Source organism: Sinomonas sp. RB5 (genome assembly GCF_054063535.1).
On the sequence record NZ_JBSSGJ010000004.1, the window covers coordinates 111330 to 165875 of the forward strand.

Annotated in this window: 54 protein-coding genes and 3 tRNA genes (2 of these 57 running past the window's edge); 13 read left to right on the top strand and 44 right to left on the bottom strand. The window is 72.2% G+C overall.

Features of this window, described 5'->3' with window-relative positions:
* Window positions 1-915 carry the 5' portion of a 1-deoxy-D-xylulose-5-phosphate reductoisomerase gene (gene dxr / locus ACVWWH_RS06770; protein WP_066497200.1) on the bottom strand. It extends 315 nt beyond the left edge of the window, so 915 of the gene's 1230 nt are visible here — the first part of the coding sequence; the start codon lies at window positions 913-915; the stop codon falls past the left edge of the window.
* Between the two features lie 69 nt (window positions 916-984).
* Between dxr and ACVWWH_RS06775 the strand changes: the two genes are divergently transcribed.
* On the top strand, window positions 985-1473 hold the full coding sequence (locus tag ACVWWH_RS06775) for a GyrI-like domain-containing protein (RefSeq protein ID WP_457316059.1): 489 nt from the start codon (window positions 985-987) through the stop codon (window positions 1471-1473).
* Between the two features lie 13 nt (window positions 1474-1486).
* On the opposite strand, the gene ACVWWH_RS06780 is transcribed toward ACVWWH_RS06775, so the two are convergent.
* From ACVWWH_RS06780 to ACVWWH_RS06810, 7 genes are all read right to left on the bottom strand, one after another.
* Entirely contained in the window at window positions 1487-2326 is an 840-nt protein-coding gene (locus tag ACVWWH_RS06780; RefSeq protein ID WP_457316132.1) for an HpcH/HpaI aldolase/citrate lyase family protein, read from the bottom strand.
* A 5-nt stretch (window positions 2327-2331) separates the two neighbouring features.
* Entirely contained in the window at window positions 2332-2835 is a 504-nt protein-coding gene (locus ACVWWH_RS06785) for a MaoC family dehydratase (protein WP_066497198.1), read from the bottom strand.
* Window positions 2819-3505, bottom strand: a complete 687-nt coding sequence (locus tag ACVWWH_RS06790) for a CoA transferase subunit B (protein WP_066497197.1) — start codon at window positions 3503-3505, stop codon at window positions 2819-2821. Before ACVWWH_RS06790 ends, ACVWWH_RS06785 begins: the two co-directional genes overlap by 17 nt.
* Entirely contained in the window at window positions 3505-4281 is a 777-nt protein-coding gene (locus ACVWWH_RS06795) for a CoA transferase subunit A (protein ID WP_066497195.1), read from the bottom strand. The genes ACVWWH_RS06790 and ACVWWH_RS06795 overlap by 1 nt, the downstream gene beginning before the upstream one ends.
* A gap of 103 nt (window positions 4282-4384) precedes the next feature.
* Window positions 4385-5557 carry an acyl-CoA dehydrogenase family protein gene (locus ACVWWH_RS06800; protein ID WP_066497193.1) on the bottom strand — a complete coding sequence of 391 codons (1173 nt, stop codon included), beginning with the start codon at window positions 5555-5557 and terminating at the stop codon, window positions 4385-4387.
* A gap of 3 nt (window positions 5558-5560) precedes the next feature.
* Entirely contained in the window at window positions 5561-7687 is a 2127-nt protein-coding gene (locus ACVWWH_RS06805) for an acetyl/propionyl/methylcrotonyl-CoA carboxylase subunit alpha (RefSeq protein ID WP_457316060.1), read from the bottom strand.
* A gap of 5 nt (window positions 7688-7692) precedes the next feature.
* Complete coding sequence (locus ACVWWH_RS06810; protein WP_457316061.1) at window positions 7693-9300, bottom strand: carboxyl transferase domain-containing protein; 1608 nt, start codon at window positions 9298-9300, stop codon at window positions 7693-7695.
* A gap of 122 nt (window positions 9301-9422) precedes the next feature.
* Between ACVWWH_RS06810 and ACVWWH_RS06815 the strand changes: the two genes are divergently transcribed.
* Window positions 9423-10037 (top strand): TetR/AcrR family transcriptional regulator, encoded by a 615-nt coding sequence (locus ACVWWH_RS06815; protein ID WP_457316062.1) that lies wholly within the window; start codon window positions 9423-9425, stop codon window positions 10035-10037.
* A 52-nt stretch (window positions 10038-10089) separates the two neighbouring features.
* Here the strand turns inward: ACVWWH_RS06815 and ACVWWH_RS06820 are convergent, their stop codons facing one another.
* From ACVWWH_RS06820 to pdhA, 4 genes are all read right to left on the bottom strand, one after another.
* Window positions 10090-13653: a choice-of-anchor D domain-containing protein gene (locus ACVWWH_RS06820; protein WP_457316063.1), complete on the bottom strand. Its 3564-nt coding sequence runs from the start codon at window positions 13651-13653 to the stop codon at window positions 10090-10092.
* A 288-nt stretch (window positions 13654-13941) separates the two neighbouring features.
* Entirely contained in the window at window positions 13942-15363 is a 1422-nt protein-coding gene (locus ACVWWH_RS06825; RefSeq protein WP_457316064.1) for a dihydrolipoamide acetyltransferase family protein, read from the bottom strand.
* A complete protein-coding gene (locus ACVWWH_RS06830) occupies window positions 15360-16379 on the bottom strand; it encodes an alpha-ketoacid dehydrogenase subunit beta (RefSeq protein WP_457316065.1) in 1020 nt (339 codons plus the stop codon). The genes ACVWWH_RS06825 and ACVWWH_RS06830 overlap by 4 nt, the downstream gene beginning before the upstream one ends.
* On the bottom strand, window positions 16379-17503 hold the full coding sequence (pdhA, locus tag ACVWWH_RS06835; protein WP_066502198.1) for a pyruvate dehydrogenase (acetyl-transferring) E1 component subunit alpha: 1125 nt from the start codon (window positions 17501-17503) through the stop codon (window positions 16379-16381). Before pdhA ends, ACVWWH_RS06830 begins: the two co-directional genes overlap by 1 nt.
* A gap of 165 nt (window positions 17504-17668) precedes the next feature.
* Here pdhA and ACVWWH_RS06840 point away from each other — a divergent pair, with 165 nt between their 5' ends.
* Together ACVWWH_RS06840 and ACVWWH_RS06845 are read left to right on the top strand one after the other, a co-directional pair.
* The gene (locus tag ACVWWH_RS06840; RefSeq protein WP_066497180.1) at window positions 17669-18145 is read left to right on the top strand and encodes an Lrp/AsnC family transcriptional regulator; all 477 of its coding nucleotides are present in this window, start codon (window positions 17669-17671) and stop codon (window positions 18143-18145) included.
* Between the two features lie 21 nt (window positions 18146-18166).
* The gene (locus tag ACVWWH_RS06845; protein WP_066497179.1) at window positions 18167-18691 is read left to right on the top strand and encodes a hypothetical protein; all 525 of its coding nucleotides are present in this window, start codon (window positions 18167-18169) and stop codon (window positions 18689-18691) included.
* A gap of 97 nt (window positions 18692-18788) precedes the next feature.
* Here ACVWWH_RS06845 and ACVWWH_RS06850 read toward each other — a convergent pair whose 3' ends face one another.
* Both ACVWWH_RS06850 and ACVWWH_RS06855 read right to left on the bottom strand, forming a co-directional pair.
* Window positions 18789-20393, bottom strand: coding sequence for a solute symporter family protein (locus ACVWWH_RS06850; protein WP_066497178.1), 1605 nt, complete (start codon window positions 20391-20393; stop codon window positions 18789-18791).
* Window positions 20390-20785: a DUF485 domain-containing protein gene (locus ACVWWH_RS06855; RefSeq protein ID WP_066497176.1), complete on the bottom strand. Its 396-nt coding sequence runs from the start codon at window positions 20783-20785 to the stop codon at window positions 20390-20392. The genes ACVWWH_RS06850 and ACVWWH_RS06855 overlap by 4 nt, the downstream gene beginning before the upstream one ends.
* Window positions 20786-20965: 180 nt before the next feature.
* Between ACVWWH_RS06855 and ACVWWH_RS06860 the strand changes: the two genes are divergently transcribed.
* From ACVWWH_RS06860 to ACVWWH_RS06875, 4 genes are read left to right on the top strand one after another with little or no spacing between them, the layout of a single operon-like run.
* Complete coding sequence (locus ACVWWH_RS06860) at window positions 20966-22186, top strand: histidine kinase (protein ID WP_457316066.1); 1221 nt, start codon at window positions 20966-20968, stop codon at window positions 22184-22186.
* Between the two features lie 5 nt (window positions 22187-22191).
* Window positions 22192-22923: a LytR/AlgR family response regulator transcription factor gene (locus tag ACVWWH_RS06865; protein WP_457316067.1), complete on the top strand. Its 732-nt coding sequence runs from the start codon at window positions 22192-22194 to the stop codon at window positions 22921-22923.
* Window positions 22920-23318: a hypothetical protein gene (locus tag ACVWWH_RS06870; protein WP_066497171.1), complete on the top strand. Its 399-nt coding sequence runs from the start codon at window positions 22920-22922 to the stop codon at window positions 23316-23318. Before ACVWWH_RS06865 ends, ACVWWH_RS06870 begins: the two co-directional genes overlap by 4 nt.
* Window positions 23315-24799 carry a sodium/solute symporter gene (locus ACVWWH_RS06875; protein ID WP_457316068.1) on the top strand — a complete coding sequence of 495 codons (1485 nt, stop codon included), beginning with the start codon at window positions 23315-23317 and terminating at the stop codon, window positions 24797-24799. The genes ACVWWH_RS06870 and ACVWWH_RS06875 overlap by 4 nt, the downstream gene beginning before the upstream one ends.
* 40 nt (window positions 24800-24839) lie before the next feature.
* Here ACVWWH_RS06875 and ACVWWH_RS06880 read toward each other — a convergent pair whose 3' ends face one another.
* The 6 genes from ACVWWH_RS06880 to rpsB form a co-directional block, all read right to left on the bottom strand.
* The gene (locus ACVWWH_RS06880; RefSeq protein WP_066497167.1) at window positions 24840-25415 is read right to left on the bottom strand and encodes a DivIVA domain-containing protein; all 576 of its coding nucleotides are present in this window, start codon (window positions 25413-25415) and stop codon (window positions 24840-24842) included.
* 52 nt (window positions 25416-25467) lie between these two features.
* On the bottom strand, window positions 25468-26430 hold the full coding sequence (locus ACVWWH_RS06885) for a phosphatidate cytidylyltransferase (RefSeq protein ID WP_457316069.1): 963 nt from the start codon (window positions 26428-26430) through the stop codon (window positions 25468-25470).
* Window positions 26430-26987: a ribosome recycling factor gene (gene frr, locus ACVWWH_RS06890; RefSeq protein WP_066497164.1), complete on the bottom strand. Its 558-nt coding sequence runs from the start codon at window positions 26985-26987 to the stop codon at window positions 26430-26432. Before frr ends, ACVWWH_RS06885 begins: the two co-directional genes overlap by 1 nt.
* A 108-nt stretch (window positions 26988-27095) precedes the next feature.
* A complete protein-coding gene (gene pyrH, locus ACVWWH_RS06895) occupies window positions 27096-27899 on the bottom strand; it encodes a UMP kinase (RefSeq protein WP_229710953.1) in 804 nt (267 codons plus the stop codon).
* Window positions 27900-28031: 132 nt separating this feature from the next.
* Window positions 28032-28868 (bottom strand): translation elongation factor Ts, encoded by an 837-nt coding sequence (gene tsf, locus ACVWWH_RS06900; RefSeq protein ID WP_457316070.1) that lies wholly within the window; start codon window positions 28866-28868, stop codon window positions 28032-28034.
* A 126-nt stretch (window positions 28869-28994) separates the two neighbouring features.
* On the bottom strand, window positions 28995-29864 hold the full coding sequence (gene rpsB / locus ACVWWH_RS06905) for a 30S ribosomal protein S2 (RefSeq protein WP_066497161.1): 870 nt from the start codon (window positions 29862-29864) through the stop codon (window positions 28995-28997).
* 459 nt (window positions 29865-30323) lie between these two features.
* Here rpsB and ACVWWH_RS06910 point away from each other — a divergent pair, with 459 nt between their 5' ends.
* Window positions 30324-30884: a M23 family metallopeptidase gene (locus tag ACVWWH_RS06910; protein WP_457316071.1), complete on the top strand. Its 561-nt coding sequence runs from the start codon at window positions 30324-30326 to the stop codon at window positions 30882-30884.
* Window positions 30885-30921: 37 nt separating this feature from the next.
* Here ACVWWH_RS06910 and ACVWWH_RS06915 read toward each other — a convergent pair whose 3' ends face one another.
* From ACVWWH_RS06915 to ACVWWH_RS06975, 13 genes are all read right to left on the bottom strand, one after another.
* Complete coding sequence (locus ACVWWH_RS06915) at window positions 30922-32109, bottom strand: acyl-CoA dehydrogenase family protein (RefSeq protein ID WP_457316072.1); 1188 nt, start codon at window positions 32107-32109, stop codon at window positions 30922-30924.
* Window positions 32110-32260: 151 nt separating this feature from the next.
* Window positions 32261-32334 (bottom strand) — tRNA-Ile (locus tag ACVWWH_RS06920).
* 52 nt (window positions 32335-32386) lie between these two features.
* Complete coding sequence (locus ACVWWH_RS06925; protein WP_066497156.1) at window positions 32387-33604, bottom strand: glycosyltransferase; 1218 nt, start codon at window positions 33602-33604, stop codon at window positions 32387-32389.
* Between the two features lie 63 nt (window positions 33605-33667).
* Entirely contained in the window at window positions 33668-34600 is a 933-nt protein-coding gene (locus ACVWWH_RS06930; protein ID WP_066497154.1) for a DMT family transporter, read from the bottom strand.
* Window positions 34600-35241 carry a CDP-alcohol phosphatidyltransferase family protein gene (locus tag ACVWWH_RS06935; protein ID WP_066497153.1) on the bottom strand — a complete coding sequence of 214 codons (642 nt, stop codon included), beginning with the start codon at window positions 35239-35241 and terminating at the stop codon, window positions 34600-34602. The genes ACVWWH_RS06930 and ACVWWH_RS06935 overlap by 1 nt, the downstream gene beginning before the upstream one ends.
* A gap of 89 nt (window positions 35242-35330) precedes the next feature.
* Window positions 35331-36200, bottom strand: a complete 870-nt coding sequence (locus ACVWWH_RS06940) for a phage holin family protein (protein WP_084249404.1) — start codon at window positions 36198-36200, stop codon at window positions 35331-35333.
* 102 nt (window positions 36201-36302) lie between these two features.
* Window positions 36303-36731 carry a hypothetical protein gene (locus tag ACVWWH_RS06945; protein ID WP_457316073.1) on the bottom strand — a complete coding sequence of 143 codons (429 nt, stop codon included), beginning with the start codon at window positions 36729-36731 and terminating at the stop codon, window positions 36303-36305.
* Between the two features lie 61 nt (window positions 36732-36792).
* Window positions 36793-36868: transfer RNA gene (locus tag ACVWWH_RS06950), tRNA-Asn, on the bottom strand.
* An 11-nt stretch (window positions 36869-36879) separates the two neighbouring features.
* A tRNA-Asn gene (locus tag ACVWWH_RS06955) sits at window positions 36880-36955 on the bottom strand.
* Between the two features lie 83 nt (window positions 36956-37038).
* On the bottom strand, window positions 37039-38940 hold the full coding sequence (dnaG, locus tag ACVWWH_RS06960; protein WP_457316074.1) for a DNA primase: 1902 nt from the start codon (window positions 38938-38940) through the stop codon (window positions 37039-37041).
* A 52-nt stretch (window positions 38941-38992) separates the two neighbouring features.
* Complete coding sequence (locus tag ACVWWH_RS06965; RefSeq protein WP_066497147.1) at window positions 38993-40276, bottom strand: deoxyguanosinetriphosphate triphosphohydrolase; 1284 nt, start codon at window positions 40274-40276, stop codon at window positions 38993-38995.
* Complete coding sequence (dusB, locus tag ACVWWH_RS06970; RefSeq protein ID WP_066497146.1) at window positions 40269-41468, bottom strand: tRNA dihydrouridine synthase DusB; 1200 nt, start codon at window positions 41466-41468, stop codon at window positions 40269-40271. The genes ACVWWH_RS06965 and dusB overlap by 8 nt, the downstream gene beginning before the upstream one ends.
* Before the next feature lie 78 nt (window positions 41469-41546).
* Window positions 41547-42368 (bottom strand): hypothetical protein, encoded by an 822-nt coding sequence (locus ACVWWH_RS06975; protein ID WP_457316075.1) that lies wholly within the window; start codon window positions 42366-42368, stop codon window positions 41547-41549.
* A gap of 398 nt (window positions 42369-42766) precedes the next feature.
* Here ACVWWH_RS06975 and ACVWWH_RS06980 point away from each other — a divergent pair, with 398 nt between their 5' ends.
* Complete coding sequence (locus ACVWWH_RS06980) at window positions 42767-43615, top strand: lysophospholipid acyltransferase family protein (protein WP_457316076.1); 849 nt, start codon at window positions 42767-42769, stop codon at window positions 43613-43615.
* A 25-nt stretch (window positions 43616-43640) separates the two neighbouring features.
* Here ACVWWH_RS06980 and ACVWWH_RS06985 read toward each other — a convergent pair whose 3' ends face one another.
* The 3 genes from ACVWWH_RS06985 to ACVWWH_RS06995 form a co-directional block, all read right to left on the bottom strand.
* Window positions 43641-44675 carry a GNAT family N-acetyltransferase gene (locus tag ACVWWH_RS06985; RefSeq protein ID WP_457316077.1) on the bottom strand — a complete coding sequence of 345 codons (1035 nt, stop codon included), beginning with the start codon at window positions 44673-44675 and terminating at the stop codon, window positions 43641-43643.
* 7 nt (window positions 44676-44682) lie between these two features.
* Window positions 44683-46065, bottom strand: a complete 1383-nt coding sequence (locus tag ACVWWH_RS06990; RefSeq protein ID WP_457316078.1) for a glycine--tRNA ligase — start codon at window positions 46063-46065, stop codon at window positions 44683-44685.
* A 62-nt stretch (window positions 46066-46127) separates the two neighbouring features.
* The gene (locus ACVWWH_RS06995; RefSeq protein WP_457316079.1) at window positions 46128-47102 is read right to left on the bottom strand and encodes a DMT family transporter; all 975 of its coding nucleotides are present in this window, start codon (window positions 47100-47102) and stop codon (window positions 46128-46130) included.
* Between the two features lie 22 nt (window positions 47103-47124).
* Here ACVWWH_RS06995 and ACVWWH_RS07000 point away from each other — a divergent pair, with 22 nt between their 5' ends.
* Complete coding sequence (locus ACVWWH_RS07000; RefSeq protein ID WP_457316080.1) at window positions 47125-47400, top strand: RNA-binding S4 domain-containing protein; 276 nt, start codon at window positions 47125-47127, stop codon at window positions 47398-47400.
* 90 nt (window positions 47401-47490) lie between these two features.
* Here the strand turns inward: ACVWWH_RS07000 and ACVWWH_RS07005 are convergent, their stop codons facing one another.
* Window positions 47491-48195, bottom strand: coding sequence for an alpha/beta hydrolase (locus ACVWWH_RS07005; protein ID WP_457316081.1), 705 nt, complete (start codon window positions 48193-48195; stop codon window positions 47491-47493).
* A 104-nt stretch (window positions 48196-48299) separates the two neighbouring features.
* Between ACVWWH_RS07005 and ACVWWH_RS07010 the strand changes: the two genes are divergently transcribed.
* Window positions 48300-49151 carry an SGNH/GDSL hydrolase family protein gene (locus ACVWWH_RS07010; RefSeq protein ID WP_457316082.1) on the top strand — a complete coding sequence of 284 codons (852 nt, stop codon included), beginning with the start codon at window positions 48300-48302 and terminating at the stop codon, window positions 49149-49151.
* Between the two features lie 71 nt (window positions 49152-49222).
* Window positions 49223-49810, top strand: a complete 588-nt coding sequence (locus tag ACVWWH_RS07015) for a hypothetical protein (RefSeq protein ID WP_457316083.1) — start codon at window positions 49223-49225, stop codon at window positions 49808-49810.
* 4 nt (window positions 49811-49814) lie between these two features.
* Here ACVWWH_RS07015 and ACVWWH_RS07020 read toward each other — a convergent pair whose 3' ends face one another.
* From ACVWWH_RS07020 to ACVWWH_RS07050, 7 genes are all read right to left on the bottom strand, one after another.
* Entirely contained in the window at window positions 49815-50042 is a 228-nt protein-coding gene (locus tag ACVWWH_RS07020) for a ferredoxin (protein ID WP_066497133.1), read from the bottom strand.
* Window positions 50039-51256: an NADH-ubiquinone oxidoreductase-F iron-sulfur binding region domain-containing protein gene (locus tag ACVWWH_RS07025; RefSeq protein ID WP_066497131.1), complete on the bottom strand. Its 1218-nt coding sequence runs from the start codon at window positions 51254-51256 to the stop codon at window positions 50039-50041. The genes ACVWWH_RS07020 and ACVWWH_RS07025 overlap by 4 nt, the downstream gene beginning before the upstream one ends.
* A gap of 17 nt (window positions 51257-51273) precedes the next feature.
* On the bottom strand, window positions 51274-51828 hold the full coding sequence (locus tag ACVWWH_RS07030; RefSeq protein WP_229710969.1) for a ferric reductase-like transmembrane domain-containing protein: 555 nt from the start codon (window positions 51826-51828) through the stop codon (window positions 51274-51276).
* Window positions 51825-52727, bottom strand: a complete 903-nt coding sequence (locus ACVWWH_RS07035) for an FAD:protein FMN transferase (protein WP_457316084.1) — start codon at window positions 52725-52727, stop codon at window positions 51825-51827. Before ACVWWH_RS07035 ends, ACVWWH_RS07030 begins: the two co-directional genes overlap by 4 nt.
* A 1-nt stretch (window position 52728) precedes the next feature.
* Window positions 52729-53049, bottom strand: coding sequence for a hypothetical protein (locus ACVWWH_RS07040; protein WP_066497127.1), 321 nt, complete (start codon window positions 53047-53049; stop codon window positions 52729-52731).
* A gap of 126 nt (window positions 53050-53175) precedes the next feature.
* Window positions 53176-54315: a homoserine O-acetyltransferase MetX gene (gene metX / locus ACVWWH_RS07045; protein ID WP_066502177.1), complete on the bottom strand. Its 1140-nt coding sequence runs from the start codon at window positions 54313-54315 to the stop codon at window positions 53176-53178.
* Between the two features lie 20 nt (window positions 54316-54335).
* Window positions 54336-54546, bottom strand: partial view of a bifunctional o-acetylhomoserine/o-acetylserine sulfhydrylase gene (locus ACVWWH_RS07050; RefSeq protein ID WP_457316085.1) — the 3' end only. The gene runs 1181 nt beyond the window's last position; only the last 211 of its 1392 coding nucleotides appear in the window; the start codon falls outside the window, past its right edge — the gene reads right to left on this strand; it ends in the stop codon at window positions 54336-54338.

Here is a 54546-nt window from a genome sequence, read left to right on the forward strand (position 1 = left end):
GGCGGCGCGCGGGACGCGGTCCGGCCAGCCCAGGCCGAGGGCGATCGGCAGGCGCATGTCCGGCGGGCTCGCCTGGGCGATCACCGAGCCGTCGGTGAACTGGACCATGGAGTGGACCACGGACTGGGGATGGACGACGACGTCGATCGCCTCGAGCGGCACGTCGAACAGCAGGTGCGCCTCGATGAGCTCTAGGCCCTTGTTCACGAGGGTGGCGGAGTTCGTGGTGACGACCTTGCCCATGTCCCACGTGGGGTGGTTGAGCGCCTCGGCGGGCGTCACCGAGGCCAGCCGCTCCCGGTCCCGGCCGCGGAACGGGCCCCCGGAGGCGGTGAGGATGAGCTTCTCGACCTCGCCGGCGCGGCCGGCGCGCAGGCACTGGGCGATCGCCGAGTGCTCGGAGTCCACTGGGACGATCTGGCCGGGCCGCGCCGCCCCGGTCACGAGGGCGCCGCCCACGATCAGGCTCTCCTTGTTCGCGAGCGCGAGCGTCGCCCCGGAGGCGAGCGCCGCGAGGGTCGGCGCAAGGCCGATGCTTCCCGTGATGCCGTTGAGCACGACGTCGGCGGGGCCGCTCGGCCCGCTCCACGCCGCGATGCGGGCCGACGCGTCGGGGCCGGCGAGCAGCTCCGGCTCGTAGCCGGCCAGGCCCGCGGCGGCCGCGGCGGCACCGATGAGGGACCGCAGCTCGTCGGCGCTGCCGGAGGCGATGCCCACGGCCTCGGCGCGGGTGCCCACGGCCTGGCGGGCGAGGAGCTCGAGGTTTCCGCCCCCGGCGCTGAGCGCGACGACCCGGAAGCGGTGGGGAGCGCCGTCGACCACCTCGAGCGCCTGGGTGCCGATGCTGCCGGTCGATCCGAGGATCACGACGGAGCGCTGGGCGTGCGGGTCCCTCTCGGTGCCGGAAGTGTGCATGCCCTCCAGTATTCCCTACCGCCGCTGCCGGCACTCGCGTCCTGCGAGCCGATGGGCCAGCATGGAACCATGACTGAGATCAGCGTCACCGACCTGCCCGAGCAGCCGACCGCGGTGGTGCGGGCCACCGTGAAGATGGACGAGCTGAGGGGCTTCTTCGACGGAGTCTTCGGCACGGTGGTCGCCGCCGTCCAGGCGCAGGGCGGCCGCGTCGCCGGGCCGCCGTTCGCGATGTACCACGGCATGCCCGGCGAGACCATCGACGTCGAGGCGGGCTTCCCGGTCACGGGCCCGTTCACGGGCGCGGACGAGGTGGCCGCGAGCTCCCTCCCGGGCGGACGCACGATCCGGGCGCTGCACGTGGGCCCCTACGAGTCCCTGTCCGAGACCTATCAGGAGGTCACGGGGTGGATGCGCGAGAAGGGCCTCACCCCGGCGGCGAGCATGTGGGAGGTCTACATGAGCGACCCCAACGCCGAGCCGGACCCGGCCACGTGGCGGACCGAGCTGTTCTGGCCGGCGAGCGAGGGTTCGCCGAGCGAGGGCCCGGCAAGCTAGGGCCCGGCCGGGATCAGCCGAGCCCGGCCCTGCGCAGCACCGCCTCGGCGTGGCGCAGGATCGGGCCGTCGACCATCTTCCCCTGGTACTGGAACACGCCCGTCCCGACGGCCTCCGCCGCGGCGAGGAGGGCCCGCGCGGCCTCGACGGACTCGGGCGAGGGCGCGTAGGCGGCCCGCACGGCGGCGACCTGGCCCGGGTGGATGCATGCCTTCGCGGCGAAGCCGGAGGCGACGGCGTCCGCGGCCTCGGCGGAGAGCCCCTCGAGGTCCGGGATGTCGGTGTAGACGGCGTCGATCGCCGCCTTCCCGTGGGCGCCGGCGGCGAGGAGCACCGTGGAGCGGGCGTGCAGGGCGACGGCCCGGTACGCGCCGTCGGCGGCGCGGCTGGAGGTCCCGCCGAGGGAGGCCACGAGGTCCTCGGCTCCCCACATGAGGCCGACCGTGTTCGGCTCGGCGGCGATCGACGGCGCCGCGAGGATCCCCGCGGCCGTCTCGCAGAGGGCCACGACCCGGTACGCGCGCAGGAGCGCGAGCTCCTCGGGCGCCTCGGCCTTGGCGAGCATGACCGTGCGGTACGGCGTGGCTTCGAGCGCCTCGAGGTCCGCATCGAAGTGGACCGAGCCGGCCGAGTTCACCCGCACGATGGTCCGCTCCGGGTCGAGCGGCGTCTCGGCGAGGTTCCTGCGGGCCTCCGCCTTCGCGTCCGGCGCCACCGCGTCCTCGAGGTCGAGGATCACGGCGTCGGACCGCTCGGCGGCCTTGGCGAAGCGCTCGGGCCGGTCGGCGGGGCAGAACAGCAGGGCCGGACCCATCGCGAAGGGTGCTCCGTGCGCGTGGGGCTGGGCGGTCATCTCGGTCACCGGGTGTGTGCTTCCTTGGTCCACATGAGGCACGAGCGGCGGGCCCGGGCCACGACGGTGCCGTCCTGGTTGCGGCCGGTGTGCTCGAACGTCACGATCCCCTGTCCGGGGCGCGAGGCCGAGAGGCGCTTCTCCACGACGACGGTTTCGGTGTAGAGCGTATCCCCGTGGAAGAGCGGGTGGGGGAAGGCCACGTCGGTGAGGCCCAACTGGGCGACGATCGTCCCCTGCGTCAGCTGGGCCACGGACTGGCCCACCATGGTGGAGAGCGTGAACATCGAGTTCATGAGCCGCTGTCCGAACGGCTGGCCCGCGCTCCAGGCCGCGTCGAGGTGGAGCGCCTGGGTGTTCATGGTCAGCGTGGTGAACAGGACGTTGTCCGCCTCGGTCACCGTGCGCCCGGGGCGGTGGGCGTACGAGACGCCCTCCTCGAGCTCGTCGAAGTAGAGGCCTCGCTGCTCGACGACGCGGAGGGGGGCCGGCTCAGGGCTCGTTGTCATGGATCTCCACCTCGAGCTCTGCCGCGGTCGCGGCGACGACCTGGTCCTCGGTCACCCCCGGCGCGAGCTCCCGCAGCACGAGCACAGGGCCAGTGCCGGGCTCCATCCCGGCGCCCACGCCGTTGCGCTCCACGTCGATCACTGCGAGGTCCGTGATGATCCGGTCGACGCACGCGCGCCCCGTGAGCGGCAGCGTGCACTCGGGCAGGATCTTCGGGTTCCCGTTCCGGTCCGTGTGCTCCATCATGACGATGAGCCGCTTGGCCCCGAACACGAGGTCCATGGCACCCCCCATGCCCTTGACCATCTTCCCGGGGATCATCCAGTTGGCGAGGTCCCCGTGGGCGGAGACCTCCATGGCCCCGAGCACGGCGACGTCCACGTGGCCGCCGCGGACCATGCCGAATGAGGTCGCCGAGTCGAAGAACGCCGCGCCGCGGTTGACGGTCACGGTCTCCTTCCCCGCGTTGATGAGGTCGGGGTCGACCTCGTCCTCGCGCGGGTACCGGCCCGTGCCGAGGATGCCGTTCTCGGAGTGGAGGACCACCTCCACTCCGTCCGGGATGTAGTTCGGGATCAGCGTGGGCATGCCGATGCCCAGGTTGACGTACTGTCCGTTCTCGAGCTCCCTGGCCACACGCGCGGCGAGCTCATTGCGGGTCCACGGCATCAGGACGCTCCCTCGGTGCTCGACACGGTCCTCTTCTCGATGCGCTTCTCGCTGTGCGGGCTGCCAGGCGGGACGTGCACCACGCGCTGGACGAAGATCCCCGGCAGGTCGATGTTCTCGGGGTCCAGCTCCCCCGGCTCGACGAGCTCCTCGACCTCGGCGATCGTGATCCTGCCGGCCATCGCGCACAGCGGGTTGAAGTTCATGGCCGTCGCGTGGAACACGAGGTTCCCGTGGCGGTCCGCCTTCTGGGCGTGGACGAGCGCGAAGTCAGGGGTCAAGGACTCCTCGAGCACGTAGTCGGCGCCGTTGAAGGAGCGGACCTCCTTCGGCGAGGACGCGAGCACGACGTTCCCGTCGGCGTCGTACTTCTGCGGGAGCCCGCCCTCGGCCACGAGGGTCCCCACCCCGGCCGCCGTGTAGAAGGCGGGGATGCCGGCGCCGCCGGCCCGGAGCTTCTCGGCGAGCGTGCCCTGCGGGGTCAGCACCACCTCGAGCTCTCCCGCGAGGAACTGGCGTGCGAACTCCTTGTTCTCGCCCACGTAGGAGCTGATGGTGCGGGTGATCCGGCCGTCCGCGAGGAGGATCCCGAGGCCCCAGTCGTCCACGCCGCAGTTGTTGCTGATGGTGGTCAGCCCCGTGGTGCCCTGGGCGTGCAGGGCGTCGATGAGGGCCACCGGGATGCCGCACAGGCCGAACCCGCCGACGGCGAGCGAGGCCCCGTCTCCGATGTCCGCGACCGCCTCCTCGGCGCTCGCCACCACTTTGTCGATCACGTGCCCCTCCTCGTTCCGAGCTGCCGGCGGCGCTGCGCCCGCTCTGCCGCGCCGCACCTGCCCTCATCCAACGTCAGGGCGCCCCGTTTGGCTAGGGGCGGCTTCACAGCCCCAGCTCGCGCGCGATGAGCATGAGCTGGACTTCGGTGGTGCCCTCGCCGATCTCGAGGATCTTCGAGTCGCGGTAGTGCCGGGCGACCGTGGACTCGTTGATGAAGCCGTATCCGCCGAACACCTGGGTAGCGTCGCGGGCGTTGTCCATCGCCGCCTCCCCCGCGACCATCTTGGCGATCGCGGCCTCGGTCTTGAACGGCTTGCCGGCGAGCATGCGCGCGGCCGCGTCGTAGTAGGCGAGCCTGGCGGTGTGGGCGCGGGCCTGCATGCGGGCGATCTTGAACTGGATGGCCTGGTACTTGCCGATGTTCGTCCCGAACGCGGTGCGCTCCTTGGCGTACTTCACGGACAGGTCGACGCAGCCCTGGGCGGCGCCCGTGGCGAGGGCGGCGATCGCGATGCGGCCCTCGTCGAGGATGGAGAGGAAGTTGGCGTAGCCGCGGCCGCGCACGCCGAGGAGGTTCTCCTCGGGGACGCGGGCGTCCTTGAAGGAGAGCGGGTGCGTGTCCGAGGCGTTCCAGCCCACCTTGTTGTATGCCTTCTCCGCACGGAAACCCGGCGTGCCGGTGGGCACGATGATCGTGGAGATCTCCTTGCGGGCGGTCCCGTCGGGCCGCTCTTCCGTGCCGGTGACCGCCGTGACGGTCACGAAGCTCGTGATGTCCGTGCCGGAGTTCGTGATGAACTCCTTCGACCCGCTGATGACCCACTCGCGCCCGTCTGCCCCGTCCTCGAGCCGTGCGGTCGTCTTGGTCCCGCCGGCGTCCGACCCGGCCCCCGGCTCCGTCAGGCCGAAGCCGGCGAGCGCGCGGCCCGCAGCGAGGTCGGGCAGGAGCGCCTCCTTCTGCTTCTCGGTGCCGAAGCGGTGGATCGGCATGGCCCCGAGCGAGACGCCGGCCTCGAGCGTGATCGCGACCGACTGGTCCACGCGCCCGAGCTGCTCGAGCGCGAGGGCGAGCGCGAAGTAGTCCCCGCCCATCCCGCCGTACTCCTCGGGGAACGGCAGGCCGAACAGGCCCATCTCGCCCATCTGGGCGATCACCTCGTAGGGGAAGCTGTGCTCCTCGTCGTGGCGGGCGGACACGGGCGCGACGACCTCGTCGGCGAACTCGCGCACCGTGTCGGAGAGCTCCTGGTACTCGTCGGTGAGCTGGAAGTCCATGGGTCAGGCTCCTTCGTGCGCATCGCGCGGTGTGGCTTCGTGGGGGGTGACGGTGGCAACGACCTGGTCGGCCTTGACGAGGGCGCCGGGGGTGACGTGCAGTGCCACGGTCCCGGCGAGGGCCGCGACGAGCTGGTGCTCCATCTTCATGGCCTCCACGGAGACGAGCGGCTGGCCGGCCTCGACGGCCTGGCCGTGGTCGACGGCGACGGAGACGACCGTGCCGGGCATCGGCGTGCGGACTTCGGGGGCTGCCTCGCCCTCGTGCCGGTGCACGGCGGCGCGGAGCCGCTCGAGCCGCTCCGCGCGGCCGAGGACGGGGAGGGCGGCGGACCAGCCCGTGTCGCCGAGGTGCACGGTGCGCTCCCCCGCCGGGCCCTCCGTGAGGGCCCACGCGAAGCGGTGCTCTGCGCCCTCCAGGGCGAGCACGACGCCGGCCGGTCCCTCGCGCCGCAGGCTCGCCGTCCGCTCGGTTCCGCGCTCGCTGCCGACGTCGATGCGGACCGTGGCGGCGCAGGGGTCCGCGCCGCCCACGGGGCCACGCAGGGTGACGGTCACGACGCCGCCGTCCGCGGCTGAGAGGCTCACGCGCCGGGCGCCCGGGGCGCCCAGGCGCCAGCCGTCCGGGGCCCAGGGGCCGAGGGCGGCAGCCGGGGCGGCGCCGCTGCCGGCGGCCGGCACGGCCCCGGCGGCCAGGAGCGCCGCGGCGGCGTACTCGGCCTCCCCTGGGCCCCGGAAGGACAGGCCGGGCAGCCGGCGTTCGATCAGGGTCGTCTCCAGACGCCCGGCGCGCACGTCCTCGTCGGCGAGCAGGAGCCTGAGGTACTCAATGTTGGTCTCGACGCCGAGCACGGTGTAGCGCCCGAGCGCCGCGTCGAGCGTCCCGAGCGCCTCGCCCCGGGTGCGGCCCCACGCGATGCACTTGGCGAGCATCGGATCATAGTCCGAGCCGATGGCCAGGCCCGGCTCGAGGGAGCTGTCCACCCGCACGTGCTCCCCGGCCGGCTCCTGCAGCAGCGCGACGGTGCCGGTCGCCGGCAGGAAGCCCCGCGCGGGGACCTCCGCGTAGATGCGGGCCTCGATCGCGTGGCCGTCGAGGCGGATCTCCTCCTGGCGCAGGGCCAGGGGCTCGCCCGCGGCGACGCGGAGCTGCTGCTCGACGAGGTCGATGCCGGTGACCATCTCCGTCACGGGATGCTCGACCTGGAGGCGGGTGTTCATCTCCATGAAGAAGAACTCGTCCGGGGCCTCGTCGGAGACGAGGAACTCGACCGTGCCGGCGCCGACGTAGCCGACGGAGCGGGCGGCCTCGCAGGCCGCGGCCCCGATGCGGTCCCGGGTGCGGGCGCCCTGGTCCGTGGCGAACAGCGGCGAGGGGGCCTCCTCGATGACCTTCTGGTGCCTGCGCTGCAGGGAGCACTCGCGCTCGCCGAGGTGGATCGTGGTGCCGTGGGTGTCCGCGAGGACCTGGACCTCGATGTGCCGCGGGGCGCGGACGAGCCGCTCGAGGAGGAGCGTGCCGTCACCGAAGGCGGCCGTCGCGACCCTGCGCGCGGTCGCCAGGGCGGCCGGGAGGTCTGCCGCGGACTCGACGGCGGTCATGCCCTTGCCGCCCCCGCCGGCCGAGGGCTTGATGAGGATCGGGAACCCCACCTCGGCGGCCCGCTCGATGAGCTCCGCGTCAGTGAGCCCGGGCTCCGCGACGCCGGGGATGACCGGGACGCCGTAGCCGGCCACGTGGTTCTTGGCCCGGATCTTGTCCCCCATGACGGCGAGGGCCTCGGCGCCGGGGCCCACGAAGACGATGCCGGCGTCCGCGAGCGCGCGGGCGAGCTCGGCATTCTCGCTCAGGAAGCCGTAGCCGGGGTGGACGGCCTCTGCCCCGGTGGCGCGCGCCGCGTCGACGATGGCGGGGATGCTCAGGTAGCTCTGGGCCGCGGCGGCGGGGCCGATGCGGACGGCCTCGTCGGCCTCGTGGATGTGGCGCGCCCCGGCGTCGGCGTCGCTGTACACCGCGACTGAGGAGATGCCGAGCCGGCGCAGGGTGCGGATCACGCGGCACGCGATCTCGCCGCGGTTGGCCACGAGGACCTTGGCGAAGGGCCGGACGGAAGCAGTGGTGGCGGTCATGCGGCTCACATCCTGAAGACGCCGAAGGACGTCTCCGGCAGGGGTGACTGGGCAACGACGGCGAGGGCCATGCCGAGGACGCGGCGCGTGTCGGCCGGGTCGATCACGCCGTCGTCCCAGAGCCTCGCGGTCGAGTAGTAGGGGCTCCCCTGGGACTCGTACTGGGCGCGGATCGGGGCCTTGAAGGCGTCCTCCTCGGCAGCGGCCCACTCCTCGCCGCGGGCCTCGAACTGATCGCGCTTGACGGTCGCGAGCACGGATGCGGCCTGATTGCCGCCCATCACCGAGATGCGGCCCGCGGGCCACATCCACAGGAACCGGGGCGAGTACGCGCGCCCGCACATGGAGTAGTTGCCGGCGCCGAAGGAGCCGCCGATCACCACCGTGAGCTTGGGGACGCGGGTCGTGGCCACTGCCGTGACCATCTTCGCCCCGTGCTTCGCGATGCCTCCGTGCTCGTAGTCGCGGCCCACCATGAAGCCGGAGATGTTCTGCAGGAAGACGAGCGGGATGCCCCGTTGGTCGCACAGCTCGATGAAGTGAGCGCCCTTCATCGCCGACTCGGAGAACAGGACCCCGTTGTTCGCGACAATCCCGACCGGGTGCCCCTCGAGGTGCGCGAACCCGGTGACGAGCGTGGGGCCGTAGTCCTTCTTGAACTCGTGGAACTCGCTTCCGTCCACGAGTCGGGCGATGACCTCATGGACGTCGTACTGCGCATTGACGTCGACCGGCACCGCGCCGTACAGCTCGGACTGCTCGACCTTGGGCTCGACGGCGGCGCGCACCTCCCACGGGGCCGGTCCGGGGGGCGGGAGGGTCTCGACGATGCTGCGCACGATCTCGAGCGCATGCTCGTCGTTGTCGGCGAGGTGGTCGGCCACGCCCGAGACCTTCGCGTGGACCTCTCCCCCGCCCAGCTCCTCGGCGGTGACGACCTCGCCGATCGCCGCCTTCACGAGCGGCGGGCCGCCGAGGAAGATCGTGCCCTGGTTCCGCACGATCACGGTCTCGTCGCTCATCGCCGGCACATAGGCCCCGCCGGCGGTGCAGGAGCCGAGGACGGCCGCGATCTGGGGGACCTTGGCGGCGGAGAGGCGCGCCTGGTTGTAGAAGATCCGGCCGAAGTGGTCGCGGTCGGGGAACACCTCGTCCTGCTTGGGAAGGAACGCCCCGCCCGAGTCGACGAGGTAGATGCAGGGAAGCCGGTTCTCGAGGGCGATCTCCTGCGCGCGCAGGTGCTTCTTGACCGTCAGGGGGTAGTAGGTGCCGCCCTTGACCGTCGCGTCGTTCGACACGACCATCACGTGGCGGCCGTGGACGAGGCCGATGCCGGCGATGACCCCCGCCGCGGGGCACTCGCCGTCGTACATCCGGTCCGCAGCGAGCGGGGCGACCTCGAGGAACGGCGAGCCCTCGTCCAGCAGCACGTCGATCCGCTCGCGCGGGAGCAGCTTGCCGCGTGCCACGTGGCGCGCGCGGGACCGCTCGGGGCCGCCGAGCGCGGCGGCGGCGAGGCGCGCACGCAGTTCGTCGACGAGGGCGCGCTGGGCGGCATCGTTCTCGGCGAAGTCGGGGCCTGCCGGATCGATCCGGCTGGTCAGGGTATCCATCTGTCCTCCGGGACGGGCAGCGCCCGCATCAACTCGGTTAGTGACGGCTAACTGAGTTCTAAGTTAATGTGGATTAACTGTGATGTCCAGCACAGGGATTTTCCGCCGGACCGGGGAGGGATATGGGCGAGAGCGTGAGCCCGCGCGTGCAGGCCAAGGCCGAGCGGCGGCAGGCCATCCTCGACGCGGCGGCCGGGCTGTTCGCCGCCCAGGGCTACGCGGGGGCCTCGCTCGAGGACCTCGGTGCGGCGGCGGGCGTGAGCGGACCGGCCATCTACCGCCACTTCCCCGGGAAGCAGGCGGTCCTCGGGGCGCTGCTGGTCGGCGTGAGCGAGGACCTGCTCGAGGGGGGACGCCGGGTGGCGCTCGAGGCAGCCTCGGACGCGGCCGACGACGCCGCCCCCCTCCGCGCGCTCGTCGCCTTCCACGTGGACTTCGCCCTCGCCCAGCCGGACGTCATCCGGGTGCAGGACCGGGACTTCGGTTCCCTCGCGGACGCCGACCGCAGGCGCGTGCGTTCGCTCCAGCTCGCCTACGTCGAGGTGTGGTGCGACGCGCTGCGGCCCGTGCACCCGGCGGCGAGCGCCGCCGAGCTGCGGATGCGGGCCCAGGCCGTGTTCGGCCTCATCAACTCGACGCCGCACTCGGTGCGCAGGCCCGGGGGCAGCCTGGGGGCCTCCTCGGCCCGGGCGACACTGGCCGTCATGGCGGAAGCGGCGCTCACGGCCAGGCCGTGAGCGCCGCTCCCCCTTCAGGCCAGCAGACGGGACAGGTCGCTGGCCCAGGCCCTCAGCTGGAGGCGTTCACCATTCCGGTGGTGGAGCTCCAGGTCAGGCTGCCGTTCTCGAAGTCCTCCGCGCGTCCCACGGGGACGGAGTACTCGTCCGAGGTCGGGTAGCCGAGCCAGCTCTGCTCCCAGCCCATCGAGGCCCACGTCGCCCGGATCGCGCCGAGCACCGAGTGCGCTCCGGTCCATGGGGTCCAGTAGATCGAGGCCGCCTTGGAGAAGTGGTTGTAGCGGCCCGAGCCGTCGGGGGTCCCCTTCTCGTCGGTCGTCGGGTAGCCCAGCGGTCCCCGCTCCCAGCCGGACGCTGCCCACTCGGCCCGGATCGCGCCGCGGATCGAGTGCGCCCCCGTGGTCGGGGTCCAGTAGATGGAGGAGCCGCTGGAGCCGTTGAAGTGGTTGTAGCGACCGATCCCGTCCGGCGTGCCCATCTCATCCGTCGTGGGGTAGCCCAGCGGTCCCCGCTCCCAGCCCGAGGCCGCCCAGTTGGACCGGATCGCCCCGCGAACTGAGTGCGCACCCGTCGTCGACGTCCAGTAGATGGAGGCGCCGCCGGAGCCGTTGAAGTGGTTGTACCGGCCCTTGCCGTCCGGGGTGCCCAGCTCGTCCGTGGTCGGGTAGCCCAAGGGGCCCCGCTCCCAGCCCGAGGCCGCCCAGTTGGCCCGGATGGCGCCGTGCACCTCATGCGCCCCGGTCGTGGACGTCCAGTAGATGGAGGCGCCGCCCGAGCCGGAGAAGTGGTTGTACGCCCCGATGCCGTCCGGGGTCTTGGTCTCGTCCGTGGTCGGGAAGCCGAGGAAGCCCTTGGGGCCGCCCGCCGCGGCGTAGCGGGTGTAGATGGCCCCGTTGACCTCGTGGGTCCCCGTGGTGGGCGACCAGCAGATGATGCCGGAGGTGTAGTCCTGGCAGGTGCCGGTGCCCACGCTGTACTCGGCGGTGAGGGCCTGTCCGAGCGGCGAGGACCATGTCCCCGCGCCGATCTTCTGCGCGTACGCGGCGACGGGGTCGTTGACGCCGTAGCCGGTGAGCATGACCTCCTGGGCGCCGGAGCCGTCGTCCGCCGTGATGAGGTAGTAGGTGTCCGCCGTGCCGGCCTGCCCGACCGCGGTCGGGGAGAAGGTCACGCTCTGGAACACGGAGTCCCCGGGCGGGATCACCAGGCCCTCGGAGACGGGGGTCGTGGTGGTGAACACGCCCTGCGGCGCCTTCGCCTTGGTGATCGTCATCGGGATGTTGCCGGTGTTCTGGATCTGGAAGGAACTGGTGGCCCATCCGCCGACCGGGACGTTGCCGAAGTCGAGGGACGCGGGGACCTGCAGGTGGGACGCCCCGGTGATGGACGTGGCGCTGATCGGCACCGTCACTCCGCCGAGGTTGCTCGTCACGGTCAACGAGTCGCTCACGGTGGCCGCGACCGTCGGGGTGAACGTGACCGACACGGGGACGGAGGCGAGCGGCTGGATCGTGGACCCGATCGCGGGCACCGTGGTCGGATCCACCACGAGGGCCGAGTTCGTGGGCAGGGTCACGGCGCTGACGGTGACCGCCGTCGTGCCGGTGTTGACGATGTTGACGGTCTGTCGGCTGACTGTGCCCGTCGGGACGTTGGTGAAGGTGAGCGACGTCGGCGTGGCGCCGAGGCCGTCCTTGGTGCCGATGCCGTGGACGCCCAGGAGGTCGGTCTCGCCGTCGGAGGTCTTCACGGTCAGAGTGCCGTCTGATTCGCCGGTGGTCGTGGGGGCGAACGTCACGGGGAGGGAGAGGCTGGCCCCGGTGGCCAGGGACGTGGGGAAGGTGGCCGAGGTGCCGATCCCGAAGGGGGCGCTCGTGGTGATCGAGCTGATCGTCACGGCGCGCGTGGCCGTGATGGTCACGGCCGTCGTGGAGCTCGTGCCGACCGCGACCTGGCCCAGGTCGCTGTTCGTGGAGCCCACGGCAGCCTGCGTCGGGATGCCGAAGGCGAGGACGTGCCCGTCCCGGGTGCCCACGTAGACCTTGCCGGCGTTGGTGGCGACAGAGACGAACTTCGCCGCCGTGCCGATCGGGGCGCTGAAGACCTGGGCGAGCTTGCCGGTGCTGTCCGGGATGGCCCGGTACGCGCGGAGCTGGGCGTTGGTGCCCGTGCCGTCGCCGGCGTAGACGACCCACACGAGCGCCGTGGACGGGTCGGTGCCGGAGGAGGTCACCACGGGGGACCCGGAGGAGAAGCCGAAGGTCCCGCTCGAGGTCCCGACCGAGGCGAGCTGGACCCCGCCCGTGCTCGTGGGGACGATCTTGGAGGCGCGCAGGTAGCCGTTGTTCTCGACCTGGTAGACGTACCCGCCCTGCGTGGTGCCGAGGAACGCGGAGCGCCCCCACACCCCGTTGTAGGGCCCGGCCGTGTCCACGATGGCGTCGGTGCCGCCGGTGCCCTGGGCCATGCCCCCGAGGTTGTCACGGTCGAGCAGGTAGATGTGCCCGTCCTTGCCGGTCTGCACCATCAGGTGCGGGTGCGCGGAGGTGCCGTAGCCGTCCGGGATCGCGATCGGCGCCCCGGAGCCCAGGTCGGCGTCGTTCTGGTTCAGCTTCACGTTCGCGGCCGGGCTGAAGAAGTCCTGTGCTGTCAGGTTGCCGTCCGTGCCGACCTGCAGCCGGACCACGGACTCGGCCAGGGTGGCCGGCGGAGAGGATCCGGGCGAGGTCTGCGGGGCGATGCCGTTGCCGGTGGCGAAGAGGATCCGCCCGGGCCCGTCGGAGACGAGGCCGCCGCCGGACTGCCAGATGCCGCCCTCGGCGTTGCTGACCCCGGATTCGGTGGCCCACATCGTGGTCTGCTTGCCCGCCGTCGAGACCCCGACCACATAGCCCACAAAGGGGTTGTAGTCGCAGTGGCTCGCGAAGCCGGCGTACACCACCCCGCCCATGAGCAGCAGGCCTGGCCGCTGCATCGCGGTCAGCGCGTTGAAGGGGTGGGTGGGGTCATTGGTGGGGGCGCCGTTGATCATCACCGGGAAGCCGGCCCGCTCGGCGCCGGTCGTGATGTCGATCGAGTGCATGTACCAGTGGGGCAGCTGCGCATTCGCCCCGTCGTTGGTCTTCGCGGTCAGGAAGACGCTGTTCGTCGCCGCATCGTAGACCGGGCTGGAGGTGATGCCGATGTTGGGCACCAGGTCCCCGCAGCTCACCGTCGAGGCCGGCCACGCCGGGCCCACCGAGCGGGTCCACTTCACCGCGCCGGTCGTGGCATCGAGGCCGTAGACCGCGTTGTTCTCGGTCGCGGCGACGACCGTCTGGCCGACCACGAGCGGCTGCGCGTACACCTGCCCGTCCACCGCGGTGGAGAACAGCTTGCCGAAGTTCGTAGACCCGACGGCTGACGGGGAGAGGGCGCTCTCGCTGCTGTCCCAGCCCGTCCGCAGGCTGTCCACCGCGATCGTGCCGACGTCCGCGGAGGCCGTCGTGCCCACGAGCAGCCCCGCCCCGACGAGCGCTCCGGCCAGCACCGCGGAGATGGCTCTCCGGGGCACTCTGGCGGTGCGGTGCCGGGCATGGCGCGGGCCGCGGATCCGTAGGCTTCCGATGGGCTCCATGAGCAGGCTCCCCTACCCTCGCCGCCGCCGGCGGGCTGCTGGCGACGTGATAGAAGGAGCGTAAAAATTGGGGCCCATGAGGCGCCCGAGTAATCCGTACCCGTCTTTCCGGGGACTCCAGGGGGCCCTACTCGGGCGATTTCTGACCGTGTACGCAGGGGACCGCGGGGGCCCCACTGGCCGGGTACTCGGCTGCACAGAGTGCCACTACGGGGGCCAGCGGGAGCCGGACACACGGAAGCCCGGCGGGCCCGCGATTCCGCGGGCCCGCCGGGCTTCCGGTGGGCGTCACACCATGGTGAGTACCATGCCCGGATCGGCGAGGATGGCACCGACATCGGCGAGGAACCGGGAGGCCTGCTCGCCGTCCACGAGGCGGTGGTCGAAGGAGAGCGAGAGCGTCATCACCTGCCGCAGGGCGATCTGGCCCTGATGCTCCCAGGGGAGCCTGCGGACCTGGCCCATGGCCAGGATGGCGGCCTCGCCCGGGTTGAGGATCGGGGTGCCCGCGTCGACTCCGAAGACGCCGACGTTGGTGATGGAGATCGTTCCCCCGGACAGGTCCGCCGGCGCCGTGCGGCCGTCCTTCGCCGTCTCGGCGAGCGCGGCGATCCCAGCGGCCAGGTCGGCGAGCGAGAGCTCCTGGGCGTCCTTGACGTTCGGCACCACGAGCCCGCGGGGCGTGGCGGCGGCAATGCCGAGGTTCACGTAGTGGTACTGGACGATCTCCTGCGCGTCCTCGTCCCAGCGCGAGTTGAGCGACGGGCTCCGGCGCAGAGCGATGAGCACGGCCTTCGCGACGAGCGTGAGCGGGGTGATCTTCTGGCCCGCGAACGCGCGGCTCTCGCGCAGCCGCCCGAGGAGCTCCATCGCGGGCGTGACGTCCACGGTGAGGAACTCGCTGGCGTGGGGGGCGGTGAACGCACTCGCGACCATCGCCGCCGCCGTGTGCTTGCGCACGCCCCTGATGGGCGTCCTGGATTCGCGCACGGCGCCGGCGGGCGGCTGGGCGGCCGGGGCGCCTGCCGCCGGGGCGGTCCCCGCAGGGGCCGTGCCGGCAGCACCGGTTCCGATCGAGGCGAGCACGTCGTCGCGGGTGATGAGCTCTCGCGGGCCCGTGCCGGCCAGGCCCGCGAGGTCCACCCCGAGGTCCTTGGCCAGCTTGCGCACGGGAGGGGTGGACCGGGGACGCTCCGCGGGGCGGGGCTCCGTCTCCCTCGCGCCGGGCCCTGGTGCCGGAGCGGGTGCCGGCTGCGCTCCGCCCGGCTCGGCTGCCGGGGCCGGCCCTACGACCGACAGGCGGGCGCGGCGCGCGGGCCGTGCTCCGGTCTCCGGCATGGCGCCGTAGCCCACGAGCGTCGCCTGGCGCTGGGGCGCCTCCCCTGCCGCACCCGAGGACGTAGGCGAGGCGGCAGCGGCAGGCGGGCGGCCGGCGTCGGCCGCGACCTCGAATTCGGCGATCGGCGCCCCGACGGCCACGACGTCCCCCGGCTCGGCGAGCAGCGCCGTGACGGTGCCGGTGTAGGGGCTCGGGAGCTCGACGACGGCCTTGGCGGTCTCGACCTCGCCGATGACCTGGTTGAGGCGGACCGAGTCTCCCACCGCGACGCGCCAGGAGACGATCTCGGATTCCGTGAGGCCCTCGCCCAGGTCCGGGAGCAGGAACGGGCGCGTCACGCCGGATCCCGGCCCGACCGTGGCCGCGCTCATGCCCCATCCTCCAGTCCGCTGAGGGAGTTGGGCCTGTCCAGGGCGCGGTCCACGCCGTCGAGGATCCGGTCCAGGTCGGGCAGGTGGTGGAACTCGAGCTTGGACGGAGGGTAGGGCACGTCGAAGCCGGTCACGCGCACCGGGGCGTGCTCGAGGTGGTAGAAGCACCGCTCGGTGAGGACGGCGGCCAGCTCGGCGCCGAGCCCGAGCGTCTGCGAGGCCTCGTGCGCGATGACGAGCCGGCCCGTCTTCCGCACGGACGCCTCGAGCGGGCCGTAGTCCACCGGCGAGAGGGACCTCAGGTCGATCACCTCGATGGACACCCCCTCGTCGGAGGCCGCGACCGCGGCGTCGAGGCACGTCTTCACCATCGGCCCATAGGCGAGGAGGGTGACGTCGCTCCCCTCCGCGGCGATCCGGGCCGAGCCCATCGGCAGCGCCCCGGCGCCCGGCTCGAGTGCCTCGTCGACCTCGCCCTTGTCGTGGTAGCGGCGCTTGGGCTCGAGGAACACCACCGGGTCGTCGCAGGCGATGGCCTCCTGCATCATCGTGTACGCATCCTGGGGGGTGGAGGGCGAGACGACGCGCAGCCCGGCGGTGTGCGCGAAGTACGCCTCCGGCGACTCGGAGTGGTGCTCGGGCGAGCCGATGCCCCCGCCGTAGGGCAGGCGCAGGGTGATCGGCAGGGTCACGGCGCCCCGGGTGCGGTAGTGCATCTTGGCGACCTGGGAGACGATCTGGTCGAAGGCCGGGTACACGAAGCCGTCGAACTGGATCTCCACGACGGGTCGGTAGCCCCGGTAGGCCATGCCGATGGCAGTGCCCATGATGCCGGACTCCGCGAGCGGCGTGTCGATGACCCGGTGGGCGCCGAAGTCCTTCTGGAGCCCGTCGGTGATGCGGAACACCCCGCCGAGGCGGCCGATGTCCTCGCCCATGAGCACGACCTTGGGGTCCCGCTCCATCGCCTTGCGCAGGCCTGCGTTGAGCGCCTTGGCGAACGTCATCCCGGCCATCAGCGGGCCCCCTCCGTGTGTGCGCCGGCGGCGTGCGCGGCGTGGTCGTCGAACCCGGCGTGGAACCGCTCGAAGTGCTCGCGCTGCCGGTCCAGGGCCGCGTGCGGCCCGGCGTAGACATGCTCGAAGAGCTCCCCCGGCGCGGGATCGGGCATGTGGATCGTGGCCTCGCGCAGGGCGGCGGCGACGTCGTCGGCCTTCTCGGCGGCCCGGGCCCGGAGGCCGTCGTCGAGGACGCCCTCGGCGCGCAGGTACGCCTCGAGCCGGGAGATCGGGTCGCGGCCGCGCCAGTCCTCGAGCTCGTTCGCGTCGCGGTACCTCGTGGGATCGTCCGCGGTGGTGTGGGCGCCCATCCGGTAGGTGACCGCCTCGATGTACGAGGGTCCGTTGCCCGAGCGGGCCCGCCCGAGGGCCTCACGGGTCGCGGCGAGGCAGGCGAGGACGTCGTTGCCGTCGATCCGCGCGCTCGGGATGCCGAACCCGGGCGCGCGGAGCCCGATCGGCACGTGGGCCTGCACGCCCACGGGCTCGGAGATCGCCCAGTGGTTGTTCTGGCAGAAGAACACGACCGGGGCCTGGAAGCTGGCCGCGAAGACCATCGACTCGTTCACGTCGCCCTGGCTCGTGGCGCCGTCGCCGAAGTAGGTGATGACGGCGGTCTCCGCGCCGTCGAACTGGACGCCCATGGCGTACCCGACGGCGTGCAGGGACTGGGCGCCGATCACCACCTGGGTCGGTGCCATGTTGTGCCGGAACGGGTCCCAGCCCGCGTTCGCGGCGCCGCGCCACTGCCGCATGAGGTCCGGCAGCGGGATGCCGCGGGCGTAGGCGACCGCGATCTCCCGGTAGCTGGCGAAGATGAAGTCATCGGGTGCAATGGCGTGGGCCGAGCCGATCTGCGCGGCCTCCTGGCCGAGGAACGGCGGCCACAGGCCGAGCTGGCCCTGGCGCTGGAGGGCCGTCCCCTCGGCGTCGATGCGGCGGGCGACCACCATGTCCTCGTAGAGCGAGGCGAGGGCCTCGGGGCCGAGGTCGGCCACGAGGGCGTCGTACCGTTCATGGGGCCGGCGTTCGCCGTGGGGGGAGAGAAGCTGGATCGGCGAGCCGTCGTCGCCGGTCGACATCTGGTAGCTGGACACTGGGTACGCATCCCTCTCTGATCTCGGGAGGCCTGTGGGCCGCCGGGTTAATGTGACGATACTCACAACCATCAGGGGGTACAACCAATCGCGCGCACACTGCGCACGGTGCCCAAACTGACAGGTCCGGAGCGTGCTAGCCTGCGCACCATGCACGTCGTCGACGCCACCGACGCCCGGATCCTGCGGGCGCTGTCCGAGGATCCCCGCCGCACCGTCGTGGCCCTCGCCCAGGAACTGGGCCTCTCCCGGAACACGGTGCAGGCGAGGCTCGCGCGCCTCGAGGCCGGCCACGTGTTCCTCGGCTTCGACCGCCGCATCAGCCCGGCGGCCCTCGGCTATCCCCTGCTGGCGTTCATCACCGTCCACGTCCAGCAGCGCAAGCTCGCCGAGATCACCGAGCACATCGCCGGGATTCCCGAGGTCCTCGAGGGGCACGGCCTCACCGGGACAGCCGACCTGCTGCTCCGGGTCGTGGCCCTCGACGCCGAGGACCTGTTCAGGATCAACGGCAAGATCCTCGCCGTGGACGGCGTCGAGCGGACCGATACCGCCCTCGCGATGGGCGACCTCATACCATTCAGGATGGACCCGCTCCTCGCGAGGGGCCCCCGACCGCCCGCCTAGCGCCGAGGACTGACCCGCACGATGACGTTCCCCCAGCTGCCCAACCAGAGCCAGGCCCGCATGGAGCGGCCCCGCGAGCCCACCCCGCAGGAGCTGTGGGCGGGGCCGGGCGGGGCGCCGAGGAAGCGGAGCCCGTGGCTGTGGATCGGGCTGGGCGTGGGCGGCGCCGCAGCCCTCCTCGCCGTGGCCGCGGCGGTGGTCCTGGCCCTCGTGGTCTTCAGCCCCGGCGCGGGCGTCAAGCGGGCCTCCGAGCAGATGAGCGCCGACCTCGCCTCGGGCAACCTCTCCCGCGCCTACGGCGAGTTCACCCCGGCCCTCAAGCAGCACCTGAGCGAGACCGAGCTCACGAGCAGGCTCACCGAACTCCAGATCGATCCGACGTGCGCCGCCGACATCCAGCGGGCCGACTCGCTCGCCCGCGCCGGCCAGCGGCCCCGCGGCACCGCCGAGGGGGTCCTCGTCTGCGGCAGCCGGGCGTTCGACCTCTCCTACCGCTGGGAGGGCGACCCGCTCATGCTCGACGGCATCAGGATCCAGCCCCGCTGACGCACGACGGCGCGTGCCCGGCCCGCGCTGCCCGGAACCACGGCGGGCGGCGGCCCCCGCTGGGAGCCGCCGCCCGCCGTCGTACGCGAGGGTGACGCTAGTGCGAGACCGCCTTCTCGGCGCCCACGCCGGTGAGGGACCGGACCTCCATCTCCGCCTGCTTGGCCGGATCCTCCCGCCGCTTGTCGAGGACCGTGCCGAGCCAGCCGAGGGCGAAGGCGAGCGGGATCGAGACGATGCCGGGGTTGCTCAGCGGGAACCAGGCGAAGTGCGCACCGGGGATCATCGACGTCTTCGACCCGGAGACCACCGGCGAGAAGGCGATGAGCAGGACCGCGGAGGCCAGGCCGCCGTAGATGCTCCAGAGCGCGCCCTGGGTGGTGAACCTCTTCCAGAAGAGCGAGTAGAGGATCGTGGGCAGGTTGGCCGAGGCCGCCACCGCGAAGGCGAGGGCCACGAGGAAGGCGACGTTCTGGCCGTTGGCGAAGATGCCGCCGACGATCGCGAAGATGCCGATCACGACGACGGTGCGGCGCGCCACCTTGACCTCCGAGGCCGGGGTGGTCCTGCCTTTGGCGAGGACGTTCGCGTAGATGTCGTGGGCGAACGAGGCCGCCGCGGTGATGGTCAGGCCCGCCACGACGGCGAGGATGGTCGCGAACGCGACCGCCGAGATGAACCCGAGCAGGAGCGGGCCGCCGAGCTGGAACGCGAGCAGCGGCGCCGCCGAGTTCACCCCGCCGGGGGCCTTCTTGATCGCGTCCGCGCCGATGAGGGCCGCCGCGCCGTACCCGAGCACGAGCGTGAAGAGGTAGAAGGCGCCGATGATCCAGATCGCCCACACGACCGACTTGCGGGCCTCCTTCGCGGTCGGCACCGTGTAGAAGCGCATCAGGACGTGTGGCAGGGCCGCGGTGCCGAGGACGAGCGCGAGGCCGAGGGAGACGAAGTCGAGCTTGGAGGTGCCGTCCTTGCCGTAGGCGAGGCCCGGGTTCAGCAGCTTCTCGCCGCCCGCTCCGGCGGTGTGCACCGCGCTGTCCAGGAGCGTGGAGAGGTTGAAGCCGTTCATCGCCAGCACCATGATCGTCATGACGAACGCCCCCGCGATGAGCAGGATCGCCTTGATGATCTGCACCCAGGTAGTGCCCTTCATGCCGCCGAGGAGCACGTACATGATCATGAGGGCGCCGACCACAGTGATGACGACCGCCTGGCCGCCCCAGTCGGAGATGCCCAGGAGCAGCGCGATCAGTCCCCCGGCCCCTGCCATCTGGGCCAGGAGGTAGAAGAAGCACACGGCGAGGGTCGAGATGGCGGCCGCGATGCGCACAGGTCGCTCGCGGAGGCGGAACGCGAGGACGTCCGCCATCGTGAACTTGCCGGTGTTGCGCAGGAGCTCGGCGACGAGCAGCAGGGCGACGAGCCAGGCGACGAGGAAGCCGATGGAGTAGAGGAAGCCGTCATAGCCGTTGACGGCGATCGCGCCGGTGATCCCCAGGAACGAGGCGGCGGAGAGGTAGTCGCCGGAGATGGCCGTGCCGTTCTGGCCGCCGGTGAAGGACCGGCCGCCCGCGTAGTAGTCCGCCGCGGTCCTGTTGTTCCTGCCCGCGCGGATCACGATCACGATCGTGACGGCCACGAACAGGGCGAAGATCGACATGTTGAGCCAGGTGCTGCTCTGCAGGCTTGCTGCGACGTTCATCGGGTGCTCTCCTCGCTGCCTGCGGCGTGGGCGCCCGACGAGGCGCCGCCCTGCTCGATCTCGTTCCGGATGGCCTCTGCGGCCGGGTCGAGCCTCTTGTTGGCGTGGTGGACGTACCAGGCGGTGATGGCGAACGTGCTCGCGAACTGCGCCAGGCCGAGCACGAGGCCGACCGTGATGCTGCCGGCGAGCTTGATCGACATGAAGTCGTGCGCGTAGTCGGCCAGCAGGACGTACAGGAAGTACCAGAGCAGGAACGCTCCGGCGATCGGGAACACGAAGCTGCGGTGGCTGGCGCGCAGCGCGCGGAACTCGTCGCTGGACTGGACCAGCTGGAAGTCCGGGTGCGGGGCCGTGCCGGCCCTCGCGTCCCGGGAGGCGTCGTTGCCCATGAGTCCTCCTGAGGTATGCCGGCGCGGTGCCCGGCGGATGCGTGATGCACATCACTGTTGCGCCCCCCCGGCGGTGCCAGCCAGAGCCGCGCGACGGGCCAGCGCCGAGCGGCCGCGAGCGTGCGCCGAACGGTGCCGCGCCCACGCCGAGTGGCTGCCGCGTGCGGCTAGCCTTGCATCATGTCCCCCGATGCCCTGACGCTCGTCGCCCTGGCCCTCGTGCTGGTGGCCGGCGTGGCCGTGGGCGCCGTCGCGTGGCGGACGTGGGGATCACGCCGGGAATTCGGCAGCGATGCGGAGCGCGCGAGCTACACGATCCTGCACTCGGCCGCGCAGGCGGGCCGTTCCCTCCGCGGGGGCCTCGGCCCCGAGGGCGCGGCGAAGGCCGCCCACCACCTGCGCTCCATGCTCGGCGCGCCCGCGCTCGCCCTGACCGACGACTCGCGCCTGCTCGCCTGGGACTGCGAGAGCCCGGCGCACGCGGATGCCGTGATGGCGCTGGCCGCGAGGACGCTCGCCCACGGGCGCGCCCGCGTGGCCGGCGGGGACGAGGTCGGCTGCGCGGCGGTGGGCTGCACGGAGGCGGACTGCCGCCTGCGCGGCGCCGTCGTCGCGCCCGTCCGGGTCGGCGCCCGCGTGATCGGCACGGTCGTGGCGTTCTCGCCCTCGGCCGGAGCCGGACTCGTGCGGGCCACCCGCGAGGTGGCGGACTGGGTCGCGGCCCAGGCCGAGCTCGCCGAGCTGGACAGGTCCAGGACGCTGCTCATGGAGGCCGAGGTGCGTGCACTGAGGGCGCAGATCAGCCCGCACTTCATCTACAACGCGCTCACCGCGATCGCCTCCTACATCCTCACCGACCCGGCCCGGGCGCGGGAGCTCCTGGTCGAGTTCGCCGACTTCACCCGGTACTCGTTCCGCCGGCACGGCGACTTCACGACGCTCGCGGAGGAGCTCAAGAGCATCGACCAGTACCTCCTGCTCGAACGGGCCCGCTTCGGCGAGCGGCTCCAGGTGAGCCTGCGCATCGCCCCGGAGGTGCTGGGCGTCCCCATCCCCTTCCTGAGCCTCCAGCCGCTGGTCGAGAACGCGGTGCGGCACGGTCTTGAGGCCCGGGAGGGAACGGGGCACATCAGCATCACCGCCGAGGACTCCCCGCACGAGGCGCTCGTGCAGATCGAGGACGACGGCGCGGGCATGGACCCCGAACGGCTCCGCGAGGTCCTGGCCGGACGCGCCGGCGGCCTCCACGTGGGCCTGCGGAACGTGGACGCGCGGCTGCGGCAGGTCTACGGCGACGACCACGGCCTCGTCATCGAGACCGCGCCCGGGCACGGCACGCTCGTGACCGTGCGCGTCCCCAAGTCGCAGCCGGAGCACGAGGTGCGTCCGCCGATAGACTGAGCCGCATGATCAGTGCCCTCGTCGTCGACGACGAGCTGCCCGCGGTCCAGGAGCTGACGTACCTCCTGGGCCGCGACGAGCGCATCGGCGCGGTCCACTCGGCGACCTCCGGGACCGAGGCCCTCAAGGTCCTCGAGCGCGAGGAGATCGATGCCCTCTTCCTCGACATCCACATGCCCGGCCTGAGCGGGCTCGAGCTGGCCCGCGTGATCGCCCGCTTCGCCGCCCCGCCCGCCGTCGTCTTCGTCACCGCCGACGACGACCACGCCGTCGAGGCCTTCGACCTCGCCGCCGTGGACTACCTCCTCAAGCCGGTCCGCCCCGAGCGGCTCGAGCGGTGCGTGGCGCGGGTCGCCGAGGCGCGCGAGGGCACCCGGGCCCCGCAGGCGGATGCCCCCGAGGTCATCACAGTCGAGCAGGGCGGGGTCACCCGGATGATCCGCCGGGACGAGGTGGCCTTCGTGCAGGCCCAGGGCGACTATGCCCGGCTGCACACCGCGGAGGGCAGCTACCTGGTACGGGTCCCCCTGACGGACCTGGAGCGGCAGTGGGGCGCGGCGGGCTTCGTACGGATCCACCGTTCCTACCTCGTGGCCATGGACGCCGTGCAGCAGCTGCGGCTCGGCGGCCCGCAGCCGACCGTGCTGGCCGGCGGCTCGGAGCTCCCGGTGAGCCGCCGCTGCCTCCCGGGCCTGCGCGAGCGGCTCGCAGCGGGCCGGATCCGGCCGCTGCCGTGACGGCGCCGGAGGCCGGGGACCGGCGGATCGACCGCTCGCGGCGGGTGCGGGTGACCGCGCCGGCCTCGAGCGCCGCCAGGGCGCCCAGGACTCCCCCGCTCGCGCGCGAGGTGGCCGAGCAGTCGGAGCTCGGCGGCGTGGTGCTGCGCTCGCTCCTGCGCTCCCAGTTCCGCCTGGCGGCGCTCGTCGCGGGCGCCTTCCTCACGGCCGTGGCCGTGCTGTGGGTCATCTCCGAGGCCGCGGGGGACCTGCCCTGGCTGCCCGGGGTCCCGCTCGTGTGGCTGCTGGTGGGGGCACTGCCGTACCCCGCGGCGCTCGTCGCGGCGGTGGCCTACTACCGGGCCGCGAACCGCACCGAGCAGCGCTATGCCGAGCTCCTCGAGGACCACCCGTGACTGCGGCCATCGGCCTCGCGGCGCTCGGCGCCGTGGCGGTCGCCACGGTCCTCGTCGGCTTCTACGGGCTGCGGATCTCCCGCACCACGAGCGACTTCTACGTCGCGTCCCGCACGGTGCGCCCCTGGTGGAACGCCTCGGCCATCGGCGGGGAGTACCTCTCCGCGGCGAGCTTCCTGGGCGTGGCCGGGCTCATCATGGTCAGCGGCTCCCAGGCCCTGTGGTACCCGGTGGGGTACACCGCCGGCTTCCTCATGCTCCTGCTGTTCGTGGCCGCTCCGCTGCGCCGCTCGGGGGCGTACACGATCCCCGACTTCGCGGCCGCGCGGCTCGGCTCCCTCGCGGCCCGTCGCACCACGAGCGTCCTCGTGGTCCTGATCGGCTGGCTGTACATCATCCCGCAGCTGCAGGGGGCGGCGCTCGCGGTGCGGATCACCACCGGGCTGCCCGGCTGGATCGGCTCGGCGGCCGTGGTCGCCGTCGTCGTCCTCGCGGTCATGCTCGGCGGCATGCGCTCGATCACGTTCGTCCAGGCCTTCCAGTTCTGGCTCAAGCTGGCGTGCCTGGCCGTGCCGGTCTTCTTCCTCGTGCTGCTGATCGCCGGCCGGGGCCTGCCGGCGGCCCCTGGGGAGGGGCTCGCGGCCCTGTCCGCCGTGCCGGGCGCGTCCGACGGCGGCTACCGCACCTTCTCGCTGCTGCTCGCCCTGCTCTTCGGGACCCTCGGGCTCCCGCACGTCCTGGTCCGCTTCTACACCAACCCGGACGGAGTCACGGCCCGGAGGACCACGGTGATCGTGCTCGGGCTGCTCACGGTGTTCTACGTCTTCCCCACCGCGGTGGGCCTCATCGGCCGGCTCGCCGCGCCGGACCTCGCGGCGCACGGCGACGCGGTCGCGATCCTCCTGCCCGAGCGGCTGCTCGCCGGCCCGCTCGGGACCGCGCTCTCGGCCCTCGTGCTCGCCGGCGCGATGGCCGCTTTCCTGTCCACGACCTCGGGGCTGCTCGTCTCGGTGGCAGGGGTCATCAGCCAGGAGCTGTTCGGCGGGAGCGTGCGCGGCTTCAGGACGGCCGCGGCGCTCTCGGCCCTGGTTCCCCTCGTGGCCGCCCTGGGCATGGGCGGCCAGGGCCTCGCCGGGAGCGTGGGGCTCGTGTTCGCCTTCACGGCCTCGACCATCTGTCCCCTGCTCGTGCTGGGCATCTGGTGGCGGCGGCTGACGCCGGCGGGCGCGATCGCGGGCATGGGCGTCGGCGCCGTGGCGTGCGGCGGCGCGCTCGTGGCCTCCGCCGCGCTGGGGGCGGGCCTCTGGGGCGAGGCGGCCCGCGTCTCCGCGCTCGCCGTCGCGTGCGCCCAGCCTGCGGCCTGGACCGTGCCGCTCGCGTTCGCGGTGATGATCGTCGTCTCACGCGCGAGCAGGCGCAGCGTCCCCCGGGGCGCGGACCGCTTCCTGGTGCGGCTCCACTCCCCCGAGCCGCGGCGCTGACGCTGGCCGGCAGCGCGTGGCGGCCGGCCGGCGTCGTGCGTCAGTCGATGGCGGCCATGAGCTCGACGGCGCGGTCGAGGAAGGCGTCGACCTGGGTCTCCTCGTAGCCTTCCCGGCCCGTGACGGTGCGGAACACGGCCGTGCGCACGTCGTCGGCCGTCATCGGCGAGCCGTGCTCGAGGTAGTCGAGGAGGCGGATGCACAGGCTGTCGACGTCGTCGACGTGGTAGCTGGGGGCCTTCGGGCTCGAGGGGCGCCGGAACCGCTCGCCGTCGGCGCGCACGAGCCGCCCGCGCAGGATCCCGGCGAGCTGCCCGATCTCGCGCAGCCAGACGTCCTCGCCCGAATGCTGGATCAGCTCGTCCCGCTCGCGGCGGGCGAAGGCGTCCTCGAGGCGGTCCAGCGCGGCGTCGACCTCGGCGGCGTCGTAGCCGCCGCGGACGGCGTCGAAGGAGACCGTGCGCACGTCGTGGCTCGTCACCGCTGGGGCGGACGGGTCCTCGAGGAAGTCCCGGGCCGCCGACATGAACTTCTCAACCTGCTTGGGGCTGTAGCCCAGCTCGCCGCGGGCGACACGATCGAACCCTGCCGCCGCGCTGTCCTCGGTGTGCGCCACGTGTGTGCGTCCTCTCTGGAGTGCTCGAAAGACCATCATGGGAACCCGCCGGCTAGGAGCCCGGCAGGAGACTGAAGACCAGGAACGCCGCCGGCGTGGCGAAGAGGATCGAATCGAGACGATCCATCATGCCGCCGTGGCCCGGGAGGATACTGCTCATGTCCTTGATCCCCAGCTCGCGCTTGACCATCGACTCGGCGAGGTCGCCAGCCGTCGCAGCGCCGACCATCACGACCGCGAGGACGAGGCCCTCCCACCAGGGGCGCCCCAGCAGGAGCACCGCCCCGAGCACCCCCACGACCATCGCTCCGCCGACCGAGCCCGCGAAGCCCTCCCAGGACTTCTTCGGGCTGATCTTGGGGGCCATCGGGTGCCGGCCGAGGCTCGCGCCCACAATGTAGCCGAAGGTGTCGTTGGCCACGACGAGCAGCAGCGTCAGCGCGAGCTCGAGGGTGGGGTGCGGCACCGTGCCGCCCTGCCACAGGCCGAGGCCCGGAGGGGGGGCCGTGGCATGCAGGGGCAGTACGGCGTATCCGAGGAGGAACGGGATCCACAGGACCACGAACACGCCGGCGAAGACGCCCCGCGCGGCGCCCTCCGGGTGCTCGAGGCTCTGCCACAGGAGCACGGCCGCGCAGCTGGCCAGGAGCGCGAACAGCTGCGCCTCCTGGCCGCCGAAGTAGGCGGTGGCGGGAATCGCCACGGCTGCCGCCAGCACCGGCACGGCCGGAATCCGGGTGCCGTGCGTCTCGAGCGCCCGGTACACCTCCCAGACCCCCAGCAGCGCTGCCGCGACGGCGATCAGCACGAAGCCTAGAGGCCACAGGAACAGGCCCGCGAGCAGGAGGATCAGCAGGGCGAGGCCCACCGAGATGGCGGCGGGCAGGTTGCGGCCGGCGCGCGAGAGCGGCTTGGGCCTGCGGTCACGGCTCAGTCCGGGGAGCCCGCCCCCCGGTGCCTGTCCGTCTGAGGAGGGGGGCCCCGGGCTCGGCGCGTCGGGCTGGGGCTCGCTCATCAGACTTCGAGCAGCTCGGCTTCCTTGCGCTTGACCAGGTCTTCGACCGCATCGACGTGCTTCTTGGTGAGGGAGTCGAGCTCCTTCTCGCCGCGCACGCCGTCGTCCTCGCCGACCTCGCCGTCCTTGACGAGCTTGTCGAGGGACTCCTTGGCCTTGCGGCGGATGCTGCGGATCGAGACCTTGGCGTCCTCGCCCTTGCCCTTGACGATCTTCACGTACTCCTTGCGGCGCTCCTGCGTGAGCTCCGGCAGGACCACGCGGATCACGTTGCCGTCGTTGGACGGGTTGGCTCCGACCTCGGAGTCGCTGAGCGCCTTCTCGACGTCGCGCAGCGCGCTCTTGTCGTACGGGGTGATGAGGATCGTCCGGGCGTCCGAGACCTGGAAGGAGGCCAGCTGCTGCAGCGGGGTGGGCGTGCCGTAGTAGTCCACCATGACCTTCGCGTACAGGGCGGGGTTGGCACGGCCCGTGCGGATCGACGCGAAGTCCTCCTTGGCCACCTCGACCGCCTTCTCCATCTTCTCGGTGGCTTCGAGCAGGGTCTCTTCGATCACGTCGCACTCCTTGTGGACTTCGTTTGCAGCGTACGGCAGGGGCCGGGCGCGCAGCGCCGGCCCCCGCCGGAGGGGACTAGGAACATCCTAGCTGTATGTGGGTGGCCGTCAGGCGGTCACACGGGTGCCGAGGGACTCGCCGCGGATCGCCTTCGTGACGTTGCCCTCGCCCTCCATGCCGAACACGACCATGTCGAGCTTGTTGTCCTTGCACATGGTCATGGCCGTCTGGTCCATGACCCGGATGTCCCGGCGCAGCGCCTCGTCGTAGGTGAGGTGCTCGAGCTTGATGGCGGTGGGGTCCTTCTTCGGGTCCGCCGTGTACACGCCGTCGACCCCGCTCTTGGCCATGAGCACCTCGTCGGCGTGGACCTCGAGGGCGCGCTGCGCGGCAACGGTGTCGGTCGAGAAGTAGGGCAGGCCGGCCCCGGCGCCGAAGATCACCACCCGGCCCTTCTCCATGTGCCGGATCGCGCGGCGCGGGATGTAGGCCTCGGCGACCTGTCCCATGGTGATGGCGCTCTGCACGCGGGTCTCGACCCCGGCCTGCTCGAGGAAGTCCTGGAGGGCGAGGCAGTTCATGACGGTGCCGAGCATCCCCATGTAGTCCGCGCGCGAGCGGTCCATGCCGGAGAGGGAGAGCTCGGCGCCGCGGAAGAAGTTGCCGCCGCCCACGACGATGGCGATCTCCACCTCGTCCACTGCCGCGGCGATCTGCTCTGCCACTGCCCGCACGGTCCCGGGGTCGACGCCGAGCTTGCCGCCGCCGAACACCTCCCCCGAGAGCTTGAGCAGGACCCGGCGGCGGCGCGGCTGCGGGTCGTCGATGCCCGAGGCGTCCACCGCCGTCTCGTCCAGGGGCTCGTCGGCGGTGGAGGGGATAGTGGGGTCGGCAGTCGTTACGGATTCCATGGATGTGTCCCCTCGTGTGGAGCGTCTGGGCGGGAGCCTGGGTCTAGAGTAGCGGCACTTGCCGACGGCCTGCGCGGCGGCAGCCACAGCAAAGGGGCGGCCACCGAAGTGGCCGCCCCTGTGGTGTGCGTGCTAGGCGCCGACGCGGAAGCGGGCGAACGCGGTCGCCTCGACACCGGCCTCGGACAGCACCTGGCCGACGGACTTCTTGGCATCCTTGGCGAACGCCTGGTCGACGAGCACCTCGCCCTTGTAGAAGCCGGTCACGCGGCCTTCCACGATCTTCGGCAGGGCAGCCTCGGGCTTGCCCTCGGCCTTGGCGGTCTCCTCGGCGATGCGGCGCTCCGAGTCGACGAGGTCGGCCGGGACGTCCTCGCGGCGGAGGTAGTTCGGGGCCATCGCGGCCACGTGCACAGCGACATCGTGCGCGGCAGCATCGGCGGCCTCGCCCTCGCCGTTCACGGCGAGGAGGACGCCGACCTGCGCCGGGAGGTCCTTGGACGTCTTGTGGAGGTAGGCGTCGACCGTGGTGCCCTCGATGCGGGCGATGCGGCGGACGGCGACCTTCTCGCCGAGGACCGCGCCCTCTTCGACGACGTACTCGCTCAGCGGCTTGCCGTCGACGTCCGCGGCCAGGAGGGCCTCGAGGTCGGCAGCGCCGGAGGCGATGGCCGTGGCGAGCACCTTGTCGGCGAGCTCGATGAACTTGGCGGACTTGGCCACGAAGTCGGTCTCGCAGTTGACCTCGACCATGACGCCGACGCCGCCTTCGACCTTGGCGGCCACGAGGCCCTCGGCGGTGGAGCGGCCCTCGCGCTTGGTGGCGCCCTTGAGGCCCTTGATGCGGATGATCTCGACGGCCTTCTCAGCGTCGCCGTTGGCCTCGTCAAGAGCCTTCTTGACGTCCATCATGCCGGCGCCGGTGCGCTCGCGCAGGGCCTTGATGTCAGCGGCGGTGTAGTTCGCCATATGAACCCCTCGTCTCGTATGTTCTGCAGGTCTTTCCGCCAGCAGGATGGCAGCCTCGTCGGGGGCGGCCATCCTGCCGGCGGCCTCCGGGTCCTTCAGGAGCACCCGGAGAGGGTCTTGGTCGAGTTAGTTCGTGCCCTCGGCCGGCTGCTCGGCGGCGGCAGGAGCCTCGGCCGGCTGCTCGGCAGCGGCAGGAGCCTCGGCCGGTGCCTCCGCGGGAGCCTCCGCCTTCTCACCCTCGAGGAGCTCGCGCTCCCACTCGGCGAGCGGCTCGGCCTGCGTGCCCTCGGACCCGGACCCGCGGTTCTGGCGGGCGATGAGGCCCTCGGCCACGGCGTCGGCGACGACGCGCGTGAGGAGGTTCACGGAGCGGATCGCGTCGTCGTTGCCCGGGATCGGGAAGTCGACCTCGTCGGGATCGCAGTTCGTGTCGAGGATGGCCACGACCGGGATGCCGAGCTTCTTGGCCTCGTCGACCGCGAGGTGCTCCTTCTTCGTGTCCACGATCCAGAGGAGGGACGGAGTGCGGGAGAGGTTGCGGATGCCGCCGAGGGTCTTCTCGAGCTTGTCCTTCTCGCGCTGGAGGATGAGGAGTTCCTTCTTGGTGTGGCCCGAACCGGCCACATCCTCGAAGTCGATCTCCTCGAGCTCCTTGAGGCGCTGGATGCGCTTGGCAACAGTGGAGAAGTTGGTGAGCATGCCGCCCAGCCAGCGCTGGTTGACGTACGGCTGGCCGACGCGGGTGGCCTGCTCGGCGATGGCCTCCTGGGCCTGCTTCTTCGTGCCGACGAAGAGCACGGTGCCGCCGTGGGCGACCGTCGCCTTGACGAACTCGAAGGCGCGGTCGATGAACGACAGCGACTGCTGGAGGTCGATGATGTAGATGCCGTTGCGCTCGGTGAGGATGAAGCGCTTCATCTTCGGGTTCCAGCGGCGGGTCTGGTGGCCGAAGTGGACACCGCTGTCGAGCAGCTGGCGCATGGTAACGACGGGCATGCCGACGCTCCTTCCGGCAGGTCTTTCTCCGAGGGCGACCCTGGGTACGCCCTTGCCCCTGCCATAGTTGACGGTTACTGACGACGACGGCCGGGTGGCCGTCCGTCCCTGGCATCCCCTCCCTGCCCTACCGCAGTCGCGGACCGATGGGCTGGCAGTGCCCCCTCCCGGCACGCTCCGGCCGGGGCCGGACGATCAGGGAGACGGGGCGCTGGATGCGCGGAGTCGGCCTCCTCCCCCGCAGACCGGGCCGGAGGTGGCAGAGCACTGAATCCGGCACAGCGAAGCGGGCTCGAAAGCCGCGGTTTCCAGTGTACTACAGCGCGACACGCCCGGGAGCGGCGCCGGCGCCCCCCTTCCTGCCTGGACATGGCCTCCACAGGCCCGGTCCCCGGCGGGTCGTCCACATGGGCGCCCGGCGCCACGCGCAGCCGACGGAGCCGCGGCCATGCTGAGGGAATGGACGATTCCCACCGGACAGCCCGCACGCGGGCAGCCCCCTACCTCGCAGTGGCGCTGGCCCTCGTGGGAGCGCTGCTGGCGCCGCCGGTCCCGGCTGCCGCTGGGGCACTGCCCGGGGGTCAGGCCACAGAGGCTGGCTGGACCTTGCCGCTCGAGCCGCAGCCCGCGGTGGCCCACCCGTTCGACCCGCCGGCCCGCCCCTGGCTCTCGGGCCACCGCGGGGTCGACCTGGCCGGCGCGCCCGGCGCGGCGGTCAGGGCTCCCCAGGCCGGGACGGTGTCCTTCAGCGGCTGGGTCGTGGACCGGCCGGTCGTCACGATCGACCACGGGGGCGGGCTCCGCAGCAGCTTCGAGCCCGTCCAGGCCACGGTCCCGGTCGGTTCCGCGGTGGCGCAGGGCGAGGAGTTCGGGGTGGTGTCGGCGCCGGGGACGGCCCACTGCGCCGACGGCGCCTGCCTTCACTGGGGAGTGCGCCGCGGGGAGGACTACGTCGACCCCCTCGCCTTCCTCGGGGACCGCCGGCCCTCGGTGCTCCTCCCGTGGGACGGGGCACCCTGAGCCCGGCGCCGCACCGGCGGCGAGCGCCCGCCGCGGGTCAGACGATCGCGGAGATGCCGGTGATCGCGCGGCCGGTCACGAGGGTGTTGATCTCGTGGGTGCCCTCGTAGGAATAGATGGCCTCGGCGTCGGCGAACACCTTGGCCATGCCGAAATCGCTCACGATCCCATTGCCGCCGAGCAGGCTGCGGCCGATCGCGACGCTCTCGCGCATCCGGGCCGTGGTGAAGGCCTTGGCAAGGGCGGACTGCTCGTCGCGGGCCTGCCCGGCATCCTCGAGCTGGGCGAGTCGGACCATCATGCCCAGCGAGCTCACCACATTGCCGAGGATGGTCACGAGTTGGTCCTGGACCAGCTGGAAGGAGGCGATGGGACGGCCGAACTGCTCGCGCTCCACCGCGTACCGCCGCGCCACGTCGAAGGCCGCCAACTGCTGGCCCACCGCCTGCCAGGCGACCGCGAGCCGGGTGACCTTGAGGACCTTGTTCGTGTCCCGGAAGCTGTTGGCGTGGGCGAGCTTGAACTCGGCCGGGACGCGGACGTCCTCCAGGACGATGTCCGCGTTCTGCACGGTGCGCAGTGCGATCTTGTTCTCGATCTTGGTCGCCCGGTAGCCGGGTAGGGTGGTGTCGACGAGGAAGCCCTTGACCTGGTCGTCCGCGGCATCCCGGGCGAAGACCACGACCCAGTCGGAGAAGGTCGCGTTCCCGATCCACCGCTTCGCGCCGTTGAGCACCCACTCGTCGCCCTCCCTTCGGGCGATGGTCCGGGTGCCGCCAGCGACATCGGAGCCGCCCAGGGGCTCAGTGAGCGCGAACGCCCCGATCTTCTCCAGCGTGTACGCCTCCGGGAGCCACTTCGCCTTCTGTTCCTCGGAGGCGAGGAGCTCGATCGAGCCGGTGAAGAGGCCGTCATGGACCCCCATGAACGTCGCGATCGACGCGTCGGCCCTCGTGAACTCGGCGTGGAGGAGCCCGGCGAGCAGGCTCGAATGCCCCTGCCTGCGGATGGGGCTCATCACGTCGAGCTCCGCCAGCCGCGGGACGAGCTCGTGCGGAAACTCGGCGCGGTTCCAGCAGTCGACCGCGATCGGTGCCACCTCACGGGCCAGCCAGTCGCGCACCTCGTGGAGGCGGTCGCGCTCCTTGTCCGCAAGCAGGGCCTCGAAGGAGTAGAAGTCGCCGTCGGCGTAGGGAAGGTCGGCCGCGGTGCGGTGCTGGGGCATGGGGTCTCCCGGTCATGATGCTACTGATGGGTAACTACTGGTCAGTAACATACGCTGCCTGCCCGGTTCCCACAACACCCGTCTTCCCGCGGCACGGTGCGCGATGAGACGCCGAAGGCCCGGAGCCACTGGTGGCTCCGGGCCTTGCGGGTAGGGCGTGTGGGACTTGAACCCACGACCAAGGGATTATGAGTCCCCTGCTCTAACCGGCTGAGCTAACGCCCCGCGTCTCCGCGCTGGCAGGACCATCTCATCCTAGTGGCACCGCGGCGCTGGACTACGCCCGGGCCAGGTCGCCGCCCAGGTCCGTCCCGCGGTAGAGGGCCTCGAAGGTGTCCAGCGTCGCCTTGATGCCGTGCTTCTGTACCATGCGGTGGCTCTCCGCGCCCATGCGGGCCTGCTCCTGCTCCGGCAAGCCGAGCACGGCGGTGATCTTCGAGGCAAGGTCGTCGCTGTCATTGGGCGTGAAGAGATAGCCGTTCTCGCCGTCGGCCACGAGGTGCGGCAGCGCCATGGCATTCGCGAGGACCACGGGGGTCGAGGCGCTCATCGCCTCGAGCGTGACGAGGGACTGGAGCTCGGCGGTGCCGGGCATGCAGAAGAGGTCGGCGCGCAGGTACGCGAGCCGCAGCTCGTCGTCGGGGGCGAGCCCGAGGAACCGCACGCGGTCGCGCACGCCGAGACTCTCCACGAGCTTCTCGAGGGAGGGGCGCACCTCTCCCCCGCCGACGATCTCAAGGTGCACGTTGAGCTCGGCGGGCGTCTTCGCGATGGCCCTGATGAGCACGTCCACGTGCTTCTCCTCGGCCAGCCGGCCGGCGAACAGCACCGTCGGGTACGGGTTCTTCTGGACGACCTCGTCTGGCCGCGGCTCGTAGGCGGCGATGTCGATGCCATTGGAGAGCGGCAGGACGTCGGTCAGGAACGCGTGGTCGTGCATCGCCTTCGCCGCGAGCGGCGTGGGTGTCGTGACGACGTCGGCCTGGCCCATGACCTTGCCCATGTCCTTCCACGACTGCCGGCCGATGATGTCGATGAACCACTGCGGGAAGGGCAGGAACGGATTGAGGTTCTCTGGCATGAAGTGGTTCGTCGCAACTACGCGGATGCCGCGCCTGACCGCCTCGTACAGGACGTGCTCGCCGATCATGTAGTGGCTCTGGATGTGCACGACGTCCGGCTGGACGTGGTCGAACAGAAGCGCGATCTCCTTCTTGACCTCCCAGGGGAACACGATGCGCCAGTACTCGTGGGTGGGCACGGAGTGGGAGCGGAGGCGGTGCACGGTGGCCTCGGGTCGCACCTCGGTGAAGCTCTTGCCCTTGTCGGAACGCACGGCGGCGACGTGGACGTGGTGCCCGCGAGCGGTCATGCCCTTGGCGAGGCGGTAGCCGAACTGCGCGGCGCCGTTGACGTGCGGCGGGTAGGTGTCGGCACCGATGAGGATCGTCAGTGGCTTGCTGGTCAGGTCCGTGTCGGAGTCAGGCAGTGTCACGAGGGCTCTCCTGGTCGGGCAGGCCGGCGGTTCCGGCCCGCGGTGCCGGCGGCGGCGGGCGCATCAGCCGGCGTGGGAACGTGCATCGGGCCCGGATCCTCCGCGGAGTTCACGGGCGGCGTCCTTTCTCCGCTTCGCGACCTCGGGGTGGTGCCGGGACAGGGCAATGACCCCCACGATAGCAACGACCGCGGCCGCACCCATGGACACCGCGAGCACTGGCGGCACATCGGGACGCAGCTCACCGAGGATCGTGATGCCGATCGCGATGCCCACGATCGGGTCGATGACAGTCAGGCCCGCGATGACGAGATCGGGCGGACCGGACGAGTAGGCATTCTGGACGAACCACGAACCGAGTCCCCCGGCCGCGGCGATCGCGACCACCGAGTACCACTGGACGTTGAGCAGGAACTGGCCGTTGGCTGCGAGGAGGTCGCGGCCGATGATCCGGGTCAGGACCGCGACGAACCCGAACAGCACCCCGGCTCCGAGGATGTAGACGAACGCACCGAGCCGGTGGCGGAACATCGCGGCGAGGGAGCCGAAGATCCCCACGGCGAGCGCGAGCAGCAGGACGATGGCGAGCTCGGCGTCCGGCCCCACATGGTGGTTCTCGACGGTCGCGTTCACGGCGAGGAGCACGAACAGGGCCGAGCCCGTGACACAGGCGCTGATGGCGACGACGGTGGGCCGGTTGATCGTGATCCCCTGGTCCTTCGAATTGACCACGGTGGTGATGACGAGCGCGATGGCGCCGATCGGCTGGATGACCGTGAGCGGCGCCGAGACGAGCGCGACCATGTTGCAGAGCATTCCCGCCCCGAGCAGCGCCAGCCCGAGGATCCAGCGCGGGTTCCTCACGAGGCGGACGAACCCGCGGGAGCTGAGCGCAAGGCCTCCCATGTCGGCCTTCACGGCGCTTCCCTGGCGCTGGGCTCCGATGGCGAGGAAGAAGGCGCCCAGGACCGCGAGGACCACGGCGAACCACACCATCAGCGCCCCGCCTCCCTGCCGCCGTCTCCGCGCCGGCCCTTCCGGATCGGCCGTCCCTTGACGACGATCGCCCGGAAGTAGTCCATGGCCGCGACCCAGTGTCCGAGCAGGCCGAGCACGAGGAGGGACCACGCCACGGCCGAGTACAGCGAGGCGCCCGGCAGGGCGAGCTTGGAGAGGACGAGGAGCGGGGTCCCCACGAGGAGCAGGGCGGTGCGGACCTTGCCGACCTTGGACACCGGCAGGTCGGGGTGGCTGTGGAAGTAGAAGAGGGACGCGATGCCGAGGGCGACATCGGGCACGAGGAGCGCGGCGAGGTACCACCACTGGACGACCCCGGCGAGCACGAGCGTGAGGGCGACGGCGAGGAGCGCGAGCCGATCCGCTGCGGGGTCGAGGACGCGCCCGAGGGTCGAGGTCTGCCCGAGCCGCCGCGCGATGTACCCGTCGACCCAGTCAGTGCTCCCCATGACGGCGAGCACCACAACGGCCCACCCGTACTCCCGCGGTCCGAGGACGAGCCACATGAACAGCGGCACGCCGAGGAAGCGCAGGATGGTGATGACGTTCGGCAGGGTCAGGACCGCGTCCGTCTCGGTCTGACCGCGGCCCGGACGCGCACCGGCATTGAAGAGCCTCACGGGGACCGCTCCGCCCGCTCATGCCCCCGCATCGCTTCCGTTCCCCCCACGGCCGACGTACTGCCGTGCACTCGAGCTCCCCCGGCCGATCAGCTCTTGACCAGCTTGCGCAGGAAGACGACGAACGCAGTCGCCGAGACGGTGAAGACGGTCAGGGGCGCCCAGCGCTCCCGGATCATCTCGGCTGCCTCGGCGCCGCGGCGCGCGGCGTCCTCGTTGTGCTGGGCGCCCGGGGCGCCCTTCGCGAAGGGGCTGCGGCCGGAGGCGCCGGCCAGCGCCGAGCGCACATCATCCGCGAGGTAGCCGGCCTGGCGCTTGACGTCCATCTCGGCGACAAGTCCCTCGCGGACGTCGAGGAGATGCTCGCGGCGCTTGGCGAGGCGTTCGCGCAGCTCGGCCTCGGTGGGGGTCGGGAGCTTGACCTTGCCGTGGGCCCGGTCCTGGGCCTCCTTCTCCAGCTGCTGCCGCGCCTTCTCGGCCTCCTTGGTGGCCTGGGCGCGCTTGTACTGGATCGTGGAGGGGTCGAGCAGGCGCGGGTCGAAGCTGCGGCCCTCGGTCACGATGCCGACGTCGTACCGCAGCCCGCGGATGGCGTCGGCCGGGACGAGCGGCATGGCCTTCTTGACCCAGCGGAGCCCGATGAGCGCCGCGATCGCCAGGATCACGAGGAAGGCAGCGCTCACCACGAGTGCCGCGAGCCAGCCCGGCATCACGGTGGCGAGGCCCAGGATCGCCGCCACGACGAGCGCGATCACGAGGAGCCCGAGGAACACGAGCGCCACACCGAACAGGCCGGCACCGATGCCGGCCTGCTTCCCCCTCTGCTTCATTTCGATCTTCGCGAGCGTCAGCTCATCGTTCAGCTGGCGCGGTGCGAGCCGTGCGGCCTGGCCTGCGAGGTCCGGCAGAGCCGCCAGTTTCGGCCGCCGATCGTCCGGCATGCTGTGGCGTCCACTCATCGTCGTCGGGTTCCTTCCAGTCGGTCCAGAACGCGCGAGGCGCAATCCGTGACCAAACTACCACCCGGGGACGCGCGGAAGGCCGCCGCCGCGCAGCCGGCCTCAGCCGGGTGTGCTCCCGGTCCCGAGCGCTCCGAAGGCCGCCTCGACCTGCAGGAACTGCTCGGCAGCGTGGACCGCGGCGTCGAAGGCGTCGGTGTCGGTGGCCGAGCCGCGGGGGCCGCGCGGGAGCCACTCGTGGCGTTCGGTCCGGATGGTCTCGAATCCCTCGCGCGGGGGTGCGTAGTAGATCGCAAAGCGCTGGACGGGCCACCCCGCGGGCGTCTCGGGGGCGACCAGGACCGCAGACCTGAGGGCGAAGTTGACCCACTGGGCGATGGGGCGGCGATGGTCCCGCAGCAGTATGCCGTCACTGAACCCAGCGGCGGACCCCTCGCCGTACACGCTCTCGAACCGGGCGCGCCACACGGTCAGGAGTGGACCCTCATAGCGTGTCCACCCTGCCGGGAGGGAAGCCGACGGCTCGGGCATACGTTCATGATAGAGGCCGCGGGCGGCGCTGCACCGGCCTTCCGGCCGGTGGCGCACACCATGGCTCCCCCGACTGGACTCGAACCAGTAACCCTTCGATTAACAGTCGAATGCTCTGCCAATTGAGCTACGGGGGAATGGCTGCAAGTGGCTCCCCCGACTGGACTCGAACCAGTAACCCTTCGATTAACAGTCGAATGCTCTGCCAATTGAGCTACGGGGGATTGCAGCGGGTTCTACCCTATCAGGGCGCGCGCTTCGAGCGAAATCGGCGCCCGGGGCCGCCGCGACGCGCCCTCCGGGCCGATCAGTCGGGCGAACGGAGGGCCCTGCGGCGCAGCTCGAGGTCCAGCAGCGCCCGGTTGAGCCGCTGGTACTCCTCCGGCGGGCTGTCGGGGCCGAGTCGCTGCAGCTGGCCCATCATCTCGGCCTTCTGGGCGGTGATCTGGAGCTCGGCGAGCCCCGCGAGGATGTCCCGGCAGTACCTCTCGAGGGACTCCTCGGTCGTGGCCGGCAGCGGGGTCACGGCGAGTTCGGCCATGAGGGGCCGCAGGGCCTCGGGCAGCTCGTGGCGCACCCGTTCGATCCAGCCGGCGGTCGGCTCCTGCGGCGCCGGCCTGCCCGCGGCCACGATGGCGGCGTGGAGGGCCGCGTGGGCGGGCGCGGCGAACCGCGCCGCGGCGAACTCGGTCCAGGCCGAGTCGGCGAGCATCTGGGGCTGCTGCAGCACGACCTCGAGTGCCTGGCGCTCCATGACCGCGACCGGGTCGCGGGGGTCCGGCCGCCACGCGGCCGGCGAGAAGGCGGCGGGGGCCGCGCCGTCGCCGTCGTGCGCAGGGCCCTCCTGCTGGGACGGTCCCTGGCGCGGCGCGGACGACGGCGCGCCCCGCCGGGCTGCCGACTGCACCGCCCGCGTGACGTCCTCGAGGGGCACCCCCAGCCACTTCGCGAGCTCCCGGGCATAGGCGGGACGGATCGCCGGGTCGCGGATCTGGGCGACGACGGGAGCGGCCTCGCGCAGGGCCGACACCCGGCCCTCGACCGAGTCGAGGTTGTGCTTGCGGAGCGTGGCCTGGATCGCGAACTCGAAGAGCGGGCGCCGCGTCCCGATGAGCTGGACCACCGCCGCGTCGCCGCGGTGCTGGCGCAGCTCGCACGGGTCCATGCCGCTCGGCTCGACGGCCACGTAGGTCTGGGCCACGAAGCGCTGGTCCTCGTCGAAGGCCTTGAGCGCCGCCTTCTGGCCGGCGGCGTCGCCGTCGAAGGTGAAGACGACTTCTCCCCCGGTGCCGTCGTCGGAGAGGAGCCGGCGGGCGATCTTGATGTGCTCGGCGCCGAACGCGGTCCCGCAGCTGGCCACCGCCGTGTCGACGCCGGCGAGGTGGCAGGCCATGACGTCGGTGTAGCCCTCGACGACGACCAGCTGGCGCTTCTTGGCGATGTTGCGCTTGGCGAGGTCGATCCCGTAGAGGACCTGCGACTTCTTGTAGAGCGTCGTCTCCGGGGTGTTGAGGTACTTGGGCCCCTGGTCGTCCTCGAAGAGGCGGCGGGCGCCGAACCCGATCACGTCCGCCGTGATGTCCCGGATGGGCCAGATGAGCCGGCCGCGGAAGCGGTCGTAGAGGCCACGGTTGCCTTCGGAGAACATGCCTGTGAGCTTGAGCTCGTCGTCGCGGAAGCCCTTGGACCTCAGGTGCTTCAGGAGGGAGTCCCACCCCTGGGGGGCGAAGCCGACGCCGAACTGCTCCGCGACGTTGCGCTCGAAGCCGCGCTCGAACAGGAACTGCCGCCCGGCCGCGGCTGCGGGCGTCAGCAGCTGCGCCTGGAAGAATTCGGCGGCGATCTTGTGGGCGTCGAGCAGCCGCTGCCGACGCCCGACCTCCTCGCGCCGGGGGCCGGCGCCCTCCTCGTAGTGCAGCTCGTAGCCGATGCGCGCCGCGAGCTTCTCCACGGTCTCGGCGAACGCGGTGTGGTCCATCTTCATCAGGAAGCTGATGACGTCGCCGCTCTCGCCGCAGCCGAAGCAGTGATAGGTGCCCACCTGCGGGCGGACGTGGAAGGAGGGGCTGCGCTCGTCGTGGAAGGGGCACAGGCCCTTCCACGAGCCGATGCCCGCTCCCTTGAGGGTCACGTAGCCGTCGACGACCTCCCTGATGTCCGTGCGCGCGCGGACTTCCGCGATGTCCTCGGATTTGATCAGGCCAGCCACGGATCTACCTTAGCCACTGCCGCCGTCAGTCCTTGCCCGGCATCTTCGGGGCTCACCACAGGCTCGGCAGGCTCCCCACGAGGCGCTCGTACCAGGCCAGCGCGGAGCCGTCCGTGAGCGAGGCGACCTGGTCCACGATGACGCGCAGGCGCGCGCCGTCGTCCTCCGCAGCGCGCCAGTCCGCGGCGAACATCGGCTCGAGGTGCCGCTCGCCGGTGGCGCTCAGGGCGGTGACGAGGGCGTGCAGGACCTCGCGCTGACGCTCGTAGATGGGCTGCCGGTGGTCGGTGGTCATGACGAAGGTGGTCGCGAGGCCCTTCATGACCGCGATCTCCAGGACCGTCTCCTCCGGGACCATGACCTCGCCGTTGTACCGCGTGAGCGGCGCCGACCCGTAGGCGGCCCTGGTCAGCGCGAGCGCGCTGTCGCAGAAGCGCCCGATCAGCTGGCTCGTCATGTTCTTCAGCGCGGCCATGGACCTCCGCGAGCCGTCCGCCTCGCGCACCCACACAGGGGTCGCCTCGAGCCGGGCGAGCGCCGCGTCGATGGCGGCGGCGTCGCTGTGCGGCAGGTACCACTGCTGGGTGTAGCCGATGACCCGGGCGCGGTGGTCCGGGTTCTCCATCCAGCGCAGCTGGAACTTCCCGGCCACGATCGCGTCCTCGACGTCGTGGACCGAGTAGGCGATGTCGTCCGAGAGGTCCATGACCTGGGCTTCGATGCACGACCGCCCGGTGGGGGCGCCGTCCCTGATCCAGGAGAAGATCGGGAGGTCGTCCTCGTACGCGCCGAACTTGCTGGTGCGATGGCCGTGGACCAGCGGCGCGTCGACGGCGGTCCAGGGGTACTTGCACGCGGCATCCAGGCTCGCGCGCGTCAGGTTCAGCCCGGCGGGGCGCCCTGCGGCGTCGAGGACCTTCGGCTCGAGCCGCGTCAGCAGGCGGAGGGTCTGGGCGTTGCCCTCGAAGCCGCCGATGGCGTGGGCGATGTCGTTCAGGGCGCTCTCGCCGTTGTGGCCGAACGGCGGGTGGCCGAGGTCGTGGCTCAGGCACGCCGCGTCGACGACGTCCGGATCGCATCCCAGGACGCGCCCGAGCTCGCGGCCGACCTGGGCGACCTCGAGCGAATGGGTCAGCCTGGTGCGGACGAAGTCATCGGTGTCCGGTGCGACGACCTGCGTCTTCGCCCCGAGCCGGCGCAGGGCGGACGAGTGGAGGACGCGGGCCCTGTCCCGCTCGAAGTCGCTGCGGTAGGACTTCTTGGTCGGTTCCTCGACCCAGCGCTGCGTGTCCTGCGACGCGTAGCCGCGCGTGCCCTCGGCGACGGCCTCAGCCACCGGACACGTCCAGCTCTGCGGCGGCGATGTCGCGGGTCTGGGCGCTGTCCATGGTCCGGCTCTCGAGCCAGCGGTCCGGGAGGGCGGGGCGCTTCGGCGACCCCGCCCGGCCCCGCGGCCCCTCGGCATCGGCGCCCGGGTAGGGTGCGTCCGCGTCGAGCGTGCCCAGGAGGCCGCGGAGCTCCTCGAGCGTGTTCACCTGCGCGAGGCGGGCCCGCAGCTCCCCTCCCACCGCGTATCCCTTGAAGTACCAGGCGACGTGCTTGCGGATGTCCCGCAGCGCCTTGCCCTCGTCCTCGAAGTACTCGACCAGGAGCTGCGCGTGGCGGAAGAACGCCTCGCCGACCTCCGCAAGTCCGGGCTGGATGCGGTCCGCGCGGCCTTCGAAGGCCGCCTGCAGGTCGCCGAAGAGCCAGGGGCGCCCTTGGCAGCCGCGCCCGACGACGACCCCGTCGACCCCCGTCTCGCGCACCATGCGCACCGCGTCCTCGGCGCTCCAGATGTCGCCGTTGCCGAGCACCGGCACGTCCGGGAGGGCCTCCCGCAGGCGGGCAATGGCGCTCCAGTCCGCCGTCCCGGAATAGAACTGGGCCGCGGTGCGCCCGTGCAGTGCCACCGCGGCGACGCCGGCGTCCCGCGCGATCCGGCCGGCGTCGAGGTAGGTCAGGTGGTCCTCGTCGATGCCCTTGCGCATCTTCACGGTCAGCGGGAGGCCGCCCCGGTCCGCTTCGCGGACCGCGGTGGTGACGATCTGCGTGAACAGGTCCGTCTTCCAGGGCAGGGCCGAGCCGCCTCCGCGCTTGGTGACCTTCGGGACCGGGCAGCCGAAGTTGAGGTCGATGTGGTCGGCAAGGTCTTCCTCGACGAGCATGCGGACGGCCTGGCCCACGGTGACGGGATCCACCCCGTAGAGCTGCACCGAGCGGACGGCCTCATCGTCGTCGTGCCTGATCATGCGCAGGGACTCGGGGTGCCGCTCGACGAGTGCCCGCGAGGTGACCATCTCCGCGACGTACAGCCCCCCGCCGAACTCGCGGCACAGGCGCCGGAAGGCCGTGTTCGTGATGCCCGCCATCGGCGCGAGCACCACGGGGGTGTCGACGGTGAGGCGCCCCAGGTGCAGGGGCGGCAGCTCGAGTCGAACGGGTTCGGCTGGGGCACCCGAGGGGGTTCCGGGAAGGACGGTTGGCACAGCAGTCACCCCTCCATTGTGTCAAAGCGATGCAAAACGCCGGCGCACCCGCTCTGGGCGCGGGCGGCGTGCCCCCTCTCACGCGACCGCCCTGCCGTCCTGTGAGCCGTCCTGTCCGCCGAGGAGGCGGACCAGTTCCGCGGGCGCGGAGACGACGACCGCGCCGTCCTCCCATGCCGTTGCCTGCTGCATGGGGGCGCCCGGGCGCCACCAGTAGACGTGCGGACTCAGCGGCGCCACCTCGTCCTGGGCGAGGACGGCGTTGAGTTCGAGCATCGAACGGATGCCCTCGCTCGAGACGCTGTCCTCGGTCACGGTGAAGGCGATCATCCTCAGCGCCGGAACGCTGAAGAGGACCCCGAGGGGGCCGGGCTCGATCCCGAAGTGGTCCATGAGCCGCTCCGGATAGGCCATCCACGATGCCTGGCGCGGATGATCGGACTCGAGCAGCAGAACGGCCGTGCCCTCGCGGACGAAGGCCTCTCCCCTCCCGAGGCCCGCTGCGAAGAGGTTGGACTCCGCGGCCGCCCAGGCCGCGTCGGGGCCGCCCGCCTTGGCGAGGTGGTCGTCGGCGAGGTAGAGGGAGGCCTGGTCGTGGCGGAGGGCCAGAATCAGCGGCAGCCCTCCCACGTGGCGGGCGTACGTGTGGGCCTCGGCGAGCTGGCCCGGCGGCATCCGCTCTGGCGCCACGAAGCGGGGGAAGAGCCGTTCGCGCAGAGCCTGCCCCGCGTACCCGAGGCCGCCGCGGGTTCGGCAGCCGTGGACGGCGGCGTCGAGGATCTGGGTGACGACGGCCGCGACCATGGCGCCCCACTCCGCTTCGGGAAGACGCCCTGCCTCGCGGGCGATGGTCGAGAACCCCAGCTGTGCGCCCGGGCCCGTGAAGGGGCCTCCCGTCACGGCCAGGTGCGTCCCGCAGTCCTTGGCCCGGTACCCGCGGCTGCGGACGGCCTCTGCCGCGTGGGCTCTGAGGGCGTCGGCCTGGCGCTGGCTGAACTCGGGCAGATGCGGGTCCCGAGGTCCACCCTGCCCGCTCGGGCCCGAGGGTCCAGGTATCCCGCCGGGGCCAGCAGGCAGCGTCCTCCCGCCTCTGCGTGTGCGATTGCGCTGTGCCTTGGCCATGCCAACCCCCCGGGTTCCCTGGTGTCCGGTGCCCCTGCGGCACCTGGTTCCCGACGCTACGGAGCGGGCGGCCCGGCCGGAACCGAGAAGAGGCCCTATGTGGACAAGCCGCCAGCGAGCCGCCTGCCAGCAACGCAGCCCCCGTCGGAGGCTCTGCCGCCTGTAGGGTGGGCGCCATGGCGACACCTCGCGTTCCGGGCCGCCCGCGGCTCCCGGATCAGGCGCGCCGTCTCCGGCCGGACAACTTCTGGCTTTACGATCTGGCCCGCCTGGCGTTCACCGCCCTGCGGGACCTGTTTCGGGTCGACGTCGTCTCCACGGGCCACGACGCCGTCCCTGAGGGGCAGGTTGTCCTCACCATCACGCACTTCGGGTATCTCGACTTCGTTCCCGTCGCCCTGCTGTGGTGGGAGCTCCGGCGGGACAGGCTGCGGTTCCTCGTGGGCCCCCGCCCCTATCGCAGCCGCCTGCTGGGCGCAGCGATCAATGCCTGCGGAGGGCTCGCCGTCGTGGGCAAGCCGAACCACGCGAGCCTCCACGCCTCCCTGAGGACCCTGGACGCGGGCTGGAGCGTTGCCCTCTTCCCCGAGGCCGGGGTGAGCCGGAGCTTCACCGTGCGCGCCTGCCATACCGGTGCGGTGCGGATGGCCCTCGAGACCGGCGTCCCCCTCGTGCCCGTGGCGGTCTGGGGCGGCCACCGCATCATGACCCGGGGCCATGGGGCCAGGGCGAGGCGGGGGGCGGGCTCGCTCAGGGCCTTGTGGCAGGCTCCGGTCCGGATCCACTTCGGCGCCCCCGTGGACGTGGTCGGCACCACCGGCCCCGAGGACGCCGGACGGCGACTCCAGACGGCCCTCCAGTCCGCCGCCGACGTCGCGGTGCTCGACTTCCCGCTGGGCCACCCCGCCGGGGCGTGGTGGGTGCCGGCGAAATTCGGCGGAGGGGCTCCGACCGAGGCCGAGCGCGACATCTGGGATGCTCGCGACGTCATGAACGGGCTGCGTCCCGACCGCGACAAGATGTAAGTCGCCCGGGGCCGGGAGCCAGCGGTCAGTCCCCGACGGTGAGGGTCTCGGGCCCCACCTGCTCTGCCGTGCCCGTCTCGAGCAGCGGATCGACCGCGGCCCGCACGGCGGCCATGGAGTCGTCGACTTCGAGCCGCACCGGATGCTGGTAGGCCACGAGCGCGAGGAGGCCGCGCACCGCGTCCTGGGCGTCGGCCGGGTCGAGACGGACCTCGTGGCCGAGCAGGACTTCGCTCGGCTGTTCGGCGGCGGCGCTCGCCGGGCCGGCATAGCTCACCGCGAAGGCCCGCAGCCGGCCCTTCTTCGACGGCGCGACCCCGGCGCCGAACGCGCTCACGGCCGGGGCTCGCAGCACGACGGCGCCGTGGGCCCCCGCGGCGTCAGAGAGGAAGAGCTGCTGGGCACGGCCCACGCTGAGCGCAGCCGGCGGGTCCCACTCGTGCACCGCGGCATAGTAGCGGCCGACGGCGTCGCTCAGCTCGACCGAGCCGGTCGCCAGATCCTCGACGAGCGGGGAGGTGTCATCGCCCAGCCCGGTCTCCGCCGCCGGCCCGTCGCCGAAGACGGGGAGCTTGAGCGCCCCCGGCCGCACGACGACCTCGCGGGAGCGCTGGAGCAGGCCGAACCCGCTGGCCTCGGCGAACGCCGCCCCCGCGCTCCCGGCCTCGACCTTCGAGCGCAGGCGCGGGACCCCTCCGCCCGCGGCCGCGGCGATGCGGGCGGGCACGTCGGCGGTGCGCTCACGCAGGCGCCGCAGGAGCTCGGTCCCGATGCCTGCCCGACGATGGTCCCGGGCAACCTCGACGTACACCCACAGCCGCGCCGGATGGAGCGCCGCCTCGTAGACGACGCCGGCCGCCACAGGAATGCCCTGGTCCTCCGCCACGATGCAGCGGCGCCACGCGGCGGCGGGCGACGGCGCGGCGTCGTCCGCACCGTCCGAGTCCGGCGCGAAGGCACCGCGGAACTGCGCCGGCGACGCGCCCTCGGCGTCGCCCCACAGCTGCAGCAGGGTGCGGTCGTCGCCCTCGCGCCAGGGCCGGTAGGTCAGCTGTGCCACGCCCGGGTCACTTCCCGAGCCGCTCGAACAGGTAGCCGGTCACCTTGTCGAGGGAGACCCGCTCCTGGCTCATCGAGTCGCGCTCGCGGATGGTCACGGCCTGGTCCTCGAGGGTGTCGAAGTCCACGGTGATGCAGAACGGGGTGCCGATCTCGTCCTGGCGACGGTAGCGGCGGCCGATCGCGCCGGCGTCGTCGAACTCGATGTTCCAGTGCCGCCGCAGCTCGGCGCCGAGGTCGCGGGCCTTGGGCGAGAGGTCCTCGTTGCGCGAGAGCGGGAGGACGGCGGCCTTGACGGGGGCCAGGCGCGGATCGAGGCGCAGGACCGTGCGCTTGTCCACGCCGCCCTTCGTGTTGGGCGCCTCGTCCTCGGTGAAGGCGTCGACGAGGAAGGCCATCATGGACCGGGTGAGGCCGAACGAGGGCTCGATCACGTACGGCGTGTAGCGCTCATTGGTGGCCTGGTTGAAGTAGGCGAGCTCGTGGCCGGAGGCCTTCGAATGGCTCGAGAGGTCGAAGTCCGTGCGGTTCGCGACGCCCATGAGCTCGCCCCACTCGTTGCCCTGGAAGCCGAAGCGGTACTCGATGTCGATCGTGCCCGCCGAGTAGTGGGCGCGCTCGTCCTCGGGGACGTCGAACTGGCGCATGTTCTCGGGGTTGATGCCGAGGTCGATGAACCAGTTCCAGCAGGCGTCGACCCAGTGCTTGAACCACGCGTCGGCGTCAGCCGGCGCGGTGAAGTACTCGATCTCCATCTGCTCGAACTCGCGCGTGCGGAAGATGAAGTTGCCGGGGGTGATCTCGTTGCGGAAGGCCTTGCCGATCTGGCCGATGCCGAACGGCGGCTTCTTGCGCGAGGTCGTGACGACGTTGTTGAAGTTGACGAAGATGCCCTGCGCCGTCTCGGGGCGCATGTAGTGCAGGCCCTCGGCGTTGTCGACCGGGCCCAGGAAGGTCTTCATGAGGCCGGAGAACATCTGCGGCTCGGTCCACTTCCCGGCGGTGCCGCAGTTCGGGCACGTGATGGAGGCCATGCCCTCCTCGGGCGCGCGGCCCTTCTTGGCCTCGTACGCCTCGATGAGGTGGTCCTGGCGGAAGCGGTGGTGGCACTGGAGGCACTCGACGAGCGGATCGGTGAACGTCGCGACGTGGCCCGAGGCCTCCCAGACCTGCTTGGGCAGGATCACCGAGGAGTCGAGCCCGACCATGTCCTCGCGGCCGCGGACGAAGGTCTGCCACCACTGCTCCTTGATGTTCTCCTTGAGCTCGACGCCGAGTGGACCGTAGTCCCACGCCGAGCGGGACCCTCCGTAGATCTCACCCGCCTGGTAGACGAATCCGCGGCGCTTGGCCAGGGAGACAATCGAGTCCAGTGCGGTCTTGGGTGCCAAGGGGAATCCTCCGAGAGTGCTCAGGCCGCTGGGTGCGGTCCGTCAGGTGTGTGCCTCCAAGACTACCGGCGGAACTGGCGCCGGTCCCACGGGAGGGTCGCCACGACCATGGCCCCGAGCGTGGCGAGGGTGCCGACCACGGTCGGAAGGGCAACCACACTGCCCGGCACCGGGGCCGCAGCATCGAGGGCGAGCGAGCCGAGGAGCTGGCCGCCGATCATGCCCAGGCCGGTGAGGAGCACGCCGAGGTGCCGAACGAGCACGGCGGCCGCGCCGATGAACACGACCCCCAGCACGCCTCCGGTGTAGTACCACCAGTCTCCCGGGAAGTCCCCGGGCAGCGGCCGGCCGGGGCCCGCGGCGGTGAGCTTGACGCCCCAAGCGAGCGCGAGGCCCACGATTCCCGAGACGAAGTTCATGAGCGTGGCCGCGAGGGGGCTGCCGTACGCGCGGGCGCTTGCGCCGTTCATGGCCGATTGGAAGCTCTGCCCGAAGCCTGCCGCCGCCGGGAGGACGATGACCGCGAGGAGCGCGGCGGGATCGGCGACCGAGAGCTTGGGCGCCACGGTGTACGCGACTGAGGCGAGGGTGAGGACCGTGGCAAGGAGACGGACTCCGGTAACCGGGCGCCTCCGCCCCTGCGCGAAGCCCACCCGGTCCACGAGCAGACCGCTGATGGTCTGGCCGGTGACCGCGGCGATCGTGAACACGGCGATGCCCAGGATTCCCACGGTGAAGGTCTGGGCGACGACGAACAGCGCCCCGAACAGGCCCGCGCCGAGGTACCACCACGGGACGCGGCCCCCACGCAGCGAAGGCACGATCTCGCTCAGGCCCGCCCGGCCGGACGGGAGTGCCAGGGCGATGCCGATCAAGAGGACGAGCCCGGTGGAGAAGCTCGCGAGGGCCGCCTCGAGCCCGTCGCCGACCCTGAGGCCGAGGGCGCCGTTGACGCGCCCCTGGGCCGGGATGGCGATGCCTGCCAGGACGGCCGCTGCGAGCCACACGGGCAGGGGCGCGCGGGGGGCGTCAGTCATCCGCCTAGCCTAGAGTTGCAGCATGACGCGCCGCGAATCCTCCCGTGCCACCGGCCAGCCCTCCTCCCAGGGCAGCGGCGCCGAGGAGACCGTCGAGATCCGCGAGGGGACGATCCGGCTCGGACAGCTCCTCAAGCTCGCCTCGCTCGTCGAGGACGGCGTCGAGGCCGCAGAGCTCATCCGCCACGGCCTGGTGAAGGTCAACGGGGAGATCGAGGAGCGCCGCGGGCGGCAGCTGGTGGTCGGCGACTCGGTCGAGGTCAACGGCCAGCGCGTCCGCCTCGTGCCGCAGGCCTGACCGGAGCGCCTGGCCGGAGCGCCGGCCCCGCCCGAGCGCAAGGCGGGGCAGCCGCCCGAGGCGGGCGGCCGCCGTCGTGCGCCGCGGGACTCAGCCCTTGAGGACCGAGAGCTCCAGGAACTCCTTCACGTGGGCGATCTCGGGCGCGCTGACGCTGTGCCCGATCCCCGGGTACGTGACCTTGGTCAGCTGCACGTGGCTGCGCACCCAGCCCATCGTGTACTCGACCTTGTCCTGCGTGATGACGGGGTCGGCCTGGTCGCGGCCCCAGAACATGGGGAGCGTCCCGTCGAGGTCCCCGTCGAGGAAGTAGCCGTAGTCCTCCGCCGGGGCGCCGGCTGAGGACGGATCGACAGCGAAGCCGGACAGGCCCACCACGGCCGCGAAGTCGCGCGGGCGGCGCCGCACGAGGGAGGTCGCCATGGCCATCCCCATCGAGAAGCCGAGCACGGTCACGGAGCTGTGCCGGCCGCGCACGTCATCCAGCCAGGCGAGGACGTACTCGGTGGCGGCCTCGACGGCGTCCATGGTGAAGTCCTGCGCGGCCATGAGCGGGAACCACTGGTACGCCCCGGGGGCCAGCTCCTGCGGCGCGCGCAGCGAGGCGACGGCGAACTGCGCGGGGACGTAGGGGGCGAGGCCCATGAGGTCGGCCTCGTTGGAGCCGTAGCCGTGGAGCAGCACCAGGAGCGGCGTGCCCTCCCGGTCCTCCTCGGGGCGGTTCCACAGGGCCACGTGCTCGGGGTAGTGGGCGGGGAAGGCGGCGCGCCGGGCGTCGGCAGGGGCATCAGTCATGTCCCCATTGTGACACATAGTTGAAGCATCAACTATTCTCGCCGAGCGCGGCGCTGCCTATCTGAAAGACCGTTCAGGTTTACTTGCGCGGCATAATTGCAGCCATGACCGTCGAACGCGAGGCCCCAGCAGAAATCGGTCTCCCGGAGGGGCGCCGGCACCCGTGGCACCGGTACGTGGCGCTCGGGGACTCCTTCACCGAGGGGATCGGCGATCCCGATCCGCAGAACCCGGGGCGCCACCGCGGCTGGGCGGACCGGCTGGCCGAGGAGCTCTCGCACGGCACCGAGGATTTCGCGTACGCGAACCTTGCGATCCGGGGGCGCCTCCTGGGCCGCATCCTGGACGAGCAGCTCGAGCCGGCCCTCGAGCTCCGACCGGACCTCGTGTCGGTCTCGGCCGGCGGCAACGACCTGCTGCGGCCGGGGAGCGATCCCGATGCCCTCGCGCTCCGGCTCGACTCCGCCGTGGGACGCCTCGCCGACGCGGGCGCCACGGTGCTCCTCTTCAACGGCCCGGACATCGGCTCGACTCCCGTGCTCTCGGCCATCCGCGGCAAGGTCGCCATCTACAACGAGAACCTGCGTGTGGTTGCGGCGCGGCACGACGCCGTCGTGGCCGACATGTGGGGCCTGCGCCAGCTCTCCGATCCGCGCATGTGGGACACCGACCGGCTGCACTTCTCCCCACTCGGCCACCACACCATCGCGATCATGGCCCTCGAGGCCCTCAATGTCCGCCACGGCCTCGAGCCGATGGACCCGAGCCCGACTCCCGTGCGCACCTGGCGTGCGGCCCGGACCGAGGACCTTGTCTGGGCGCGGGAGTACTTCGTCCCGTGGGTGATCCGGAGGCTGCGGCACAAGTCGAGCGGGGACGGCATCTCGGCGAAGCGGCCGACGGCGGGGCCCGTCTTCGGCGCGGGAGCTCCCCTCGGCTCGGGCGAACCGAGCTGACCCGAGCCGCGCGCGGGGGTCCGCCCAGACGGCCCACAGCTGGCCCTCAGGTGGCGGCGTAGGCTGGTGGCATGAGTGGGAACTGGATCTTCTGGGTCGTCATCTTCTGGTGGGTGATCCCGATGGTGATGCGGAAGATGCGCCAGCCCGGACCCGGGACGGGGCGCCCGCCGTACCCCCGGGACCGCGGGGACCAGTACGGCCGGGACCAGTACGGCCAGTATCCGCAGTATCCGCAGCCCGGCCAGTACCCCCAGTCTCCCCAGGGCGGCCAGTACCCGCAGGGCGCCCAGTCTCCCCAGGGCGGTCGGTACCCGCAGGGCGGGATCGCGGAGGGCCAGAGCACGGCCCGGCCGGACGTGCCGTGGTGGCAGCAGCCCCTGCCCCCCGGTTTCCCCGGCCAGCCGACACAGCAGTCACAGCCTGCTCCGCAGGCACAGCCCAACCCGCAGGCACAGTCCACCCCGCAGGGCCAGGCCGGAGCCCCGGCTCGGCCGGCTCGGCCGGCGGCAACGGCATCGGTGGAGCCCGGGGCGCCGGATGATGCGCCGCAGGGCTACCGCGCCAAGAAGCTCGCGGAGCTCGACCGGCAGTTCTCCGAGCAGAAGATCTCGCTCGAGGAGTACATGAAGGCGCGCAACGAGGTCATGCGCGGCTGAGAGGTCATGCGCGGCTGACGCGTCGCAGCAGGAGCGCCTGGACGGGGCACAGGTCCACCGCGTCCTGGGCGGCCCCGCCCAGTGCGCCGGGGACCGGCACGTCGCGCCCTCCGCGGCCCACGGGGTAGCCCCAGTCGTCGCGGACGAGGAGTTCGGGGAGGAGCTCCGTGCAGAGCCCCCGCCCCTCGCAGCGGGTGAAGTCGATGTGCAGCTCGAGCTGCGTGCGGCTCATCGCTGCCACCCCTGGACGCAGGCCCCGCCGAGGTGCGCGTGGACCTCGTCGCGGAAGACCGACAGGGTGCTCCGGACGAATCCGGCGGCCCCGTCGGGGTGCCGGCAGGCGCCGCGGCCGGTGACGAGGCCCGCGAGCCGCTCGGCCTCCGAGGCGAGCCACGGGGTGCGCTCGCCCGCGGCGATCCGCTCCACGACGGCAGCCATGGCGGGCAGGCCGAACATGCAGGGGCCGCACTGCTGCGCCGAGCTGTCGGCGAGGTAGCGCGCGATCGGCGCCGCGGCCGTCAGGCCGCACCGCCCCTTCGCGACTGCGAGGAGCACCCCCGCGCCCGGGCGGCCGCCGTAGCGGGCGAGGCCCGCCGCCGTCATGGGTCGGTCGAAGCCGCCGGCGGGGACCCACGCGCCGTGGAACCCGCCCACGAGGACGGCGGCGGTGGACGCGGCGTCCACTCCCCCGGCCTGGAGGATCTCGCGGACGGTCGCGCCGCCGGGGACCTCGAGCACCGCGTCGGCGGGCACATCGCCTGCCAGGCTCACGAGCCTCGTGCCGGGGTCTTCCCGGGTGCCGGTGCTGCGGAACCAGGCGGACCCGTAGCGGGCCACGAGGGCGAGCTGCGCAAGGGTCTCGATGTTGTGCAGGAGCGTGGGCTGCCCGCGGTATCCGCTGGTGCTCAGGCGCACGGTCGTGTCCCGCGGGAGGGCAGGGCCGCCCTCGAGGGCGGAGACCACCGCCGTGGCCTCGCCGGAGATGAACGTCCGCGGGGCCTCGACGAGCCGGACGCGGCGGGCGTCCCGGCGTTCCGCCACGGCCTCGGCCACGGCCGCGAGCGCGTCCGCGGGGGCATAGACGAACAGCTGCGAGGCGCCCAGCGCCTCCCCGGCGTCGAGGAGGCCGTCGAGCACGAGGTGCGGGGCCCGGCGCAGGAGTGCGGCGTCCTTGCGGCTCACGGGCTCGCCTTCGGCGCCGTTGGCGATGACCACGGGCCGGCGCCCGCTGATGGAGGAGAGCTTGCGCCAGGCGGGGAAGCCCGCTCCGCCGCGGCCGGCAAGGCCGGAGGCCTCGAGCTCGGTGAGCAGTGCCTCGCGGGTCCAGTCGTCGCGGCGCGCGCCGTAGGCCGCCTCGTGGGCCGCCCTGCCGGGGCCGGCTGCGGCAAAGAGCCGGCCGGTGCCGAGGGCGGGGAGTCTGATGTCCGTCTCGGTTGTCGCTTCCATGGAGTGGGCCGTTCCTCTCAGGCTCGCCCGAGCCGCGCCGCGGACGTTTCGGCGAATCCCGCGCTCAGGCGCCAGACGACGGCACAGGCCACGGCGCCGGCGCAGCCCCACGCGTAGGCCTGGAACCACAGGTCCACCGCGTTGGTGCCGGTGCCGAGGGCGTGCGCGAGGCCGATCGGCCACATGCCGTACGCCGCCCAGTGGATGGTCCTGAACACCCGCTGGCCGAGGCGCTGGCGCAGCAGCCCCGTCACCACGAGGGCGAGCACGAGGTCGAGTGCCACCGTCCCGAGGCCTACCCAGAAGGGGTTCCAGGCGGCGATGAACGGGACCACCACATCGGGGAGTGCGAGCTTGGCGTGCGGATCGAGCATGAGGGTGCCCACGTGCAGGGCCAGGAAGACCACGGCGGTGAGGGCGGTGCTGCGGTGGACGAGCGCGACGGAGAAGCGGGGCAGCCCGAGGAGCGGGCGCCCCGACCGGCTCACGATCCCGAGCACGAGCACCAGGGTGAAGAGGCCGAGCGAGACGATCCCGCCGGCCCGTCCGATGGCCCACATGATCTCGTTCATCCGCGCGCCCCCGCTGCGAGGGGCGCGTCGGCCCCGGTGCGCGGCGCGGGCCAGCCGCCGAGCTCGATCACGCCGCCGTCGTCCCTGACGAGGCGCGCGGGGAATCCCGACTCGCGCAGCCGCGCGACCGCCGCGGGTCCGCGCACGATCGCGGCGGTGCTGGCCATGTTCGCGCTCAGGCAGTCGGGGGCCGCGACGGTGACGCTGCGCCAGGTCGCGGGAGCGGGCAGCGCCGTCCAGGGGTCGAGGATGTGGTGCACCGAGGCCCCGCGGCGGCGCTTCTGGGTGCTCGACGTGGCCATGGCCCACCCGCCCGTCAGCCGGACCTGGGTCGCGGGATCGCCGGGGAGGTCCTGGACGAGGATCTCCCACGCGTCGTCGCCGGCCGTGGCGATGTCGCCGCCGAGCGAGACGAGGACGGAGGTGCCGAGCTCGTCGCGGAGGCCGCGGGCGGCGAGGTCTGCGGCGGCGGCCTTCGCCGTCGCGCCGAGATCGAGGACGACGCCGCGCGGCAGCGTCAGCTCGTTGCCCTCCAGGCTGATGCCGCGCCAGCTCTCGGCCGGCCGGAGGACGGGGGCCTCCGGGGCCGCGTCCTCCTCCAGCGGGCCGAACCCCAAGGAGGTGAGCTCGCGCCCGAGGGTCGGGACGACGTCGCCCCCGCTGCGTTCGGCGACGTCGAGCGCAGCGCGGATCAGGTGCGCGAGCAGCGAGCTCACCGTGCCGCCGCCGGAGCGCTGGAGCACGGCGAGCTCGGAGTCGGCGCGGTAGCTGCTGGCCGCCTGGTCGACGCGGCGCAGGAGTGCCGTGACGCTGGCGAGGGCGGCGGGGAGGGCCGAGGAGTCCGCGACGGCCACCCGGCAGTCGCAGGTGAACGCCTCGAAGTCGGCGTGGGCCGCCATCTCAGGACCCTGAGGACTGGCCCATGGGGCCCCCGCCCTGGGACGGCGCAAGGCCCTGCGTGCCGGACTGGTACTGCTGGTAGCGGCTGTGGCGCGTGCCGCCGTTGTCCAGCGGGGCGCTGTTGGTCCCGCTGCCGTCCTGCCCCGACACCCCGCTCTGGCCGGAGTCGTCCGAGGAGCCGGGGGTCGTGACGTTCTGGACAACGGCCGGGACGTACACGGCGGCAGCGATCGCGCCGACGCCGAAGACGCCGGTGGCGCCGACGGCCACAGCGGCCAGGCGCGCCCGGCGCCGGCCCGTTTCGCGGATGCTCTCACCCATCTGGTCCTCCTCTGGTCTTCTTCCAGCATGGAGGACGCACTTGTAGCTTGGGCGGGAGGAAGCTGTGTGATTCCTGTGCCTCCGCCGATGGGGTGCGCCCGTGGGCTGCGGGGCGCCCCGGCGGGCTCAGAGCGTGAAGACGCGCCGGCGCAGTTCCGCGCCGAGCTGGCCGATCTCCGTCAGGAAGCCGTCGTGGCCGATCTTCGCATCGATCGAGTGCACCGGGACCTCGCCGGGCAGGGCGCGCGCGAGCTCATCGCTCTGCTCCGGGAAGTAGAGCCGGTCGGAGTTCACCGAGGCCAGGAAGAACTCGGCCCTGGCCCCCGCGAGGGCGCGCTGCATCCCGCCGCGGCCGCGGCCGACGTCGTGGCTCATGAGCGCCTCGGTGAGCGCCACGTAGCTGTTGGCGTCGAAGCGGCCCACGAGCTTGTCCGCCTGGTGGTCGAGGTAGCTCTCCACCTGGTAGCGCCCCCGCTCTGCCGCGCCGCCGGGCGCCTCGAGCGGATTCTCGGCGCCCTGGCCGCGGCGGCCGAACCGGAAGTTCAGCTCGGCCTCGGAGCGGTAGGAGATGTGGGCGATGCGCCGGGCCAGGCCGAGGCCTGCCACCGGTTCGGGGCCGCCGTAGTAGTCGCCGCCGCGGTACGCCGGATCCTGGCGGATGGCGAGGAGCTGGGCCTGCGCGAGTGCGATCTGCTCGGCAGTGGAGTACCCCCCGATGGCGACGACGACGCAGTGCCGCACCCGATCGGGGTACATGGCGGCCCACTCGAGGGCCCGGGCACCGCCCATGGACCCGCCCAGCACGGCGTGCCACCGCCGGACCCCGAGCCGGTCGGCGAGCCGGGCTTCGGCGCGGACCGAGTCGCGGATCGTCACGAACGGGAACCGCGACCCCCACGGGACGCCCTCGGGGTCGAGGCTGCTTGGCCCGGTGCTGCCGTAGCAGCCGCCGAGCATGTTGGCCGCGACGACGAAGTACTTCTCGGTGTCCACCGGCTTGCCCGGCCCCACGAGCGCGTCCCACCAGCCGGGTTCGGCCCCGTGGCCCTGGGCCACGTGCGTGTCTCCGGTGAGGGCGTGCTGGATCAGGACGGCGTTGGAGGCGTCCGCGTCGAGCGTGCCCCACGTCTCGTAGGAGAGCTCGACCTCGGGCAGCGCGCCGCCGGCCTCGAGCTGGAGGGCCCCCACGCCGGCGGTGAGCACGACGCCGTCCTGCCGCGGCGCCGTCGTGCGCTCGCCGCGGCGCGCGGCAGCTGAGCCGGGCACGCCCGGGCGGTCGAGGAGCGTCACGCGACGGGCTCCGCGACGGCCTCCCCCTGCCGGGCGCCGGCCTGGGACTGCCCGACGGCCGCGGCGGCGGCGAAGCCCGCCTCGAGGTCGGCGAGGATGTCGTCGATGGCCTCGAGCCCGACAGCGAGGCGCACCAGGCCGGGGGTGACGCCCGCGGCCCGCTGCTGCTCCGCGGTCAGCTGGGCGTGGGTGGTGGAGGCCGGGTGG

Excerpts from the sequence above, each read along its gene's own strand:
- ACVWWH_RS06775 (WP_457316059.1), top strand. The coding sequence starts at position 985 with ATGACTGAGATCAGCGTCACCGACCTGCCCGAGCAGCCGACCGCGGTG.
- ACVWWH_RS06780 (WP_457316132.1), bottom strand. The coding sequence starts at position 2,326 with ATGACCGCCCAGCCCCACGCGCACGGAGCACCCTTCGCGATGGGTCCG.
- ACVWWH_RS06785 (WP_066497198.1), bottom strand. The coding sequence starts at position 2,835 with ATGACAACGAGCCCTGAGCCGGCCCCCCTCCGCGTCGTCGAGCAGCGA.
- ACVWWH_RS06790 (WP_066497197.1), bottom strand. The coding sequence starts at position 3,505 with ATGCCGTGGACCCGCAATGAGCTCGCCGCGCGTGTGGCCAGGGAGCTC.
- ACVWWH_RS06800 (WP_066497193.1), bottom strand. The coding sequence starts at position 5,557 with ATGGACTTCCAGCTCACCGACGAGTACCAGGAGCTCTCCGACACGGTG.
- ACVWWH_RS06805 (WP_457316060.1), bottom strand. The coding sequence starts at position 7,687 with ATGACCGCCACCACTGCTTCCGTCCGGCCCTTCGCCAAGGTCCTCGTG.
- ACVWWH_RS06810 (WP_457316061.1), bottom strand. The coding sequence starts at position 9,300 with ATGGATACCCTGACCAGCCGGATCGATCCGGCAGGCCCCGACTTCGCC.
- ACVWWH_RS06815 (WP_457316062.1), top strand. The coding sequence starts at position 9,423 with ATGGGCGAGAGCGTGAGCCCGCGCGTGCAGGCCAAGGCCGAGCGGCGG.
- ACVWWH_RS06820 (WP_457316063.1), bottom strand. The coding sequence starts at position 13,653 with ATGGAGCCCATCGGAAGCCTACGGATCCGCGGCCCGCGCCATGCCCGG.
- ACVWWH_RS06825 (WP_457316064.1), bottom strand. The coding sequence starts at position 15,363 with ATGAGCGCGGCCACGGTCGGGCCGGGATCCGGCGTGACGCGCCCGTTC.
- ACVWWH_RS06830 (WP_457316065.1), bottom strand. The coding sequence starts at position 16,379 with ATGGCCGGGATGACGTTCGCCAAGGCGCTCAACGCAGGCCTGCGCAAG.
- pdhA (WP_066502198.1), bottom strand. The coding sequence starts at position 17,503 with ATGTCGACCGGCGACGACGGCTCGCCGATCCAGCTTCTCTCCCCCCAC.
- ACVWWH_RS06840 (WP_066497180.1), top strand. The coding sequence starts at position 17,669 with ATGCACGTCGTCGACGCCACCGACGCCCGGATCCTGCGGGCGCTGTCC.
- ACVWWH_RS06845 (WP_066497179.1), top strand. The coding sequence starts at position 18,167 with ATGACGTTCCCCCAGCTGCCCAACCAGAGCCAGGCCCGCATGGAGCGG.
- ACVWWH_RS06850 (WP_066497178.1), bottom strand. The coding sequence starts at position 20,393 with ATGAACGTCGCAGCAAGCCTGCAGAGCAGCACCTGGCTCAACATGTCG.
- ACVWWH_RS06855 (WP_066497176.1), bottom strand. The coding sequence starts at position 20,785 with ATGGGCAACGACGCCTCCCGGGACGCGAGGGCCGGCACGGCCCCGCAC.
- ACVWWH_RS06860 (WP_457316066.1), top strand. The coding sequence starts at position 20,966 with ATGTCCCCCGATGCCCTGACGCTCGTCGCCCTGGCCCTCGTGCTGGTG.
- ACVWWH_RS06865 (WP_457316067.1), top strand. The coding sequence starts at position 22,192 with ATGATCAGTGCCCTCGTCGTCGACGACGAGCTGCCCGCGGTCCAGGAG.
- ACVWWH_RS06885 (WP_457316069.1), bottom strand. The coding sequence starts at position 26,430 with ATGAGCGAGCCCCAGCCCGACGCGCCGAGCCCGGGGCCCCCCTCCTCA.
- pyrH (WP_229710953.1), bottom strand. The coding sequence starts at position 27,899 with ATGGAATCCGTAACGACTGCCGACCCCACTATCCCCTCCACCGCCGAC.
- tsf (WP_457316070.1), bottom strand. The coding sequence starts at position 28,868 with ATGGCGAACTACACCGCCGCTGACATCAAGGCCCTGCGCGAGCGCACC.
- rpsB (WP_066497161.1), bottom strand. The coding sequence starts at position 29,864 with ATGCCCGTCGTTACCATGCGCCAGCTGCTCGACAGCGGTGTCCACTTC.
- ACVWWH_RS06910 (WP_457316071.1), top strand. The coding sequence starts at position 30,324 with ATGGACGATTCCCACCGGACAGCCCGCACGCGGGCAGCCCCCTACCTC.
- ACVWWH_RS06915 (WP_457316072.1), bottom strand. The coding sequence starts at position 32,109 with ATGCCCCAGCACCGCACCGCGGCCGACCTTCCCTACGCCGACGGCGAC.
- ACVWWH_RS06930 (WP_066497154.1), bottom strand. The coding sequence starts at position 34,600 with ATGGTGTGGTTCGCCGTGGTCCTCGCGGTCCTGGGCGCCTTCTTCCTC.
- ACVWWH_RS06940 (WP_084249404.1), bottom strand. The coding sequence starts at position 36,200 with ATGAGTGGACGCCACAGCATGCCGGACGATCGGCGGCCGAAACTGGCG.
- ACVWWH_RS06945 (WP_457316073.1), bottom strand. The coding sequence starts at position 36,731 with ATGCCCGAGCCGTCGGCTTCCCTCCCGGCAGGGTGGACACGCTATGAG.
- ACVWWH_RS06980 (WP_457316076.1), top strand. The coding sequence starts at position 42,767 with ATGGCGACACCTCGCGTTCCGGGCCGCCCGCGGCTCCCGGATCAGGCG.
- ACVWWH_RS06995 (WP_457316079.1), bottom strand. The coding sequence starts at position 47,102 with ATGACTGACGCCCCCCGCGCGCCCCTGCCCGTGTGGCTCGCAGCGGCC.
- ACVWWH_RS07000 (WP_457316080.1), top strand. The coding sequence starts at position 47,125 with ATGACGCGCCGCGAATCCTCCCGTGCCACCGGCCAGCCCTCCTCCCAG.
- ACVWWH_RS07005 (WP_457316081.1), bottom strand. The coding sequence starts at position 48,195 with ATGACTGATGCCCCTGCCGACGCCCGGCGCGCCGCCTTCCCCGCCCAC.
- ACVWWH_RS07010 (WP_457316082.1), top strand. The coding sequence starts at position 48,300 with ATGACCGTCGAACGCGAGGCCCCAGCAGAAATCGGTCTCCCGGAGGGG.
- ACVWWH_RS07015 (WP_457316083.1), top strand. The coding sequence starts at position 49,223 with ATGAGTGGGAACTGGATCTTCTGGGTCGTCATCTTCTGGTGGGTGATC.
- ACVWWH_RS07020 (WP_066497133.1), bottom strand. The coding sequence starts at position 50,042 with ATGAGCCGCACGCAGCTCGAGCTGCACATCGACTTCACCCGCTGCGAG.
- ACVWWH_RS07025 (WP_066497131.1), bottom strand. The coding sequence starts at position 51,256 with ATGGAAGCGACAACCGAGACGGACATCAGACTCCCCGCCCTCGGCACC.
- ACVWWH_RS07030 (WP_229710969.1), bottom strand. The coding sequence starts at position 51,828 with ATGAACGAGATCATGTGGGCCATCGGACGGGCCGGCGGGATCGTCTCG.
- ACVWWH_RS07035 (WP_457316084.1), bottom strand. The coding sequence starts at position 52,727 with ATGGCGGCCCACGCCGACTTCGAGGCGTTCACCTGCGACTGCCGGGTG.
- ACVWWH_RS07040 (WP_066497127.1), bottom strand. The coding sequence starts at position 53,049 with ATGGGTGAGAGCATCCGCGAAACGGGCCGGCGCCGGGCGCGCCTGGCC.